This is a genomic window from Nocardioides carbamazepini, assembly GCF_024614185.1.
Lineage (GTDB): Bacteria > Actinomycetota > Actinomycetes > Propionibacteriales > Nocardioidaceae > Nocardioides > Nocardioides carbamazepini.
Window position 1 is genome coordinate 1 of sequence record NZ_JAHTLF010000010.1, and the last position, 57,671, is coordinate 57,671.

At 71.7% G+C, this 57,671-nt stretch carries 49 protein-coding genes and 1 pseudogene; 28 read left to right on the plus strand and 22 right to left on the minus strand.

Annotated features, from left to right (window positions below; translation table 11 throughout):
• Window positions 1–260 precede the first annotated feature (260 nt).
• The 4 genes from KVF89_RS04880 to KVF89_RS04895 all read left to right on the plus strand — a co-directional run bounded on the left by KVF89_RS04880 (window position 261) and on the right by KVF89_RS04895 (window position 5,972).
• Entirely contained in the window at window positions 261–923 is a 663-nt protein-coding gene (locus KVF89_RS04880; RefSeq protein ID WP_257423872.1) for a lipoyl protein ligase domain-containing protein, read from the plus strand.
• A 112-nt stretch (window positions 924–1,035) separates the two neighbouring features.
• Window positions 1,036–1,944 carry a LysR family transcriptional regulator gene (locus KVF89_RS04885; RefSeq protein WP_257423873.1) on the plus strand — a complete coding sequence of 303 codons (909 nt, stop codon included), beginning with the start codon at window positions 1,036–1,038 and terminating at the stop codon, window positions 1,942–1,944.
• A 90-nt stretch (window positions 1,945–2,034) separates the two neighbouring features.
• Window positions 2,035–4,683 carry a pyruvate dehydrogenase (acetyl-transferring), homodimeric type gene (gene aceE / locus KVF89_RS04890; RefSeq protein WP_257423875.1) on the plus strand — a complete coding sequence of 883 codons (2,649 nt, stop codon included), beginning with the start codon at window positions 2,035–2,037 and terminating at the stop codon, window positions 4,681–4,683.
• An 11-nt stretch (window positions 4,684–4,694) separates the two neighbouring features.
• Window positions 4,695–5,972, plus strand: coding sequence for a 2-oxo acid dehydrogenase subunit E2 (locus KVF89_RS04895; RefSeq protein WP_257423877.1), 1,278 nt, complete (start codon window positions 4,695–4,697; stop codon window positions 5,970–5,972).
• 34 nt (window positions 5,973–6,006) lie between these two features.
• On the opposite strand, the gene KVF89_RS04900 is transcribed toward KVF89_RS04895, so the two are convergent.
• On the minus strand, window positions 6,007–6,657 hold the full coding sequence (locus KVF89_RS04900) for an SRPBCC family protein (protein WP_257423879.1): 651 nt from the start codon (window positions 6,655–6,657) through the stop codon (window positions 6,007–6,009).
• A 1-nt stretch (window position 6,658) separates the two neighbouring features.
• Window positions 6,659–7,969, minus strand: a complete 1,311-nt coding sequence (locus tag KVF89_RS04905) for a uracil-xanthine permease family protein (protein WP_257423881.1) — start codon at window positions 7,967–7,969, stop codon at window positions 6,659–6,661.
• Between the two features lie 200 nt (window positions 7,970–8,169).
• Between KVF89_RS04905 and KVF89_RS04910 the strand changes: the two genes are divergently transcribed.
• From KVF89_RS04910 to KVF89_RS04955, 10 genes are all read left to right on the plus strand, one after another.
• Window positions 8,170–10,242: a hydantoinase/oxoprolinase family protein gene (locus KVF89_RS04910; protein WP_257423884.1), complete on the plus strand. Its 2,073-nt coding sequence runs from the start codon at window positions 8,170–8,172 to the stop codon at window positions 10,240–10,242.
• The gene (locus tag KVF89_RS04915; RefSeq protein ID WP_257423885.1) at window positions 10,239–12,113 is read left to right on the plus strand and encodes a hydantoinase B/oxoprolinase family protein; all 1,875 of its coding nucleotides are present in this window, start codon (window positions 10,239–10,241) and stop codon (window positions 12,111–12,113) included. Before KVF89_RS04910 ends, KVF89_RS04915 begins: the two co-directional genes overlap by 4 nt.
• A gap of 96 nt (window positions 12,114–12,209) precedes the next feature.
• Window positions 12,210–13,043, plus strand: a complete 834-nt coding sequence (locus KVF89_RS04920) for an IclR family transcriptional regulator (protein WP_257423887.1) — start codon at window positions 12,210–12,212, stop codon at window positions 13,041–13,043.
• A 37-nt stretch (window positions 13,044–13,080) separates the two neighbouring features.
• The gene (locus KVF89_RS04925) at window positions 13,081–13,983 is read left to right on the plus strand and encodes an FAD binding domain-containing protein (RefSeq protein WP_257423889.1); all 903 of its coding nucleotides are present in this window, start codon (window positions 13,081–13,083) and stop codon (window positions 13,981–13,983) included.
• Complete coding sequence (locus KVF89_RS04930; protein WP_257423890.1) at window positions 13,980–14,534, plus strand: (2Fe-2S)-binding protein; 555 nt, start codon at window positions 13,980–13,982, stop codon at window positions 14,532–14,534. Before KVF89_RS04925 ends, KVF89_RS04930 begins: the two co-directional genes overlap by 4 nt.
• The gene (gene cutA, locus KVF89_RS04935; RefSeq protein WP_257423892.1) at window positions 14,515–16,956 is read left to right on the plus strand and encodes an aerobic carbon-monoxide dehydrogenase large subunit; all 2,442 of its coding nucleotides are present in this window, start codon (window positions 14,515–14,517) and stop codon (window positions 16,954–16,956) included. The genes KVF89_RS04930 and cutA overlap by 20 nt, the downstream gene beginning before the upstream one ends.
• Window positions 16,953–18,371 carry an amidase gene (locus KVF89_RS04940; protein WP_257423893.1) on the plus strand — a complete coding sequence of 473 codons (1,419 nt, stop codon included), beginning with the start codon at window positions 16,953–16,955 and terminating at the stop codon, window positions 18,369–18,371. Before cutA ends, KVF89_RS04940 begins: the two co-directional genes overlap by 4 nt.
• 139 nt (window positions 18,372–18,510) lie before the next feature.
• Complete coding sequence (locus KVF89_RS04945) at window positions 18,511–19,320, plus strand: ANTAR domain-containing protein (protein WP_257423895.1); 810 nt, start codon at window positions 18,511–18,513, stop codon at window positions 19,318–19,320.
• Between the two features lie 52 nt (window positions 19,321–19,372).
• Window positions 19,373–20,095 carry a GAF and ANTAR domain-containing protein gene (locus KVF89_RS04950; RefSeq protein WP_257423896.1) on the plus strand — a complete coding sequence of 241 codons (723 nt, stop codon included), beginning with the start codon at window positions 19,373–19,375 and terminating at the stop codon, window positions 20,093–20,095.
• 254 nt (window positions 20,096–20,349) lie between these two features.
• Window positions 20,350–21,009, plus strand: coding sequence for a LuxR C-terminal-related transcriptional regulator (locus KVF89_RS04955; protein WP_257423897.1), 660 nt, complete (start codon window positions 20,350–20,352; stop codon window positions 21,007–21,009).
• Window positions 21,010–21,013: 4 nt separating this feature from the next.
• Here the strand turns inward: KVF89_RS04955 and KVF89_RS04960 are convergent, their stop codons facing one another.
• The 13 genes from KVF89_RS04960 to KVF89_RS05020 form a co-directional block, all read right to left on the minus strand.
• A complete protein-coding gene (locus KVF89_RS04960; RefSeq protein WP_257423899.1) occupies window positions 21,014–21,523 on the minus strand; it encodes a DUF5994 family protein in 510 nt (169 codons plus the stop codon).
• A gap of 128 nt (window positions 21,524–21,651) precedes the next feature.
• A complete protein-coding gene (locus tag KVF89_RS04965; RefSeq protein WP_257423900.1) occupies window positions 21,652–22,122 on the minus strand; it encodes a DUF5994 family protein in 471 nt (156 codons plus the stop codon).
• A 102-nt stretch (window positions 22,123–22,224) separates the two neighbouring features.
• Window positions 22,225–23,763, minus strand: a complete 1,539-nt coding sequence (locus KVF89_RS04970; RefSeq protein ID WP_257423902.1) for a putative phage tail protein — start codon at window positions 23,761–23,763, stop codon at window positions 22,225–22,227.
• Between the two features lie 89 nt (window positions 23,764–23,852).
• Window positions 23,853–24,815: a lactonase family protein gene (locus KVF89_RS04975; RefSeq protein ID WP_257423904.1), complete on the minus strand. Its 963-nt coding sequence runs from the start codon at window positions 24,813–24,815 to the stop codon at window positions 23,853–23,855.
• The gene (locus KVF89_RS04980; RefSeq protein WP_257423906.1) at window positions 24,812–25,192 is read right to left on the minus strand and encodes a RidA family protein; all 381 of its coding nucleotides are present in this window, start codon (window positions 25,190–25,192) and stop codon (window positions 24,812–24,814) included. The genes KVF89_RS04975 and KVF89_RS04980 overlap by 4 nt, the downstream gene beginning before the upstream one ends.
• Before the next feature lie 31 nt (window positions 25,193–25,223).
• Window positions 25,224–25,919 (minus strand): SDR family NAD(P)-dependent oxidoreductase, encoded by a 696-nt coding sequence (locus tag KVF89_RS04985; protein WP_257423908.1) that lies wholly within the window; start codon window positions 25,917–25,919, stop codon window positions 25,224–25,226.
• Window positions 25,916–26,863: a dihydrodipicolinate synthase family protein gene (locus KVF89_RS04990; RefSeq protein WP_257423909.1), complete on the minus strand. Its 948-nt coding sequence runs from the start codon at window positions 26,861–26,863 to the stop codon at window positions 25,916–25,918. The genes KVF89_RS04985 and KVF89_RS04990 overlap by 4 nt, the downstream gene beginning before the upstream one ends.
• Before the next feature lie 31 nt (window positions 26,864–26,894).
• A complete protein-coding gene (locus KVF89_RS04995; RefSeq protein ID WP_257423911.1) occupies window positions 26,895–28,604 on the minus strand; it encodes a dihydroxy-acid dehydratase in 1,710 nt (569 codons plus the stop codon).
• On the minus strand, window positions 28,601–29,374 hold the full coding sequence (locus KVF89_RS05000) for an SDR family NAD(P)-dependent oxidoreductase (protein WP_257423912.1): 774 nt from the start codon (window positions 29,372–29,374) through the stop codon (window positions 28,601–28,603). Before KVF89_RS05000 ends, KVF89_RS04995 begins: the two co-directional genes overlap by 4 nt.
• Window positions 29,367–30,755: a hypothetical protein gene (locus tag KVF89_RS05005; protein ID WP_257423913.1), complete on the minus strand. Its 1,389-nt coding sequence runs from the start codon at window positions 30,753–30,755 to the stop codon at window positions 29,367–29,369. The genes KVF89_RS05000 and KVF89_RS05005 overlap by 8 nt, the downstream gene beginning before the upstream one ends.
• Window positions 30,756–30,757: 2 nt before the next feature.
• Complete coding sequence (locus KVF89_RS05010; protein WP_257423914.1) at window positions 30,758–31,657, minus strand: carbohydrate ABC transporter permease; 900 nt, start codon at window positions 31,655–31,657, stop codon at window positions 30,758–30,760.
• Window positions 31,658–32,581, minus strand: a complete 924-nt coding sequence (locus KVF89_RS05015) for a carbohydrate ABC transporter permease (RefSeq protein WP_257423916.1) — start codon at window positions 32,579–32,581, stop codon at window positions 31,658–31,660.
• Window positions 32,582–32,602: 21 nt separating this feature from the next.
• Window positions 32,603–33,928 (minus strand): ABC transporter substrate-binding protein, encoded by a 1,326-nt coding sequence (locus tag KVF89_RS05020; protein WP_257423917.1) that lies wholly within the window; start codon window positions 33,926–33,928, stop codon window positions 32,603–32,605.
• A gap of 140 nt (window positions 33,929–34,068) precedes the next feature.
• Here KVF89_RS05020 and KVF89_RS05025 point away from each other — a divergent pair, with 140 nt between their 5' ends.
• The 5 genes from KVF89_RS05025 to KVF89_RS05045 all read left to right on the plus strand — a co-directional run bounded on the left by KVF89_RS05025 (window position 34,069) and on the right by KVF89_RS05045 (window position 40,629).
• Window positions 34,069–34,890 carry an IclR family transcriptional regulator gene (locus KVF89_RS05025; RefSeq protein ID WP_257423919.1) on the plus strand — a complete coding sequence of 274 codons (822 nt, stop codon included), beginning with the start codon at window positions 34,069–34,071 and terminating at the stop codon, window positions 34,888–34,890.
• A 104-nt stretch (window positions 34,891–34,994) separates the two neighbouring features.
• On the plus strand, window positions 34,995–36,200 hold the full coding sequence (locus KVF89_RS05030) for a Gfo/Idh/MocA family protein (protein WP_257423921.1): 1,206 nt from the start codon (window positions 34,995–34,997) through the stop codon (window positions 36,198–36,200).
• A 4-nt stretch (window positions 36,201–36,204) separates the two neighbouring features.
• On the plus strand, window positions 36,205–38,265 hold the full coding sequence (locus tag KVF89_RS05035; RefSeq protein ID WP_257423923.1) for a hypothetical protein: 2,061 nt from the start codon (window positions 36,205–36,207) through the stop codon (window positions 38,263–38,265).
• On the plus strand, window positions 38,262–39,038 hold the full coding sequence (locus KVF89_RS05040) for an SDR family NAD(P)-dependent oxidoreductase (RefSeq protein ID WP_257423924.1): 777 nt from the start codon (window positions 38,262–38,264) through the stop codon (window positions 39,036–39,038). The genes KVF89_RS05035 and KVF89_RS05040 overlap by 4 nt, the downstream gene beginning before the upstream one ends.
• Before the next feature lies 1 nt (window position 39,039).
• Window positions 39,040–40,629: an N-acyl-D-amino-acid deacylase family protein gene (locus KVF89_RS05045; protein ID WP_257423927.1), complete on the plus strand. Its 1,590-nt coding sequence runs from the start codon at window positions 39,040–39,042 to the stop codon at window positions 40,627–40,629.
• Here KVF89_RS05045 and KVF89_RS05050 read toward each other — a convergent pair.
• Window positions 40,626–41,927, minus strand: a complete 1,302-nt coding sequence (locus KVF89_RS05050; RefSeq protein ID WP_257423928.1) for a type III PLP-dependent enzyme domain-containing protein — start codon at window positions 41,925–41,927, stop codon at window positions 40,626–40,628. The genes KVF89_RS05045 and KVF89_RS05050 overlap by 4 nt on opposite strands.
• 123 nt (window positions 41,928–42,050) lie before the next feature.
• Here KVF89_RS05050 and KVF89_RS05055 point away from each other — a divergent pair, with 123 nt between their 5' ends.
• Both KVF89_RS05055 and KVF89_RS05060 read left to right on the plus strand, forming a co-directional pair.
• A complete protein-coding gene (locus KVF89_RS05055) occupies window positions 42,051–43,595 on the plus strand; it encodes a hypothetical protein (protein ID WP_257423930.1) in 1,545 nt (514 codons plus the stop codon).
• An 85-nt stretch (window positions 43,596–43,680) separates the two neighbouring features.
• Complete coding sequence (locus tag KVF89_RS05060) at window positions 43,681–44,766, plus strand: ABC transporter ATP-binding protein (protein WP_257423931.1); 1,086 nt, start codon at window positions 43,681–43,683, stop codon at window positions 44,764–44,766.
• 152 nt (window positions 44,767–44,918) lie between these two features.
• On the opposite strand, the pseudogene KVF89_RS05065 reads toward KVF89_RS05060, so the two are convergent.
• Window positions 44,919–45,758 (minus strand): annotated as a pseudogene (locus KVF89_RS05065) (aldose epimerase family protein); the annotation flags it as partial.
• Window positions 45,751–48,555: an FAD-binding and (Fe-S)-binding domain-containing protein gene (locus KVF89_RS05070; RefSeq protein ID WP_257423933.1), complete on the minus strand. Its 2,805-nt coding sequence runs from the start codon at window positions 48,553–48,555 to the stop codon at window positions 45,751–45,753. The pseudogene KVF89_RS05065 and the gene KVF89_RS05070, both read right to left, overlap by 8 nt.
• A gap of 65 nt (window positions 48,556–48,620) precedes the next feature.
• Between KVF89_RS05070 and KVF89_RS05075 the strand changes: the two genes are divergently transcribed.
• Genes KVF89_RS05075 through KVF89_RS05085 form a run of 3 tightly spaced genes read left to right on the plus strand, consistent with a single transcriptional unit; the run spans window position 48,621 to window position 51,095 of the window.
• Window positions 48,621–49,427, plus strand: coding sequence for an IclR family transcriptional regulator (locus tag KVF89_RS05075; protein WP_257423935.1), 807 nt, complete (start codon window positions 48,621–48,623; stop codon window positions 49,425–49,427).
• Window positions 49,428–49,479: 52 nt separating this feature from the next.
• Entirely contained in the window at window positions 49,480–50,343 is an 864-nt protein-coding gene (locus tag KVF89_RS05080; RefSeq protein WP_257423937.1) for a fumarylacetoacetate hydrolase family protein, read from the plus strand.
• Window positions 50,340–51,095 (plus strand): SDR family NAD(P)-dependent oxidoreductase, encoded by a 756-nt coding sequence (locus tag KVF89_RS05085; protein ID WP_257423938.1) that lies wholly within the window; start codon window positions 50,340–50,342, stop codon window positions 51,093–51,095. Before KVF89_RS05080 ends, KVF89_RS05085 begins: the two co-directional genes overlap by 4 nt.
• A gap of 91 nt (window positions 51,096–51,186) precedes the next feature.
• Here KVF89_RS05085 and KVF89_RS05090 read toward each other — a convergent pair whose 3' ends face one another.
• Window positions 51,187–51,822 (minus strand): isochorismatase family protein, encoded by a 636-nt coding sequence (locus tag KVF89_RS05090; protein ID WP_257423940.1) that lies wholly within the window; start codon window positions 51,820–51,822, stop codon window positions 51,187–51,189.
• A 108-nt stretch (window positions 51,823–51,930) separates the two neighbouring features.
• Between KVF89_RS05090 and KVF89_RS05095 the strand changes: the two genes are divergently transcribed.
• On the plus strand, window positions 51,931–52,884 hold the full coding sequence (locus KVF89_RS05095) for a GlxA family transcriptional regulator (RefSeq protein ID WP_257423942.1): 954 nt from the start codon (window positions 51,931–51,933) through the stop codon (window positions 52,882–52,884).
• A 19-nt stretch (window positions 52,885–52,903) separates the two neighbouring features.
• Here KVF89_RS05095 and KVF89_RS05100 read toward each other — a convergent pair whose 3' ends face one another.
• A complete protein-coding gene (locus KVF89_RS05100; RefSeq protein WP_257423943.1) occupies window positions 52,904–53,221 on the minus strand; it encodes a type II toxin-antitoxin system RelE/ParE family toxin in 318 nt (105 codons plus the stop codon).
• Window positions 53,218–54,066: an addiction module protein gene (locus tag KVF89_RS05105; protein ID WP_257423945.1), complete on the minus strand. Its 849-nt coding sequence runs from the start codon at window positions 54,064–54,066 to the stop codon at window positions 53,218–53,220. Before KVF89_RS05105 ends, KVF89_RS05100 begins: the two co-directional genes overlap by 4 nt.
• A gap of 345 nt (window positions 54,067–54,411) precedes the next feature.
• Here KVF89_RS05105 and KVF89_RS05110 point away from each other — a divergent pair, with 345 nt between their 5' ends.
• The 3 genes from KVF89_RS05110 to KVF89_RS05120 are packed head-to-tail and all read left to right on the plus strand — an operon-like array spanning window position 54,412 to window position 57,156.
• A complete protein-coding gene (locus KVF89_RS05110) occupies window positions 54,412–55,314 on the plus strand; it encodes a tyrosine-type recombinase/integrase (protein ID WP_257423947.1) in 903 nt (300 codons plus the stop codon).
• Between the two features lie 13 nt (window positions 55,315–55,327).
• Entirely contained in the window at window positions 55,328–55,936 is a 609-nt protein-coding gene (locus KVF89_RS05115; RefSeq protein ID WP_257423949.1) for a hypothetical protein, read from the plus strand.
• 5 nt (window positions 55,937–55,941) lie between these two features.
• The gene (locus tag KVF89_RS05120; RefSeq protein ID WP_257423965.1) at window positions 55,942–57,156 is read left to right on the plus strand and encodes a DUF6086 family protein; all 1,215 of its coding nucleotides are present in this window, start codon (window positions 55,942–55,944) and stop codon (window positions 57,154–57,156) included.
• 48 nt (window positions 57,157–57,204) lie between these two features.
• On the opposite strand, the gene KVF89_RS05125 is transcribed toward KVF89_RS05120, so the two are convergent.
• Complete coding sequence (locus tag KVF89_RS05125) at window positions 57,205–57,636, minus strand: hypothetical protein (protein ID WP_257423951.1); 432 nt, start codon at window positions 57,634–57,636, stop codon at window positions 57,205–57,207.
• Between the last annotated feature and the right edge of the window lie 35 nt (window positions 57,637–57,671).

Genomic DNA, 57,671 nt, shown 5'->3' on the forward strand with positions numbered 1-57,671 from the left:
CGCCCGCGGACCCCGCCGCCACCGCCCCCCCCACCCTCACGCGGTGGCGGGGGGGCTGGCGGCGGCCGCGCGGCCCGGCGCCCCCGCCCCCGCCCGCCGGCCCCCCCCCGCCCCGGGGCCGCGGCCGCCCCACCCCCCCCCCCCCCTCGGGGGGGGGCCACCCTTCTGGGGGGGGTGGGGTGCCCGCACCGCGGTCGGCGCCGGGGAGGGCCCCGGGGCGACGCCCTGGCCACCGGCGCCGTCGGGCAGAATCCGATGCCGTGCTGCTGCGCGAGGTCACCGGGTCGATCGCGGACTTCCATGCCCGTCCGATCCCCGACGACCTGACGCAGGCCGAGGTCTGGTCCTTCGTCCCGGGCCACCCGGCGCTGGTCCTCGGCAGCGCCCAGGACCACACCGTGGCCGACGCCGTGGCCACGGCCGCCGCCGGCGTCGAGGTCGTGCGACGCCGCAGCGGTGGCGGCGCCGTGTACGTCGACCCGGCGCGCAGCGTGTGGCTCGACGTGGTGGTGCCCCGCCACGACCCGCGGTGGAGCGAGGACGTCCGGACGTCGGTCTACTGGCTCGGGGAGGCCTGGCAGCGGGCGCTCGCCACGCTCGGCCTGGAGACGGAGCTCTACCGCGGCGGGCTCGAGCAGACGGCCTGGGGACGGCTCGTGTGCTTCGCGGCGCTCGGTCCCGGCGAGGTGCTCGTCGGTGGCCGCAAGCTGGTGGGGATCTCGCAGCGGCGTACGCGGGCGGGCGCGCGGTTCCAGTGCATCGCCTACGAGCACTGGGACCCGTACGACGTGCTCGACCTGGTGACACTCAGCGAGGAGGACCGGCGCCGGGCGGGTGCCGACCTCCGCGACCGCGCCACGGGGGTGGGGCCGCGCCTCGACGAGCTCCGCGCGGCGGTCCTCCGCGAGCTGCTCGGCACCTGAGGGCGGGGCTGGGCGCGCGTCGTACCGGACGTATCGGTCGCGAAATCGCCCGATCCACGACCGATACGTCCGGTACGACGCGCGCCGACCCATGCGCTGAGAGCATGGAGTCATGGAGCTCGACACGATCCGTGCATTCCTGGCGGTGGCCGACGGCAGCACGGTGACCGAGACCGCCGCGCGGGTCCACCGGACCCAGCCGGCGGTCTCGCGCGCGCTGGCCCGGCTCGAGCGCGATGTCGGCGCGCCGCTCTTCCAGCGCGTCGGGCGCGGACTCGTCCTCACCCCGGCGGGGCGCGAGCTCGCGCGGCACGCACGCGAGGCCGTCGACGCCTATGAGCGAGGGGTGCGGTCCGTGCAGGACCTCACCGCACCGGACGCCGGCTTCGTGCCGGTGGCCTTCCTGCACACGCTCGGGACCTGGCTCGTGCCCGAGCTGATCCGCAGCTTCCGCGTCGAGCGTCCGCACGTGCGCTTCGACCTGCGCCAGCACGGCGACACCGGCCTCGTCGACGACCTGCTCGGCGGCCTGGTCGACCTCGCGGTCACCGGCGACCGGCCGCAGCACCCGCAGCTCGAGAGCCGGCGGCTGTTCCTCGAGCCGCTCCGGCTCGTCGTGCCGCCGGACCACCGGCTGGCCGGGCGCCGGACCGCGCCGGGACGCCGTACGGCGCGCCTCGCGGATGTCGCCGACGAGCAGTTCATCGTGCTCAAGAAGGGCTTCAGCCTCCGGGCGATCACCGAGGAGCTGTGCGGCGAGGTGGGCTTCCTGCCCCGGATCGGCTTCGAGGGCGAGGAGGTCGAGACCCTCCGCGGACTGGTCGCCGCCGGCCTCGGCGTCGCCCTCCTGCCCGAGCCGCGCAGCACCGCGGCCCCCACGACACCGCACCTGCGGGTCACCGACGTGCGAGCCTCCCGCGAGATCGGTCTCGCCTGGGTGCGGGACCGCACGCTGCCGCCGGCCTCGGCGGCGTTCCGTGCGCACGCGCTGCGGACGAGCCACCAGATCCATGCGCAGTAGACATCGTTGACATCCAAACTAGGCATTAGACGCATGGACGCCCCGGCCTGAGGATGGTGCCCGCCAGCACTGCCGACGACAGGACCCGGGATGACCGACATCGACCCCGCCGAGACGCAGGAGTGGCGTGACGCACTCGCGGCCGTCCTCGAGTTCGAGGGCGAGACGCGGACGAAGTACCTGCTCGACCAGGTCATGGACGAGGCCCAGCGCCTCGGGTCGCCGGTGCCCTTCGTCGCCACCACGCCCTACGTCAACACCATCGCCGCCGCCGACGAGCCGGTCCACCCCGGCGACCGCGACGTCGAGCACCGGATCCGCTCGGCGATCCGCTGGAACGCGATCGCCATGGTGCTGCGCGCCAACAAGGACTCCACCGAGCTCGGCGGGCACCTCTCCAGCTTCCAGTCCGCGGCCACGCTCTACGACGTGGGCTTCCAGCACTTCTGGCACGCGCCCGCCGACGACCACGGCGGCGACCTGGTCTACGTCCAGGGCCACCTCTCCCCCGGGATCTACGCGCGCGCCTTCCTCGAGGGTCGGCTCACCGAGGCCCAGCTCGACAATTTCCGCCAGGAGACCGGCGGGGACGGCCTGTCGTCGTACCCGCACCCGTGGCTGATGCCGGACTTCTGGCAGTTCCCCACGGTCTCGATGGGCCTGGGCCCGCTGATGGCCATCTACCAGGCCCGCTTCCTCAAGTACCTCCACGCCCGCGGCCTCGCCGACACGGCCGGCCGCAAGGTGTGGGCCTTCCTCGGCGACGGCGAGACCGACGAGCCCGAGTCGCTCGGCGCCATCTCGATGGCCTCCCGGGAGAAGCTCGACAACCTCGTCTTCGTCGTCAACTGCAACCTGCAGCGCCTCGACGGACCGGTGCGCGGCAACGGCAAGATCATCCAGGAGCTCGAGGGCGTCTTCCGCGGCGCCGGGTGGAACGTCATCAAGCTCGTCTGGGGCTCCGGCTGGGACCAGCTCCTCGCCCAGGACTCCACCGGCGCGTTGAAGCGCCGGATGATGGCGTGCGTCGACGGCGAGTACCAGACCTTCAAGTCCAAGGACGGCGCCTACGTCCGCGAGCACTTCTTCGGGGTCGACCCCGAGCTCGCCGCGATGGTCGCGGACTGGTCCGACGACGAGATCTGGCGGCTCACCCGCGGCGGCCACGACCCGCAGAAGGTGTACGCCGCCTACGCCGCCGCCGCGGCCCACACCGGGAGCCCGACCGTCGTGCTCGCCAAGACGGTCAAGGGCTACGGCCTGGGGAGCGCCGGCGAGGCGCAGAACATCAGCCACCAGGCGAAGAAGGTCGCCGAGCCCGCGCTCCGTGCCTTCCGCGACCGCTTCGCGATCCCGGTCACCGACGAGCACCTCCTGGACCTCCCCTACGTCTCCTTCCCCGAGGGCTCCCCCGAGCACACGTATCTGCACGCCCGTCGCGCGGAGCTGGGCGGCTACCTGCCCGCCCGACGTCGTACGTCGGCGGCACTCGCGGTCCCCGGCGTCGAGGCGTTCGCCGCCCAGGTCGCGGGCTCCAACGGCCGCGCGATCTCCACGACCATGGCATTCGTCCAGATCCTCACCAAGCTCCTGCGGGACAAGGAGATCGGCAAGCGTGTCGTCCCGATCGTCCCCGACGAGGCACGCACCTTCGGCATGGAGGGACTGTTCCGGCAGGTCGGGATCTTCTCGCAGAGCGGCCAGCTCTACACGCCGGAGGACGCCGAGCAGCTGATGTTCTACAAGGAGGACGCCAGCGGCCAGATCCTCCAGGAGGGCATCAACGAGCCCGGCGCCATGTCGTCCTGGATCGCCGCCGCGACGTCGTACTCCAGCAGCGACACCCCGATGATCCCGTTCTACGTCTACTACTCGATGTTCGGCTTCCAGCGGGTCGGCGACCTCGCCTGGGCGGCCGGCGACATCCGGGCCCGCGGCTTCCTCGTCGGCGGCACCGCCGGGCGGACGACGCTCAACGGCGAGGGGCTCCAGCACGAGGACGGCCACAGCCACCTGCAGGCCGCGATGATCCCCAACTGCGTGGCCTACGACCCGACCTACGCCTACGAGCTGGCGGTCATCGTCGCCGACGGCCTGCGCCGGATGTACGCCGAGCAGGAGGACGTCTTCTACTACCTCACGCTCATGAACGAGAACTACGAGCACCCGCCGATGCCCGAGGGCGTCGCCGACGGCATCCTCAAGGGGATGTACCTGCTGCAGCCCGGCAAGGGCCGCGGCGCCGCCAAGGTCGACCTGCTCGGCTCCGGCACCATCCTGCGCGAGGTGCTGGCCGCGGCCGAGCTGCTCGCGAAGGACTTCAAGGTCAAGGCCGACGTGTGGAGCGTGCCCAGCTTCACCGAGGTGCGCCGCGACGGCCTCGCCGCCGAGCGGTGGAACACCCTGCATCCCCTGGAGGAGCCGCGGACGTCGTACGTCGCGCAGTGCCTCTCGGACCGGAGCGGGACCGTGGTCGCGGCGACCGACTACATGAAGGCGTACGCCGACCAGATCCGCGCCTTCGTGCCCGGCAGCTACACCGCGCTCGGCACCGACGGCTTCGGCCGCTCCGACTACCGCCGCAACCTGCGCCGGCACTTCGAGGTGGACCGGCACTTCATCGCCGTCGCCGCCCTGCGCCGGCTCGCCGGGGAGGGCGTCATCACCCCCGCCGTCGTCGCCGAGGCGATCGAGAAGTACGGCATCGACCCCGACCGGGCCGACCCGGCCCACGCGTGAGGACAGCAACGATGGAGAGCCCCGTGGAAATTCGCGTCCCGGACATCGGGGACTTCGCCGACGTACCCGTCATCGAGGTGCTCGTCGCCCCCGGCAGCGTCGTACGCGCCGAGGACCCGCTCATCACGCTGGAGACCGACAAGGCCACGATGGAGGTGCCCGCACCGGTCGACGGGACGATCGTGTCGGTGTCGGTGTCCGTCGGCGACACGGTCAGCCAGGGCAGTGTGATCGCGATCGCCGAGGCGGTCGCCGCTCCCGAGGCGCCCTCCCCGCCGGCCGCGTCCGCACCGACCGCACCGGCGCCCGCCGCAGCGGAGCCCGTCGCAGCGGAGCCCGTCGCGCCGGCACCGGTGGCAGCACCCGAGCCCGTCGTACCCCCGGCGGCCGAGCCGGACGGCGGCCTCCGCGCCACCCCGCTCGTCCGCCGCCTCGCCCGCGAGCTCGACGTCGACCTCGCCGCGGTCGCCGGCAGCGGCGCCAAGGGCCGGGTCACCAAGCAGGACCTGCTCGCCCACCACGCCCGGAGCATCGCCCCCGCGGGGCCTGCAGCCGGCGCCGGGATCCCCGCCGTCCCCGAGGTCGACTTCAGCAGGTTCGGCCCGGTCCGCACCGTGCCGCTCTCCCGGATCAAGAGGCTGTCGGGCCCGCACCTGCACCGCTCCTGGCTCAACGTCCCGCACGTCACGCACGCCGACGAGGCCGACATCACCGACCTCGACGCCTACCGCCGCGAGCTCGACGAGACCGCGCGTGCCGACGGCTACCGCGTGACGCTGCTCAGCTTCCTGCTCAAGGCCGCGGCCGCCGCCCTGCGCCGGCACCCCGAGGTCAACAGCTCGCTCGCCGGCGAGGACCTCGTGCTCAAGGACTACGTCCACATCGGCGTCGCGGTCGACACCCCCGACGGCCTCGTGGTGCCCGTGGTGCGCGATGTCGACCGCAAGGGCATCCTCGAGCTCAGCCGCGAGCTCGCCGACCTGTCCGCGCGCGCCCGGGAGAGCAGGCTGAGCGCCACCGACATGCAGGGCGCGTCCTTCACGATCAGCAGCCTGGGCGGGATCGGCGGCACTCACTTCACGCCCATCGTCAACGCCCCCGAGGTCGCCATCCTCGGCGTCGTGCGGTCGAAGACGGCCCCGGTCTGGGACGGCGAGACGTTCGTGCCGCGCCTGATGCTGCCGCTGTGCCTGTCCTACGACCACCGCGTCATCGACGGCGCCCTCGCCGCCCGCTTCACCGCGCACCTCGCACACCTCACCGCGGACGTCCGGCGCCTGGCGCTCTGACGTGGTCCGGGGCGCCCGGCCGGCGGCCGGCCGATCAGCGGCGCCAGAGGAGACGTTGCAGGATCATGCCGACGATGACGCCGACCGCACCCACGGCGACCTGAGAGGCCGACGGCACCGGCAGGAGGCCGCCCAGGTCGAGCGGCTCGTTGTCGACCGGCCGGACGCGCGGCGGTTCGGCGTCGGGTACACCCCGTTCGCCTCCGGCGATCTCCGGCGACACGGTGACGGGGCGGCTCGGCCGGATGAGCTCGTCGGCCAGCCGGGTCGCGAACTGCCCGACGATCTTGTTGCTGACGTCCTGCATCAGGCCCCGGCCGAACTGGGCCGGCCGGCCGGTCACGTCGAGCTCGGTCGTGACGTGGACCGCGGTGCTCTCGCCGTCGAGCTCCTCGAGGCGGGCGGTGATCCGCGCCGCGGCCGTACCGTTGCCGCGGGCGTCCTTGGCGCGGCCGTCCATCACCATCACCCGGCTGGCGGCGTCGCGCTCGAGGATGGTGGCGGTGCCCAGGTAGTTGAGCATCACCGGACCGAGCTTGACCTTCACCGCCCCCTCGAGGACGTCGCCGTCCATCGCCGCCAGGGTCGCCCCGGGCAGGCAGGGCGCCACGCGCTCGAAGTCGAGGAGGGCCTCCCAGGCTCGGTCCGTCGTCACCGGGACGGTGAACATGTGGTCGAGCTGCATCTCAGATCTCCTTGGGTACGTCGAGGGCGGCATCGGGGACGTCGGCGTGCTGGCCCGACTCGGAGCGGTCGGCAGCGAAGCGCAGCAGGTGGTAGACGACGATCGTCCCGACCCCGCTGAGCGCGATGCCCGCGAAGACGTAGTCGCCGAGCGTGAGCGTGTAGTTCGCGGCACCGACGACGAGGCCGAGGGCGGCCGTCGTGAGGTTGACCGGGTCGCGGAAGTCGACCTCCGCGGCGACGTACATCCGCAGGCCCATGCAGGCGATCATGCCGAAGAGGATGGTGGAGACGCCGCCCAGGACCCCGAGCGGCACGGCGCCGACGAGAGCGCCGAACTTCGGGCAGATGCTGAGGGCGATCGCGATGCCGGCGGCGATCATGTAGGCCGCGGTGGAGTAGATCCGGGTGAGCGCCATGACACCGATGTTCTCGGCATAGGTGATCTGGCCGGAGCCGCCGAACAGACCCGAGACGGTGGTCGCCACGCCGTCGCCGACGACCGCGTTGCCGATGCTGGAGTCGAGGTTGCGCTCGCACATCGCGCTGACCGCCTTGACGTGCGCGGCGTTCTCGACGACGAGCACCAGCAGGACCGCCGGTACGACGAGCAGGATGGCCTGCAGGCTGAACGTCGGTGTCGTGAACTCGGGCCAGCCGAGCCAGTCCGCCTGGCGCACCGGGTCGAGGTCGACCCGGCCGAGGCCGGCCGCGAGCAGGTAGCCGGCGGCGACACCGATGAAGACGGCGAGCCGGCTGATGAAGCCGCGCAGCAGCACGCTGACCAGCACGACGACGGCGAGCGTGACCGAGGCGAGCAGGCCGTCGTCCTGGTAGCTGGACCAGGCGACGGGAGCGAGGTTGAGGCCGACCATCGTGACGATGGTGCCGATGACCACGGGTGGCGCGATGCGGTCGACGACCTGGTAGCCGACCCGGTTGATGATCAGGCCGGTGACGATGAGGGCCACGCCGGTGGCGACCAGGCCGCACAGCGCGGCCGCGTAGCCGCCCTGCGCCTGGGCCGCGAGCACCGGCGCGATGAAGGCGAACGCCGACCCGGTGTACGACGGGACCTTGTTCCTGGTGATCACCAGGAACAGCAGCGTGCCGATGCCGCTGAAGAACAGGGTGGTGCTCACCGGGAAGCCGGTGAGGACGGGGACCAACGTCGTCGCGCTGAACATGGCGATGACGTGCTGGGCGCCGAGTCCCGCCATGCGCGGCCATGCGAGCCGCTCGTCGGGCGTGACCACGCGTCCCGGGATGACCTTCTTGCCGTCCCCGTGCAGGGACCAACTGAGCAGTGCCATGGAGGCTCCTCGGATGTGTATCCGTTCACCGGATACGGCCTACGAATATTCGCCAAGTAAGTCCCTGCTTCACCCGGGTTGTCAAGAGCCGCTCGGCAAAAGAATTCTCCGCAGCCTCGACCCTCTTGACAGCATCTGGATCGAGGGATCTACTTCATTCAGCGAAGTCAGTATTCGCTCAGCGGATAGGAGCAGCAGACATGACAGGTTCGTTCAGGGTCTCGGTGGACACCGGCGGGACCTTCACTGACGTGATCGGGGTCGACGCCTCCTCCGGGGAGCTGTTCGCGGTCAAGACCCCGAGCAACCGCGAGGACCCCAGTCGCGCCCTCCTCGAGGGCGTGGCCAAGGTGCTCGAGGCGGCGGGCAAGACGCCGGAGGAGATCGAGCTCGTCATCCACGGCACGACGACAGCGACGAACGCGGTCCTGGAGCACGAGTTCGACGGCATCGGACTGCTGGTCACGACCGGCTTCCGACACCTCATCGAGATCGCGCGCCAGTCGGTGCCCGACGGCTACGGCAACTCGTACTTCTGGGTGAAGCCGCCCCGGATCGTCCCACTGCACCTGGTGCGCGAGGTCCCCGAGCGCCTCGCGTACGACGGCACGGTGCTCGAGCCGCTCGACCTCGGGTCCGTGCGCACCGCCGCTGCCGAGCTGGTCGCCGCCGGCGTCAACCGGCTGGGCGTCTGCCTGCTGCACGCCTACGCCAACGACAAGCACGAGCGCGAGATCGGCCAGATGCTCGCCGAGGAGTTCCCCGACCTCTTCGTGTCGCTCTCGTCGGTGGTGCTGCCCGAGTACCGCGAGTACGAGCGGGCGATGACCACCCTGATCGACGTGATGGTCAAGCCCTACTGCAAGACCTACCTCGGCGCCGCGCAGCGCGACCTCGACAAGGTCACCGGCGGCCGGCCCTTCCTCATCATGCAGTCCAACGGGGGTGTCGTCTCGGCCGAGACGGCCGGCGACAAGCCCGTCACGATGCTGCTCTCCGGCCCGGCCGGCGGCGTCCTCGGCGCGATCGAGGCGGCCCGCAGCGCGGGTGTCCGGGACCTGATCACCCTCGACGTCGGCGGCACGTCGACCGACGTCGCCCTCATCGAGGACCTCAAGATCCGGCTCACCAGCGAGACCGTGATCGAGAACTACCCGGTCAAGGTGCCGATGATCGACATCGCCACCGTCGGCACCGGCGGTGGCTCGATCGCCTGGCAGGGCCCGGGCGAGTCGCTCAAGGTCGGCCCCAAGAGCGCCGGCGCCTACCCCGGTCCGATCTCTTACGGCCGCGGCGGCACCGCGCCGACCGTGACCGACGCGGCGGCGATCCTCGGACGACTGCCCGACGCGCTCGTCGGCGGCGAGCTGAGTCTCGCCAAGGATGCCGCCCGCAGCGCCTTCACCGGGTTCGGCACCCAGTTCGGCCTCAGCGCCGAGGAGGCCGCGGCCGGGGTGCTGGAGGTGGCGGTGATCGGCCAGGTGGCCGGCATCCGGCAGGTCTCCACGCTCAAGGGCCGCGACCCGAGCGCCTACGCCCTCGTCGCCTTCGGCGGCGCCGGCCCACTGCTGGCCAACGAGGTCGCCGAGGCGCTCGGCATGCGGCGGGTCCTCGTGCCGCCGACGCCGGGCAACCTGTCCGCCTTCGGGCTGCAGGTCTCCGACGTCAAGCGCGACTACGTGCGCACGCTGGTCCGCGACCTCGACGCCGGCAACGACGCCACCGTCGTCGACGAGATCGAGAAGGTCTGGCTCGAGCTGGAGGCCGCCGGCCGCGGCGAGCTGCGCGCCGAGGGAGTGCCGACCGAGCAGGTCTCGCTGGTTCGCGGGGCCGACCTCCGCTACGTCGGCGAGGGCTACGAGGTCTCCGTCGTCATCGACGACCTCTCCGGCGACGACGCCGTCCGCGCCATCGAGGCGGCGTTCCACGAGGAGCACAACCGGGTCTACGGCTTCTCCTACGCCGGCGAGCAGCAGGTCGAGGTCGTGGCGCTGCGCGTCCAGGCACTCGGCGAGCTGCACCGCCCGACGCTGGCGACCGCGCCGCGCAGCGGCGGCGGGACGCCCGTGCCCACCGGCACCCGCTCCGTCTACTGGCGCTCGACCGGCTGGATCGACTGCCCGACATACGACCGGGCGGCCCTCGGCGACGGCGATTCGGTCGCCGGGCCCGCGATCGTCGAGGAGTACGGCTCCACCTACGTCGTCCCCACCGGCTGGGACGCCACCGTCGACCACTTCGGCAACATCCTCAGCGAAAGGAAGGACGCGTGAACACCACCAGGAAGCTGGGGCCGATCGAGCTCGAGGTCATCACCGGGACGATCCGCTCGGCCGAGGTCGAGATCGAGGCGGCCGTCGAGCGCGCCGCCCGCTCGCCGATGATCCGCGACCAGCACGACTACCGCGTCGGCCTGTACGACGCCCGCGGGCGCAAGCTCACCGGTCGCTCCTACGGCAGCCTGATCGAGCCCGTCTTCGAGTTCTTCGGCGACGACATCAACCCGGGTGACGTCTTCTTCTGGAACGACCCCTACAACAGCGCCGGGTCCTGCGGACACGTGCCGGATCTGTGCACGACCGTGCCGATCTTCGTCGGCGAGCGGCTGATCGGCTTCAGCCAGGTCTTCGGTCACCACGACGACGTCGGCGGCTGCGTGCCCGGCAGCCTCCCCGTGCAGGTGCACGACCAGTGGGGCGAGGGGCTCGTCGTACCGCCGATCAAGCTCTATGACCGCGGCGTGCTCAACGAGACCGGCTTCCGGATCATCGAGCGCAACTCGCGCCTCTCCGAGCACCTGCGTGGCGACATCGACTCCGAGATCGGCGCCTGTCAGCTCGGCTCACGCCGCCTGGTCGAGCTCGCCGAGCGCTACGGCATCGAGACCCTGGAGGCCGGCTTCGACGGGATCATCGAGAACTGTGCGCGGACCATCCGCGAGGAGCTGTTCCCGAAGATCGAGGACGGCGTCTACACGTTCGAGGACTACATCGAGTGCGACGGCTTCACCCGTCAGCTCTTCGCGATGCGGGTCACGATGACCAAGACCGCCGACAAGATCACGCTCGACTTCAGTGGCACCGACCCCGAGGCCGAGGGCCCGATCAACTGGGCGATCGACTACTGCGAGGGCCGATTCGTCCGCAAGTGGATGGCGCCGGTGCTGCGCTGCCTGGCCAGCTCGCCCGAGCGGGCCGCCGAGATCGACATCAACGAGGGCGCCCTCGACGTCATCGACGTGGTCTTCCCCGAGAAGGGCACACTCGTGACGCCGCACTTCGGGCGGCCGACCGGCCTGCGGTTCTTCATCCTGCTGCGCTCACTCGGCATCTTCGCCGGCGCGCTCGCCAAGGCGACCGGCGGCCAGATGCCGGCCGACCACGAGACGATCCGGATCTGGGGCATGCACAGCCGCGACGAGCAGGGGAAGCTCAGCCTGTTCCGCGAGGTGCTCGGCGGCGGCGGTCCCGGTCGCCCGTGGGCCGACGGCAGCGACGTCGTCCACATCGTGCCCAACTCGCGGAACCTCCCGGCGGAGTTCTCCGAGCAGCGCTACCCGGTGCTGGTCGAGCAGCTCGCCCTGCGGCCGGACTCCGGCGGCGCGGGCAAGCACCGCGGCGGTCTCGGGTACGACAAGCGGATCCGCGCGCTCAAGGACTGCATGCTCCTGTCGAACGCCGACCGCACCGACCTCAACCCCTATGGGGTCAACGGCGGCCGGGCCGGCGGCAACTACTCGATCCTGCTGCAGCGCGCCGACGGCACCGAGGAGGTGCTCGACGGCATGGTCGACAACGTCCCGGTCCGCGCGGGCGACGTCGTCCGGCTCTGCACCACGGGTGGTGGCGGCTGGGGCGATCCGCTGGCCCGCGACCCCGAGACCGTCCGGTACGACGTCCTGTGCGGCAATGTCACGCTGGCCACCGCCGAGGGCCGCTACGGCGTCCGGCTCGTCGGCGAGGGCCCCGGCCTGAGCGTCGACGCGGCCGGGACCGAGGACCTGCGCGCCAAGCTCACCGCAGAGCGCGGCGACGTCGCGATGTTCGACCGTGGTGAGCACTTCGACCGGATCAAGGCCGACGGCGGCGTGCGCTGGCCGGAGGGGTGGACCGACCCCGACGACTGCCTCGCCGGGCGGTCCTGAGGAGCATGGGACCGACCGCGCCGGAGGAGGTGCCGATGAGCGACGTGACCTGGGTAGTGTGGGATCAGCCTCACGAGCTACGAAGGGAGGGTGGTCGTGGCCGAGAAGAAGGGCCGGACCGGCAGCGCAGCGGCGGCCGAGGCCTCATCGCCCACTCTGCAGGGAGTGTCCCGGGCGCTCCGGGTCCTCGACGTGGTCGCCCAGCGGCCGATGCGGACGACCGAGCTGTCCGAGGAGCTGGGCATCTCGTGGGCGACGCTGCAGCGGACGCTGGCGCAGCTCGAGGCCGACGAGTTCATCAGCCGCGACGAGCGGGGCAACTTCCACATCGGGCGCAAGACCTGGCTGCTGGGCAGCACCTACCTGGTGGGCCACCGGCTGATGGAGCTCGCGGTGCCGCTGCTGACCCGCGAGTCCAGTCTGGTGCCCACCTCGGTGCTCCAGCTGGTCGAGCGCAGCGGCGACACGACCGTGGTGCTCTTCTCGCGCGAGGCGGCCTCCAAGGAGGTCATCACGCGGACGACGTACGGTCACCACTTCCCGCTCCACTGCGGCTCCAAGGGCTGGGTCTTCCTGGCCAACGCCGAGCCGGAGTTCGTCGACCGCTACCTCTCCGAGCCGCTGATCTCGCTCACCCCGGCGACGGTCACCGACCCCGACGAGCTGCGCGAGCGACTGGCCGAGGTGCGCGAGCAGGGCTACGCCGTGACGGTCGGCGACGTCCAGTCCTTCACGGGCTCGGTGGCGGCGCCGGTCTTCGACGACGAGGGTCAGGTCGAGGCCTGCATCTGCGCGGTCTCGCGCCGGTCCAGCCTGACCGGCGACAAGCAGGAGCAGATCGTCGAGCTGGTGCAGCGCGTCGCGCAGACGCTCTCGCTCGGACTGGGTTGGCAGCCGTTGCGGCACGCCAAGGTGGTCCAGCGGAGCTGACCCGCGGCGACGTGCCGGCCGGAGCAGGAGAGCGCGCATGAAGCCGTCACGGTTCGAGTACGTCCTGCCGCGCTCGATCGAGGAGGCGGTCGCCGCCCGGGTCGAGTACGCGGACACGGTGGTGCTGTCGGGCGGGCAGAGCCTGGTCCCGACGCTCAACTTCCGGTTGTCCAACCCGGAGGCGGTCATCGACCTGCGGCTGGTCCCCGGACTGGCCGATGTCCGGGTCGACGGGGACTGGATCCACGTCGGCGGCCGGACCCGGCAGCGCGACCTGGAGCTGGACGACGCGGTGCACGCGGCCAACCCGCTGATCCGGGAGACCCTGCACCACGTCGCCCACCCGGTGATCCGCAACCGCGGCACGGTCGGCGGCAGCATCGCCCACGCCGACCCGTCGGCCGAGCTGCCGTGCCTGCTGCTCTGTCTCGACGGCGAGGTCGTCGCTCACGGGCCGGGCGGCGCCCGGACCATCGACGCCCAGGACCTCTTCGAGTTCATCCTGTCCACGACGCTGGAGCCCGACGAGATCCTGACCGAGGTGCGGTTCCCCGTGCTGCCCGAGCGGACCGGCTGGTGCTTCACCGAGTTCGCCCGCCGGCACGGCGACTTCGCCCTCGCCGGGGTCGCCGCCACGCTCACCCTGGCCGAGGACGGCACGATCGCGTGGGGGCAGCTCGCCGCCTGCGGCGTCACCACCACACCGGTCCGGCTGGTCGCCGTCGAGGACGCCCTGCTCGACGGCGCCGCCGACCCGTCCCGGATCCGCGAGATCGCCCAGCTCGCCGCCGACGTCGTCACCGTCCCCGACGACGAGTCCTGCTCCAGCGCCTACCGGCGCGACCTCCTGGTCGGCCTGGTCGAGCGCGCACTCCGCACCTCCCTGCAACGAGCCACCGAACGAGCCACCGCACGAACCTCCCGAGAGGTCACCTCATGACGTCCTCGACGTACCGGTCGCCGGTGAACGACGACCCCACCCTCGACATCTCCCTGGTCGTCAACGGCCGCCCGGTCGAGGCCTCCGTCAGCCCCCGGCTGCTCCTCAGCGACTTCCTGCGCCACCACCTCGGCCTGACCGGCACCCACGTCGGCTGCGAGCACGGCGTGTGCGGTGCCTGCACCGTGCACATCGACGGCCGGGCGGCGCGCAGCTGCCTGACCCTCGCCGTCCAGCTCGACGGCGCCACCGTGCGCACGGTCGAGGACCTGGAGGGCCCGGACGGCTCGCTGAGCCCGGTCCAGGAGGCGTTCCGCGACTGCCACGGCCTCCAGTGCGGCTTCTGCACGCCCGGCTTCCTCATGTCGGTGACCGCCCTCCTCGACGAGGACCCCGACGTCGCCGATGCCTCCGACACCGAGATCCGGGAGCGGATCGCCGGCAACCTGTGCCGCTGCACCGGCTACCAGGGCATCGTCGCCGCCACCCGCCAGGCCGCCGAGACCATCCGCGACGCGAAGGAGCAGGCCGATGTCCCGACGCGAGGCTGAACAGCCTGAGCAGGCTGACAACGCGCCGCCGATGGTCCACACCGGCGCCCGGGTACGACGCAACGAGGACCCGCGGCTGCTGCGCGGCCAGGGACGCTACGTCGATGACATCCCCCTGGAGGGCTGCGTCCACGGCGCCTTCTTGCGCAGCACCATCGCCCGCGGCCGGATCGTCGCGCTCGACACCACCGATGCCGAACGGGTCCCGGGCGTCCTCGCGGTCTACACCTGCGACAACATCGGCGGTCTCGACCGCGAGATGCCGCTGCTGATCCCGCACCCGTGCATCACCCACGGGCGGACGCAGCGCCCGCTGGCCCGCGACGACGTCTACTACGTCGGTCAGGCGATCGCGTTCGTCGTCGCCGTCGACCGCTACGTCGCCGAGGACGCCGTCAGCCGGATCTCGGTCGACATCGAGCCGCTCCCCGTGGAGGTCGACATGGAACGGGCCGTCGAGGACGGCGCACCGCTCGTCCACCCCGACGTCCCGGGCAACATCGCGGCGTCCCTCGTGCAGCACTGCGGCGACGCCGACGCGGCGTTCGAGAGGGCCGAGCACCACACCAAGATCCGGGTCCAGGTCGACCGCAGCACCGGCGCCCCCATGGAGTGCCTGGCCACGGCCGCGCGCTGGGACCCGGTCTCCGGCGAGCTGGTCGTGTGGGACGGCACCCAGGCGCCGATCGGGCTGCGCGGCGCGCTCTCGTCGCTGTTCGACCTCGACGAGGACAAGGTGCGCGTCATCGCGCCCGACGTGGGTGGTGGCTTCGGGCCCAAGATTCACTTCCCCTATGCCAACGAGGTGCTCGTGCCACTCGCGGCGATGCAGCTCGGCCGGCCGGTGAAGTACATCGAGGACCGCTCCGAGAACTTCGTGCACATGTCGCACGAGCGGACCCAGATCCACGAGATCGAGCTGGCCGCGACCAAGGACGGCGAGGTGATCGGCCTGCGCGACGTCTTCCTCCACGACACCGGGTCCTTCATCCCCTACGGCATCGCCGTCGCGCAGGTCGCCTCGACCGCGATCGCCGGTCCCTACCGGATCCCGAACATCGAGGTGGAGTTCCGCTGTGTCTACACGCCGACGGTGCCGGTGACGCCGTACCGCGGCTGTGGACGCCCGCAGGCCAACTTCGCGCTGGAGCGGGCGATGGACCAGCTCGCCGAGGAGCTCGGCATCGACCGCTTCGAGATCCGCCGGCGCAATCTGATCGCCGACGACGAGTTCCCCTACAAGCGCGAGGGGCTGATCTTCGCCGACGGCCTGCCGGTCACCTATGACTCCGGCCAGTACGGCGCCGCGCTGGCGCTGCTGGAGAAGGAGCTCGACCTCCCGGCGTTCCGCGCCGAGCAGGAGCGCGCCCGGGCCGAGGGCCGCTGGCTCGGGCTCGGGCTGTCGTTCTACGTCGAGGGCACCGGCCTTGGCCCCTACGAGGGCGGTCGGGTGCGCATCCACCCGATCACCGGCAAGGTCTACGTCAACACCGGCCTGACCACCCAGGGCCAGGGCCACGCAACATCGATGGCCCAGCTCGTCGCCGACCAGCTCGGCGTCGCCGTCGACGACGTCATCGTGGTCGAGGGCGACACCGGCGTCTACGACTGGGGCGTGGCGACCTTCGCCAGCCGCGCGATGGTGGTCAGCGGCAGCGCGATCCACAAGGCCGCGGTCAAGGCCCGCGAGCGGGTCCTCGAGATCGCCGCCAACATGCTGGAGGTCGACCCCGCCGACATCGAGCTCAAGGACGGCGCCGCCGGCGTCCGCGGCACCGCGACGACGATCCCGCTCGCCGCCATCGCCACCGTCTCGAACCCGCTGCGCTACGCCTTCAACGACGCCGCGCAGATCGCCACCCAGTTCGCGCCCGCCAGCAAGGGAGACGGCCCGCCACTGCAGGGCGACTCGCGTCCCGGTATCGAGACCGAGCAGTTCTACAGCCCGCCGCACGCCACCTGGGCCTACGGCGTCCATGCCGCGATCGTCGAGGTCGACCCGGTCAGCTACGACCTCCAGGTCAAGCGCTACGTGATCGTCCACGACTGCGGGAAGATGATCAACCCGATGATCGTCGAGGGCCAGATCGCCGGCGGTGTCGCCTCCGGCATGGGTGGTGCCTTCTACGAGAAGCTCGAGTACGAGGCCAACGGCAACCTGCGCAACGCCAGCTTCATGGAGTTCCTCATGCCCTACGCGACCGAGGTCCCCCACATGGAGATGCACCACCTCGAGACGCCGACGCCGCTCAACCCGATCGGCGCCAAGGGGGCCGGTGAGGCGGGCACCATCCCGGTCGCCGCGGTGATCGCCTCCGGCATCCAGGACGCGCTCGCGCCCGAGGGGATCGGCCCCCTGTGGCACGTCCCGCTCAACCCGAGCGTCCTGCACGACGCCGTCCGGGAGGCGCGGTCTCGATGAGCGAGCTCTGCTTCCGCACCGCTCGCGAGCTCGTCGGCCTCATGGCGGCCGGCGAGGTCTCGGCGACCGAGGTCGCCCGAGCCCACCTCGACCAGGTGACCAGGGTCAACCCGTCCGTCAACGCCGTCGTCTCGCTCGATCCCGAGATCACCCTCGCCGACGCCCGCGCCGCGGACGAAGCCCGCGCCGCCGGGCGCTCGCTCGGCCCCCTCCATGGCCTGCCGATGGCGTTCAAGGACACCCACGACGCCGCGGGTTTCCCCACGACGTACGGGTCGCCGATCCACGCCGCCAACCGGCCGGCCGAGAGCGAGCTGATCGTCGCCCGGTTGCGCGCCGCGGGCGTCGTACGGCTGGGGAAGACGAACGTGCCGGAGTTCGCGTCCGGCTCGCACACCTTCAACAACCTCTTCGGCACCACCCGCAACCCGTACGACCTCACCCGGTCCGCGGGCGGGTCGAGCGGGGGCGCGGCCGCCAGCCTGGCCGGCGGCATGCAGCCGCTCGCCGACGGCAGCGACATGGGCGGCTCGCTGCGGAACCCGGCCTCCTTCTGCAATGTCGTCGGCCTGCGGCCCTCGCCCGGCCGGGTACCGATCCACCCCGCCCCGCTGCCCTGGCAGACCCTCACGGTCCAGGGCCCCATGGCGCGCAATGTCGAGGATCTCGCCCTCATGCTGAGCGTCATCGCGGGGCCCGACGACCGGGTCCCCTTGACGATCAGCGAGGACCCGGCCGTCTTCGCCGCACCGCTCGACCGCGATGTCACCGGACTGCGCATCGCGTGGTCGCCCGACCTCGGCGGCGCGGTGCCCGTCGAGGGCGTGGTCATCGAGGTGATCCGCCGGCAGCTGCGGCTCTTCGAGGACCTGGGGTGCGAGGTCATCGAGGTCGAGCCCGACTTCTCCGGCGCCGAGGAGTGCTTCCGCATCCTGCGGGCCTGGCAGTTCCAGGCGACCTTCGGGGAGCTGCTGGCCACCCATCCCGCGGACCTGAAGCCGAGCCTCACCTGGAACGTCCAGCAGGGGCTCGGGCTCAGCGGAAGCGACGTGGCGAGGGCCCAACGGCTCCAGGGTGAGCTGTTCCAGCGGTTCTCGGCATCCTTCGACGACTACGACGCGTTGGTGCTTCCGACCAGCCAGGTCGTGCCCTTCGACGCGGCCCTCGAGTACCCCCCGGTGATCGACGGGGTCGCACAGGACACCTATCTCGACTGGATGCGGTCGTGCTACTACGTCAGCGTCCTCGGGCTCCCCGCGCTCGCGGTCCCGGCCGGGTTCACCCCCGGAGGCCTCCCCGTCGGGATGCAGCTCGTCGGCCCCCATCGCGGCGAGCGACGCCTCCTCGAGATCGGCCATGCGTTCCAGGGCATCAGCCAGCCGCAGTTCGTCAGGCCGGACGTCGCGCTCGCCTGACCGGCGACGACACACTCTCGCCGCGACGCCGCTGAGCCCCAGGTAGTAGGCAGGTCTAGGCTGCAGGTGTCCTCGCCGTCGGATCTCACGCACCAGCTCGCCGTAGTCACTGCTGGGCACCACATGCTGAGGATCGGTGGTGGACATGATCACTCCCGGCTACTCACTGCATGGTGCCGCCGGGGTACGAGGTGGCCTCGACCCGGGGCTGCTCCTGCGGCCTGAGGGGCGAAGCGTGCGGACGACGACGCAGATCCTCGCCGCCATCAGTTCCGGTGACCCGGCAGGTGGATCGCTCCCCGACCGGCTGTGCTCCGACTGCGCCGAGAACCTCGACCTGACCGGTGCGGGGATGACACTCATGAACGACGCGGGCCCCCAGGCGGTGGTCGGGGCGTCCGGACCGCTCGCCTCCCGGCTCGAGGAGCTGCAGCTCGATCTGGGCGAGGGCCCGGGTCTGGACGCCTCCCGCGCGAACCGCACGGTCGCCCACGATGACCTGAGCAGCGCCGCGCTGACGCGATGGCCGGGGTTCGCACCCGCCGCCGTGGCCGCGGGCGTCTGGGCCGTGACCGCCCTTCCGCTCCAGGTCGGCGGCATCAAGCTCGGCAGCCTCTGCATGTACCGCGCGTCGTCCGGTCGTCTCGACGACGCCCAGGCGACGACGGCTCACGCCTACGCCAGCGCGGCCGTGGTGGTGCTCCTCCACCTCCAGGACCAGATGTGGCCGGTCGGCGCCCTGCACCCCGAGCTGGCCGAACCGGTGGCCTATCGCGCCGTCATCCACCAGGCGACCGGCTTCCTGTCGGTCACGGCGTCGGTCGGCATGGCCGAAGCGCTCCTGCTGATGCGCGCGCACGCCTTCGCCGCCGAGCTGCCGCTGCTGAACATCGCCCGCGACATCCTCTCGGGCCGACTTCGCCTTCATCCGGAGGAGAGCGAGGAATGATGGGCACAGACACCGGCCTCGAGCCCGTCAAGACCTGCGAGGAGCGTGGGGCATGACCAGTGAACGACGACTGACCCGCGTGTTCGTCGAGCTCGCCGACACGCTCGTCGACGAGTTCGACGCGCTGGACTTCCTCTCGACCCTGACCGAGCGCAGCGTCGAGCTCCTCAACGCCGATGCCGCGGGCGTGATCCTCATCGACGCGCACGGAGTCCTCCACGTGGTCGCGTCGACGAGCGACCAGGCGCAGCTCCTCGAGCTCCTCGAGCTCCAGAACGACGAGGGTCCGTGCCTCGACTGCCTCGAGACCGGACACGCGGTCGTCAACGTAGGCCTCGCACAGTCACGGGCACGATGGCCCCGGTTCAGTGCGGCGCTCGCGGAGGTCGGCTTCCAGTCCGCGCACGCGATCCCCCTGCGTCTGCGGGACTCGGTCGTCGGCGCCATGAACCTCTTCTGCGAGGCCGATTCGCGGCTGAGCGACGACGACGTGGCGCTGGGGCAGGCATTGGCCGACATCGCCACGATCGGCCTCCTCCAGGAGCGTGCGGTCCGGCAGTCGGGGCTGCTCGCGGAGCAACTCCAGACAGCTCTCGACAACCGCGTCCTCATCGAGCAGGCCAAGGGAGTGCTGATAGCGAGTGCCGGCATCGACGTCGACCGGGCCTTCCGCCTGATGCGGGACTACAGCCGGCGCAACAACCAGGCCGTGAAGGACGTCGCGCGCCGCGTGGTCGAACGCTCGCTGACGACGGACCAGCTCACCGGTCCCTGATCCCACCGTCCGCCGAGCCCCACCGCTCTCCCCTCCCGACCGGACGCCTCTGGTGTGGCCACCGGGTCGGGTGGTAGACAGATCACTACCGACCCGCCCGGACCCCGCGAGTCCTTCGTCACCGCGCACTGGGGGGTCGCATGTCAGAGCAGGTCATCTCATCGTCTCGGGCTCCACGGCTTCCCGAAGCCCTCACTCCCGGCCGACCCCGGCGGGTCGCCGGTGTCGCACGGACGAGTTCCGCGACCCGTCCGATGCGCATCACGATCATCGATCGACACATGCTCTTCGCCGACTCACTGGCGCTGACCCTGGAGCAGGAGGGCTATCTCGTCACGCCGGTCGAGTTCAACCACGCGGACACGTCGATGGCGACGGTCCTCGCGGCCGGACTGCGCAACGCCGGTCGCCTGGTGCTCCTCGAGCACAACCTCGGCCGGATCGGCGACGGCACGCGCATGATCGCACCGTTGACGGCATCCGGCGCCGCCGTCGTACTCCTCACCGAGTCCAACGATCCCGCCCAATGGGGTGAGGCCGTCCGGCAGGGGGCCCAGGGCGTCCTCCGCAAGACCTGCACACTCACCCAGGTGGTGGCCACCGCCCGGAGGATCCACAACGGCCTACCGCTGATGACCCCCGACCAGCGCGCGGCCGTCATCGCCACCGCACTCGCCCAGCGCGAGGAGGCGCACGCGATCCGGTTGCGGTTGAGCCTGCTGACCCCCTGCGAGATGGAGATCCTCGGACTGCTCATGAAGGGGGAACAGGTGCGAGACATCGCGAGGACACGGGTGGTCGTCGAGGCGACCGTCCGCAGCCAGATCAAGTCGATCCTCGCCAAGCTCGAGATGAGATCGCAGCTCGCGGCCGTGGGCGCCGCCCACCGGGTCGGCTGGCGACACCAGGCCTGAGAGGTCACGCCCCCGCTGGCCGCCGCCGGCGTGAGGTCACGGACCGATCGCCGCTTCGGAAGGAGGGGGCGGGTCTGCTGTCGTCCCACCAGGAGCCGCCGGCGTCCTTCCAGTGATCGGCAGGATCGACGTCGGGATGCTCGCTCACGACCGCGAGCAGGTCGCCGGCGGCGTGGGTGTTGCCGGCGGTCGCGGCGGCGAGGAGCGCCTCGGTGCCCTGGTCCTCGCTGAACCCGGGTGGGACGACGAGCAGGTGGAGGACCGTGCGGTCCGAGGTCTTCAGCTCGACGACATGAGCGTCGTCCCGTGGGAACGGGCTGACCTTGACCTGCCCGCCGGCGACAGACACCCGGCGCGGCGCGGGATCCCAGTCCGCCGGCGAGAACACCGCCCGGACGACTCGGCCGTACTCACGAGGGAGGTGGTCGACGAGATCGGCCAGCTCCACGGCGAGGTCGCGGCTCCGCGGCCACCAACCGCCGTCCAGCCGGTCGACCCCGATGGTGCGGCCCATGCGCAGGCGAGGAGGACGGCGTGCAGGTGGGGGAAGGACGGGTGTGCCTGGCGTCGTCATGACGGCCACCTCTCGACCGGCCCGGGTGTCCGGGATGAAGGCCTCGGCGCGACCGGTCAGCTCCCAGACTACCGCGCCGGCCCGCCGGCTCTGCTGGCCCGGCGGGAGTGCCCACCCCGGTCGACGGCCCCCTCGGTCGGGTCGGCCAGCGGGTCCGACGGCCGGTCGGGCCAGGCGATCCGGATCCGCAGCACCTCGGAGGTGTGCAGGCGCAGCAGCACGACGCCGCGCCCGCGACTGCGGGGCAGGAACCCGACCTTGACCCGTCCGTGCCGCGTGAAGATCTCGCTCGCGACCACGTCCCAGTCACCGGGTGCGTAGGCCAGCCGGTCGATGCGGCCACGGTGAGCGGGAAAGTCATCGACCAGGTGCGCTCCCTCGCGGATCAGGTCCCGGCCGTACGGCAACCAGAGCCCATCGGCGAGCGCGAGGTGCTGCACCTCCGCCAAGCGCAACCGCAGGAGACCGAGCGCGTCGGGATACCGGTTGGGATAGGGAAAGTTGCGGCCACCCATGGCGCCGCCTCTCGTCGCGCCCACCGCCGCACCTGATGTGCCGCAGCGGCTGTCCCTGCCCACTGTACGCCGGGCCGGAGGACGGTGCCGGGCGGCCGGATCGCTCAGCGGTGCCGAGGGAACCCGTCAGCGCGCATAGCGGCGCACCGTCGGGGCGGCACTGTAGGTGATGACCAGTGCGTCGTCCGGGCTGAGCAGGAACTCGCCGCTGGTCGCGCCCGTCGGGTAGGTGCTCCCGCCCCGCTGACGCTGGATCTGGCTGACCGTCCCGCCGCTGACCGCGACGGTCTGCTCGTTCGCTGTCGCGTTGGTGACGGTGAACGGGCTGGCCGTCACCGTCGCGGCCACGGCGGTCAGGGCCGCGTTGGCATAGCGCTGGGTGACGAGGTCGAGGTTGTCGCGCAGCCGCGTGCGGACGCCGTTGTCGGTCAACGCACCGCCGCTCAGCCCGCGCCGGTACTTGACGCTGCTGACCAGGGTGTCCCGGGTGCCCGACGTGATGTTGAGCGACTGGACATTGCCGCCGACGAGCTGGTTGGAGTCGCCGCCGGTGATGTTGATGATCGTGTTCGAGTCGCAGCCGTGGAACTCGTTGTAGCGGCCGGCGCAGTCGATGTCGCTGACGGTGTTGACCTCGAAGTCGGTGCCGAAGAACTTGTTGCCGAAGGCGTTCGGAGTGAACACCGCGCCGTTCGCCGTGCAGTACTCGAAGTCGCCGCCGAGGAAGACGTTGCCCAGGGTGTGGTCGGCGTACAGGCCGTAGTGGGTGGCCTGCACCGACGGCGTGACGAAGGTGCAGTACGACGTCTGCTCACCCGCGCCCCGCTGGGTCAGCGTGTAGCCGGACACCGGCTTGCCGCCGAGGTACCACGACCCGGTCTCGTCGGGGGTCACGTTGATGTCGAACTCGTTGAGGATGCCGAACTCGACCCGGAGCGCCGCGGCGGCCGTGCCGCAGCCGTAGACCCGGCCCTTGATCTTGGACCGCAGCACGGCTCGGACGAAGAAGCCGCCGCCCGTGGACGAGCCGCCGCGGACGATGCACTGCCCGACCTGGCCCCAGGTCACGTTGCTGACCTTGCCGGAGCTCGCACCACCGTCCATGACGACGCAGGCACCGGTACCGACGTTGGTCAGGAAGACCTGGCCGAGGAAGCGCACCACGATGCCCTGGACCGCCCAGTTGGGCGAGGTCGTGAGCTTGTAGTCGCCCGCCGGGAAGTCGAGCGCGGGCAGCGGACCGGTCAGCGCGTTCAGGTGGTCGCGGGCGGCCTGGAGCGCGGCGGTGTCGTCGGCCACGCCGTCGCCGACCGCGCCGAACATCTGGACGTCGAGGGCGTCGTAGATCCGCAGCCAGCGGCCCGTCGCCGTTCCGGCCACCGCCACGACCGTCGCGTCGTTCGCGGTCGCGGTGCTGGCGGCGCTCCACCGGAACGGCCCGCCTCCCTTGCCCGGGTGGCCGGCCTTCACGCCGAGGAGGTAGCCGATCTCGCCGTCGCCGGCGCCCGCCCTGGTCTTCATCTCGGCCAGGTCCGAGAAGGACCGGTCGGCGGCGGAGACCACTGCCGAGGCGCTGCCCGCCTGGGCGACGACACCGAGGGCGGCGGCCCCGCCGGCGAGGGCGGTCCCGGCCAGCAGCCGGCGGCGTTCGAGGTGATGCGACATGATCACTCCTGTTCTGTGATGCAGAACACTGTTTTGAAAGTGTGGTGCCTGGACCGTAGGGCAGGCCGATCCGGCCGTCAAGAGCCTCGTCAGGGTGCCGGGAGCAGGCAGAGCGGAGCACTCGCGCCCGTCGTGTGGCGGACGCCGCCGGCGAGGCCCGTCTCGTCGAGGGCCCAGCTGACGACCTCGTCGCTGTCACGGCATGCGGCCCAGAGCCGGCCGGCCGTCACGGTCAGGTGCAGCGGCCAGCGTCCGGCGGGGAGCTCGGCGACCAGGCGCAGCGCGTCGCCCCCGACGTCGATGATCGAGACCGTGTCGGCACCGCGGTTGCCGACGTAGGCATAGCGCCCGGCGTCGGCGAGAAGGATGTCACTGGGATAGCCGACGCCGGCCGCGACCGCGCCGATCGCGAGCTGTTCGCGCCAGCGGAGCGCGCCGGTGGCCGGGTCGAGGTCGTACCGGCTCACCGTCGAGGACAGCTCGTCGGACACCACCACGTGGCGCTCCGACGTGAAGACCAGGTGCCGCGGCCCGGCCCCGGGCGGGCAGGCGTTGCGCCACGACTCCGCGCGGGCGAGCGTGCCGGTGGTGTCGTCGAAGCGGTACGAGTACAGGCAGTCCGCGCCGAGATCGGTCACCACGACGAGCGAGCCCGACGGGTCGAACCGGACCTGGTGGACGTGCGCGGCCTCCTGCCGGCCCGCGACCGGCCCCGATCCGGTGTGCTCGACCAGGTCGGTCCGCTCACCGATCGAGCCGTCCGCCTCCAGGCGCAGCACCGCCACGCTGCCGGAGCCGTAGTTCGCGACGAGCAGGTGTCGCCCGGACGGGCTCAGCGTGACCGAGCACGGCACGTCCCCGCCCGACGACACGGCGCTCCGCTCGACCCAGGCGTCGCCGGCGACGTCGAACGCGTGCACGGTGCCGCCGGCGCGCTGGCTGACGGCATAGACCTGACCTCCGCCGGGGCCGAGGACGGCGTCCAGCATCCCCGGGGCGCGCTCGTCGTGGTCGGAGGTGACGAACGGCCCCGCCGCCAGCCGACGGCTCACCCGCGCAGGACCGCGACGACGTCGATCTCCACGAGGATGTTCGCGAGCTGCGAGCCCACCGTCGTCCGCACCGGGTACGGCGCCACGAGCACCTCGCGGTAGGCGGCATCGAATGCGGCGAAGTCGCGGTCCAGGTGCTGCAGGTGCACCGTCGCCTTGACGACGTCCTCGAACCCGAGCCCGTGCGTGGCGAGCACGGCCGCGACATTGCGCAGCGTCCGCCGGGTCTGCTCGGCGACGTCGCCCTCGACGACCCCGGTCGCGGGGTCGTGCGGGCCGAAGCCCGCGGTGTAGAGGAAGCCGTTGGCGACGATGCCTTGGCTGTAGCCGCCGGCGGGCCGGGGCGCGTCGGAGGTGGTGATCGGGGTGCGGGTCATGGGGAGGTTCCTTCCGTGGGGCTGGGGAGAGCTAGTACGACGACCGGCCGCCGGACGCGTCGAAGACCGCGCCGGTCGAGAAGCTGCAGTCGTCCGAGGCGAGCCAGGACACGAGGGCCGCGACCTCCGGCGCCGTGCCCGGCCGCTTCATCGGGATCTTGTCGATCATGTACTTCAGGGTCTCGTCGCTCGTGCCGTCGTTCATCGGCGTCGCGATCACCGCGGGCGTCACCACGTTGACGAGGACGCCATCAGTCGCGAGCTCCTTGCCGAGGGACTTCGTCAGGCCGATCAGGCCGGCCTTCGAGGCCGAGTACGCCGCGAGGTTGGGGTTGCCCTCCTTGCCCGCCACGCTGGCGATGTTGACCACGCGACCCCAGCCCCGCGCGCGCATGCCGCCCAGGACCGCCTGGGTCATCAGGAACGAGCCGGTCAGGTTGATGTCGATCGTGCGGGCCCACGCCTCGGGCGTGACCTCCCACGCCGGGAGGTTCGGTCCGACGATGCCGGCGGAGTTCACGAGGACGTCGATGTCGGCCAGCTCGGCGGCGTACCGCTCGATGTCCGCGCCGTTGCTGACGTCGATGACCAGGTCGGCCGCCGGGTCGATGTCGGCGGTCAGCACCTCGCAGCCGTCGGCGCGGAGGCGCTCCACGACCGCGGCGCCGATGCCGCTCAGCCCGCCGGTGACGACGGCGCGCCGGGTGCGCGCGGCGGTCGCGCTCATCGCCGGCCTCCCTCGGCCGCGACGGGCGCCGGGGCACGGCCGGTCGCCACCGCGAGCTGCGCGAACAGCCGGTCGGCCTCGGCCGCCGTCTCCTTGTCCAGGCTGAACCCGCTCGGCCCGCGGACCCGGCTGGACCGCAGCACGCCCTGGTTGACGAGGAAGTGCTTCTCGACCGCGACGAAACCGTCGATGCCCGACTGCAGGGCGACGAGCCCGGTCAGCGGACCGCTGAGCCGGTAGACGAGGTCCCAGTCCTCGCTCTCCAGCGCGTTCCACAACGCCTGGATCGCCCAGCACACCTCGGCGCCGGGCATGGTGCCGACGATCCCGCGGCGATAGCTGTCGACCAGCGCGGAGCCGCCGGTGCCCTCGAAGATCCGGGCCTGTCCGAGCGTCGCGTCCCGCAGCGCGCTGAGTCGCGGGCCGATCGGGGCGGCCTCGGGCTTGAAGTACACGCGGTCGCCGTAGGTCGCGAGCAGGTCGGCCTGCAGCGCGATGCTCAGCGGACGGCCGACGTACCCGCTCGCGTCCTGTACCACCAGCGGGAGTGTGCAGGAGTCGAGGATCGCGCTGAAGTACTCGTGCAGGGCCGCGTCGTCGACGTTGATCGAGACCGGCGGGATGGCCATCAGGGCGTCGGCGCCGGCGACCTCGGCGTGCCGCGCCAGCTCGGTCGCGGTCCGCGTGCTCTCGGCGCCGCAGCTGATCACCGAGACCTTCCCGTCCGGGCGCGCCCGGACCACCTCGCACACGGTCTCGGTCAGCGCCCGGCGCTCGTCGGTCGACATCCGGAGCACCTCGCTGACCATGCCGGTCGTGACTCCCTGGACGCCCTGGTCGAGCACCCAGTGCAGCTCGTGGCGCAGGTCGTCGAAGTCGATGCTTCCGTCGTCGGTGAAGGGCGTCTGGATGACAGGAAGTACGCCGCTCAACAGGGGGGGCATGTGCTCTGCTCTCGATTCTGTGTCTCGTGTGTCAGGAACGACCGATGACGGGCTCGACGAAGGTCGTCGAGCTCGGTGGTCGTCCGGTCAGGAAGTCCAGGTCGCACCCGTCCGGCGCCTGGAGGACGTGGCGTCGGTACAGCGCCGGCCAACCGCGCGTGTGGGCGCTGGGCTCGGGCTGCCAGCTCCGGCGGCGCTCGGCCAGCTCGGTCTCGTCGACGAGCAGGTCGAGAGTCCCGGCCAGGGCATCGAGGGCGATCAGGTCGCCGTCGCGCACCAGCGCGAGCGGCCCGCCGACCGCGGCCTCGGGCGCGCAGTGGAGCACGACCGCGCCGAAGCTCGTGCCGCTCATCCGGCCGTCGGTGACCCGCAGCATGTCGGTCACGCCGAGCTCGGCGAGGCGCTGCGGGATCGGCGCCATGCCCCACTCGGGCATGCCGGGCACGCCGACCGGGCCGCAGCCGGAGACGACCAGGACGTCGGCGGCGTCGACCTCCAGCGCCGGGTCGTCCAGTCGGCGCCGCATGTCGTCGTACGACGTGAAGACGATCGCCTTGCCCGTGTGCCGCCACAGCTCGGGGCTCGCCGCGCAGAGCTTGATGACCGCGCCGTCCGGAGCGAGGCTCCCCCGCACCACGGCGAAGGCCGGCGCCGGCGCCACCGGGTCGTCGCACGACCTGACGACCGGCGAGGAGGGAGCCGCCGCCAGCTCGCGCCACGGCGTGCCGCACGCCGCCCGGACGCCGAGGTCGAGCCGGTCGCCCAGCGACGCGACGACCGCCCCCAGGCCGCCTGCGGCGCCGAAGTCCTCGATGAGATGAGTCCCGGCGGGCTCGACGTCGACAAGGAGGGGGACATCGGCGACGAGGGCGCCGACCCGGTCGAGGTCGGAGCGCAGGTCGGCCCGCCCGGCGACCGCGGCGAGGTGGAGGAACGCGTTGGTGGAGCCGCCGACGGCCGCGACGACCTTGACCGCGTTGTCCCAGCCGGCCTGGGTGAGGACGGTCCGGGGCCGGACGTCGCCGGCCACCATCTCCACGATCCGGCGACCGCTCGCCTGCGCCCGCTCGACGACCTCGGGGCCGCCGGCCCCGATGCCGACCGAGCCGGGCAGCAGCAGGCCGAGCGCCTCGGCGACGAGGCCCATCGTGGACGCGGTGCCCATGGTGTTACAGGAGCCGGTTCCGGCCGAGGCCATGCACGACTCGAGCTGCGCCCACTGGGCATCGTCGAGCGCGCCGGTACGGCGGCGCTCGAGCGCCCGCCAGATGTCCGTGCCGCTGCCCAGCGGCTTGCCGAGGAAGTCCGGGCAGCCGCGGGCACCGCCGAGGACGAGCAGCACGGGGATGTCGATGCTGGCCGCCGCCATCAGCGCCGCGGCGACCGACTTGTCGCAGTTGGCGAAGAACAGGACGCCGTCCAGTGGATGCGCCCGGACGTTCTCCTCGAGCTCCATCGCGACGAGGTTGCGGTAGAGCATCGCGCTCGGCTTCATCAGGTCCTCGCCGAGCGACATGGTGGGGAACGCGACCGGTGTCCCCCCTGCCTCGACGACCGCCTGGCTCGCCTCGGCGACGAGCGCGCGCGAGCCGAGGTTGCACGGGTTGAGGCTGCTCGTCGTGTCGGCCAGGCCGATCACCGGTCGTCCGGGGCGGGCGCCGCCGACCCGCAGCGCCGCACGGTGGAGCAGCGCCACCTCGTCGTCCCCCGCGAACCAGCCGTCGCTGCGCAGCGGCCTCATCGCCGAGGCTCCGGGACCGGCGTGCCCATCAGTGCGGCGGTCCAGCCCCCGTCGACGCCGACCGTCTGCCCGGTCACGTACGCCGCCTCCGGTGACAGCAGGAAGGCGACGACCGCGGCGACGTCGGCCGGCGTGGCCAGGCGTCCCGCCGGCGTGTGCGAGACCAGCTCGGCCCGGCGCCGTGCCGGGTCGGCGGCCGCGTCGATCGTGGCGAGCAGGGCCGGCGTCTCGACCGCGCCGGGCGCCACGGCGTTGGCGCGGATGCCGCGGGCGCCGTACTCGACGGCGACGGAGCGCGCGAGCGCCTCGGTCGCCGCCTTCGTCATCTCGTAGGCGCCGTGGCCGGGATGGGCCCGGGAGCCGTGCACCGACGAGATGTTCACGACGGAGCCGCCGGTCCCGGCGGCCAGGAACGCACGGACCGCGGTCGCGCAGCCCCAGTAGGTCCCGAGCTGGTTGACCGCGACGAGTGCCTCGACCAGCTCCTCGGTCGCCTCGGTCAGCGGCTGGACCGGGGTCACCCCGGCGCAGTTCACCCAGCCGGAGAGGGTGCCGAGCTCGGCGGCCGCGGCGGCGGCACGCTCGTGCGTCGTCCGGTGCCGGACGTCGCCCTCGACGAGCCGGACCCGCGCCGACCCGCCGTACGCCGCCCCGAGGGCCGCGCCGTCCAGGTCGATCGCGACGACAGCGAGGCCGTCGCCGCTCAGCCGGTCCAGGATCCCGCGACCGACGCCCGATCCGGCGCCGGTGACCACCACGACGTCAGTCATGGCCCACTCCTCTCCCTCGGGGCAGCGCGGCGATCACCGCGTCGATCTCCGCCAGCAGGATCTCCGCCCCGCCGCGGCCGAGCAGGGTCTGCCAGCTCTGATAGGTCTCCTCGTCGAAGGCCTCCTGAGGCGGCAGGTACATCGACGCCGGCCCGTTGACCAGGTTGGCGACGACCACGACCCGCTCCGGGTGCCGCCTGCGCAGCTCCACCTGGAGCGCCGAGTAGGCCTCGCCGGGGTGCGCCACCACGACGGCGTCGCCCACCAGCCAGATCCACACGGGGTAGGCGATCGACGTCGTCCCGGCGAAGCTCGCGCGCAGCGAGGCCGCCCGGCGCAGCCGCTCCTCGGCGGCCTCCGCCGGAGCGTCCGGCCAGCGGCTGGTCACGTCCGCGAGGCTGAGCTCGTCCTGGAGCGGCAGCTCGACGTCCACCCGCACCCGGCGGAGGTACGACGGCCGCTCGTCCGGCGTGCTCTCCCAGATCGCGAGCGGGGCGCCTGACTGGACGACGGAGGCGAGCACCCGCGCCGTCCCCGGCTCCGGCATCAGCGACAGCGCCGACACCGCGGCCAGGCCGAGTGCGCGGCCGTTGCGGTCGGCGACCGTGAGGTCGCCGGTGTACTGCTCGCGGGGGGACAGGTCGCCGCTCGCGCCCTGTACGAAGAGGCAGGGCGCGTCGTACTCGTCCTCGATCACCTCACGGGCCGCGCCGACGTAGTCGGGCGAGAGCAGCTCGTTCTGCCAGGCCAGCGTGGTGGGGTGGCACGCGTAGTTGAGGACGACGGCGCGCGTCGCGCCGTCGGCGGCCACCACCCGGCCGGCGACGAAGGTGCCGTCGGCGGTCGCGGCCGGGTTGAAGCCGATGAGGGACTCGCCGCCGCACCGGACGTCGCGGACGACCGCGAGGTCGCAGTGACCGTAGGTCCAGCCGATCTCGCACACCTCGGCGGCCTCCTTGGCCTCGGCAGCGGCGTCGGCGACCTGGCGGACCAGCTCGTCGACGTACGACGCGATCAGGTGTCCGCCCGGCAGCGCCGCCTCCTCGGGCGAGGTCACCGGCCCGGCGTGCGTGTGCACCATGTGGAAGAGCAGCTGGTCGTCGGCGATGCCGAGGGCGCGGACGATCGGCGCCCGGACGAAGTGGTCGTGCGCCGCCGACTTCATCCACCCGAGGTCGACGGACACGAGGTAGGTGGTGTCGTCACCCTCGCCGAGGGCGAGCACCGTCGCGGTCAGCGGCCGGTGGACGCCGGTGGCGACGTCGTGCGCGGCAGCGCCCCAGTTGCGAGCCCGGATCCCGGCGGCCGGTGTGATGTCGCGGCGAGCGACCCCGACGACCGCGCGGGCGGCGGGCGGATGCCAGCGAGGAGCGGACGTCATGGCTATCCCTTCGTCGCGCCGGTCAGTGCGCCCCGGGTGACGAAGCGCTGGCAGGCGAGGAACACGATCGCCACGGGGACGAGCATGACCAGACCGGCGAGCGCCGCCTCGGGACGGTGGATCGGAAGCTCGGACGCGCCGGCGTTGCGCAGGGCCGACGAGCTCGAGATCAGCGCCTGCAGACCGACCGGGAGGTTGAGCTTGTCGGTCTCGTTGAGCATCACGTACGGCAGGAAGTAGTTGTTCCAGGTGGCGGTGAAGCTCAGGAAGGAGAGCAGCCCGACCAACGGCTTGGCGAGCGGGAGTCCGATGTGCAGGAACAACCGCCACTCGCTGCATCCGTCGATCCGGCCGGCGTCGAGCAGCTCGGGGGGCAGGCTGGCCGAGTAGTAGGTGTAGGCGAGGTAGGTGCCGAACGGGAAGAACGCGCTCGGCAGGATCACCGCCCACGCCGTGTTGACCAGGTCCAGGGCGTTCATCTCGAGGAACAGGGGCAGGACCAGCGCACTGTTGGGCACGATCATCACGACCAGGGTCATCGTGAGGATGAGGCGGCGCCCGGCGAAGCGCTTCGTCGCGAGCGCGTAGCCCGCGGGCAACGTGATCGCGAGCGCGATGAGCAGGGACGCGACGCTGTAGAGCACCGAGTTCCACGCCCAGGTCAGCACGACGCCGTCGTTGAAGCTCATCAGGTTGGACCACGCCTCGGAGAGCCGTGAGAACGAGCCCAGCGCGAAGGGGTGGCGCGAGGCGAGCTCGCCGTCGGTCTTCGTCGGCGCAAGGAGCAACCACACCAACGGCAGGAGGAAGAAGACCGCCGCGAGCGTGAGGACGGTCAGCCGCGTGGCCGAGGCGAGGAGTCGCAGGCCCCGGCCGATGCTCGGCATCGTGTCGATCGCCATCTACCTGTCCTCGCTATCGACGCTGAAGATCCTGGTGGTCCGCAAGATGAGCACGGCGGACCCGAGGCCGATGACGAGCATCAGCATCGACATCGCGGCCGCCGCACCGAAGTCGGCCTGCTCGAAGGCGTAGACGTAGCCCAGCTGGTTCGGCGACCAGGTCTCCGAGATGGGCACGCCCGCGGACGCCAGCAGCTGGGGCTCCGCGAAGAGCTGCACGCTGGCCGTGAAGGTCAAGATGAGCATGTAGACGATGTACGGCGCGACGAGCGGCAGCTTGATGTGCACCGCGACGTGCCAGGCGTTGGCACCGTCCACCCGAGCCGCGTCGAGCACCTCCTGGGAGATGCCGTTGAGGCCGCCGATGAAGATCGCGATCCAGCCGCCGGCCCCGACGAAGAAGGCGATGAGCGCGAACAGCAGCGGCAGGTTGCCCGGCGCGGTGATCTGGGTGACCGAGGTCAGCCCCATCGACCGCAGCGCCGGCCCGAACGGGCTGACACTCGGGTCGAACATGAAGATCGCCACCAGGACGGCCGTCGGCCCGGAGACCGCGCCCGGCAGGAAGTAGGCCGAACGGAGCGCAGCGGAGTACACACCGCTCCGGGCGTGGAGGACGAGCGCCAGGCCGACCACACCGACCATGAGCATCGGGAGTGCGATGACGACGAACTTCGCCATGTTGCTCAACGCCGGGCCCAGCCGGAAGTCGTCGAAGACCGTGCGGAATCCGTCGGTGGTCAGGTTGAAGTAGTCCGGCATCCCGGCATCCGTGCCCGAGAAGCTGATGACCAGGGCGGCCACGGCCGGACCGACCCCGAAGGCCGTGAGGAAGACCAGGTACGGCAGGAGGAACCAATGCCCTGCGTTCGGCTTGAGCCGCCGGGCACCGCTGCGCGCACGGCTGGTCTGGGGCGTCCTCACGGCCTTCGGTGTCGTCATCTCTTACTGGCCCGCGACGTCGTACTTGGCCGTGCGCGCGGTGTCGACCAGCTGCTGCTGGTAGGTCTCGATCGCCGACTCGACGCTCTTGCCCTGCTGCGCGTCGGTGAGCACCGTCGTGCCGAACAGCGTGATCGGGTCGAAGCGGACCGCGGAGAGCGACGTCGAGATCCGGGCCGCGGCGTCCTGGAAGACCGGGTACGGGTTCGCGGCGTAGAGCCTGTTGGCGTCGAGCGTCTTCTGCCAGATCTCCGCCGACGGGCGGTGCGCGGGCAGCGACGGAGCGGTCGCGGCGTGCTCGGGCGAGGTCGCCATCCAGACCGCGATGTCGACGGCCGTCTCCGGGTTCTTCGCGTGCCGGGAGACCACCCAGGCGCCGCCGCCGTTGGAGCCGGCCTGGGCCTCCTCGCCCTCCCACGCGAGCGGAGCGGCGGCCGCGAGCTGACCGTCGGCGGTCTGGTACCAGGTGCTCTCGGGCGTGCCTCCGAAGAGGTACTGACCGAACCAGGCCGGGCCCATGAGCATCAGCATCTTGTCGTCGGAGACGGTCTTGGCGACCTCCGTGCCCGACACGCTGAGCGGCGTGATCGTCTTGTTCTCGAGCATGTGGTCGAGCATGCCGGTGACCCGGGTGCACGCGTCGTCCTCGAGGTCGATCCGGAGCTCGTCGCTGCTCTCCTTCTGCGCCACCGGGCAGCCGCTCGCCTGGTAGTACGACTCCAGGCCGCCGTCGAGCAGGCCCATCAGGTAGCCCGGGTGGTCCTTCGCGACCTGGTCGCTGAGCGCCTGGTACTCCTCGAACGTCGTCGGCACCTCGTAGCCGAAGCGGTCCATCAGCTTGGCGTTGTACCAGAGCACGTTGGGGGCCAGGTCGTTGCGGAGGCAGATCACCTCGTCGCCGGAGCGGCAGCTGTCGAACGCGCCGGGGGTGAACTCCTCCTCCAGGTTGTCGGGGAGGTACGTCGAGATGTCCAGCGGGAAGTCGTGCGCCGCGTCGGACACCTGCGCGACCAGCGACATCTCCAAGAAGATGAGGTCGGGCCAGCCCTTGCCGGTGTTGTTGGCGAGCAGCACCTTGGACGGGAAGTCCGCCCGGGCGACCGTCTCGACCTTCACCTTCACGTCGGGATGGGCCTCCCGGTACAGGTCGACGACGCCCATCACGTCGGGTCCCGCCCAGATCGTCACCGCCGCGTTGGGGTCGGTCTCGACCGGGTCGTTGCTCGAGCCACAGGCGGCGAGCACCCCTGCGGCGAGAAGTCCTGCTGCCAGACCGGCGCCCGATCGCCGCCACACGGTCCAGCCGTGGTTCCTTCCAGTCCTGCGCACGGCGATCTCCTTCTGTCCGGGCCTGGTGGGCCGATTTGAGAATAGTGTTTGGCAGGACCAAACAGAAGGGAACGTATTGAGTTCCCGCCCCCACGTCAAGGGCTAACGGCTTGATTCACTCATGAGTAGCATGTTCGGCCATGGAGAACAGTGGGCGCGGCGATGACCGCTACCTGGTACGAAGCGTGGCGCGAGCGGCCGAGGTCCTGGACGTGTTGGCGGCGTCCGGACCGGGTGCCGGACTCTCGGTGACCGAGGTGGCCGCTGCGGCCAAGATGTCCAAGAGCGCGGCATTCGCCACGCTCTACACACTGGGTCAGTACGGCCTGGCCGCCGACGACGGCGAGGGCATGAACCGGCGCTACCGGCTGGGCATGGGCCTGGTCCGCCTCGGCTCGACGGCCCGCCGGCAGATCGCCCTGCAGGACCTCGCCCGCCCGTTCCTGACCGAGCTGACCCAGGAGACCCGGCTCACCTCTCGCCTCGCCGTGCCCGAAGGCGATGCCGCGGTCGTCATCGACCAGGAGAGCGCGGGGGTCCCCCATCGCTTCGAGCTCCAGATGGGCATGCGCGAGCTCCCCCACTGCACCGGCCTCGGCAAGGCGATCCTCGCCCAGGTCGAGGACGACGAGGTGATCGAGATCCTCGCCCGCAGCGGCATGCCGCGCCGCACCCCGCAGACGATCACCAGCGCCCGGGAGATGCTGACCCACCTCGCGACCGTGCGTGAGGTCGGCTACGCGATCGACGACGAGGAGGACGCCGAGGGCATCTTCTGCATCGGCAGCGCCATCCGCGACGCCGACGGCGCCTGCGTCGCGGCGGTGAGCATCACCGGGCTCAAGCTCGAGCAGACCGCGGCTCAGCTCGCCACGCTGGGCGAGCAGGTCCGGCGCTGCGCCGAGCGGATCTCGGCCGCCCTCGGCTACCGCGACCCGGAGGCGGACGCCGCGCGCCCATGATCGGCCCCGGCGGCTCTTGACCGTTCTCCGGCGTCGGGCCTAGGGTTCACCTGTTCGGTATCACCGCACAGTGTTTCGCAGGATCGAATGAACCCGGGAGCGACATGCCACCGTCCGCAGCAGACCTCCGTGTCGGCGTCATCGGGCTCGGCGCCCGCGGCTACCTCGCCGACCACGCCCACCGCCCGGGCCGGGGAGCGCGGGTCGTGGCGGTCGCCGACACCGCGACCGAGCGCCTGGCCGGGATCGACACCCGCTTCCCCGGCGCGCACTCCTATGCGTCGTACCGGGAGCTGCTCGCGGCGGAGCGCCTGGACGCGGTGATCGTGATGGCACCCGACCACCTGCACCTCGAGATCGCGCTCGCCACCCTCGCGGCCGGAGCGGCGACCTATCTCGAGAAGCCGATGAGCATCGACGTCGAGGGGTGCGACGCCATCCTGCGGGCGGCGATGGAGACCGGGACCCGCCTCTACGTCGGCCACAACATGCGGCACATGCCGGTCGTGGCGACGATGCGCGACCTGGTCCGCGACGGCGCCGTCGGCGAGGTCAAGGCCGTGTGGTGCCGGCACTTCGTCGGGCACGGCGGCGACTTCTACTTCAAGGACTGGATGTCCGAGCGTCGCTACGTCACCGGGCTGCTGCTGCAGAAGGGCGCGCACGACCTCGACGTCATCCACTGGCTGACGGGGGCGTCGACGACGCGCGTGTCGGCCCTGGGGTCGTCGAGCCTCTACGGCCAGGTCGCGGCGGCCGCCGCCGACACGCCCTACGCTCCACCCGCGATCCGCACCGAGACCACGACCTGGCCGCCCACGGCGCAGACCGGGCTCAACCCCGCGCTCGACGTCGAGGACCTCTCGATGATGATGATGGAGCTCGACGGCGGGCAGGTGCTGGCGTCGTACCAGCAGTGTCACTTCACGCCGGACTACTGGCGCAACTACACGGTGATCGGCACCGAGGGGCGGATCGAGAACTTCGGCGACACCGAGGGCGCCGTCATCCGGCTGTGGAACAGCCGGCACGACTACGCGCCGGCCGGCGACCGCGAGTACGTCGTCGCGACCCGCGAGGGCACGCACGGCGGCGCCGACGCCACGATCATGGCCGAGTTCCTGGAGTTCGCCCGCACCGGTGGCGCCACGCTGACCTCACCGGTCGCGGCCCGGCAGGCGGTCGCCGCGGCGAGCCTGGCCACCGCCTCACTCCGCGACGGCGGGCGGCCGCGCGACGTGCCGCCGGTCGACGCTCGGGTGGCGGCGTACTTCGCGGCCGGTCAGCGCCACGAGCCCGAGGGCAGCTGATCGCGTGACGACCGATCCCGACGACCGGGTGCGGTACGTCCTGCGCCCCGGCTACGGCGCACTCACCGACGACGTGCTGTGGGGCCGGCTGCTCGACTTCGCCAGCACGACCGGGATGGACAGCGCCGCCGTGTTCAACCTGGGCCGTCGCGAGGCGGCGCAGCCCGAGCGCGCCGACATCACCCGGCGGCTCGAGCTGTTCGCCCGACGGTTCGCGGACCTCCGCGCCCTGGGGATCTCGGCCCAGGTCAACTACTTCTGCACGCTCGGCCACTGGCCGCAGCTGACCTCCGAGCTCGGACGCTCGTTCACGCCGTTCACCGACGCCCACGGGACGACCTTCGAGGGCTGCCCGTGCCCGCTCGACCCGGAGTTCGTCGCCTACATCACGTGGTGCTACGCGCAGTTCGCGGCGCTCGAGGTCGAGGCGGTCTGGATCGACGACGACTTCCGGCCCGGCGGACGGGGCAGCCGGCTCGACCTCGGGTGCTTCTGCACGCGGCACCTCGCCGCCTTCAACCAGCGGGCGGGCACCGGGCTCCGCGCCGACGAGATCGTCTCCGTGCTGTGCCGGCCGCCGGGCCGGTGCTCCGCCGACGACCTGCGGCTGCGACTGACCTGGCGGGCGGTGAGCCAGGACGCGCTGACCGGCCTGGCCCGGGCGATCCGGGATGCCTGCGTCGCGGCGAACCCCACGGTCGCGATGGGCCTGATGACCAACGACGCCACCGCGGTCCTGCACTTCGCCCGGGACCTCGACGCGGAGGTCGCGGCACTCACCACGTCCGACGGGCGGGGTCCGCTCGTGCGCTACGGCGGCGCCGCCTACACCGACGAGCGGCCACTCGACCTGCTGACGGCCACCCACGGCTTCGACGTCCTGGCCGCGCTGATCACCCGCCCACACCGCCCGGCGTCGGAGATCGAGCAGTTCAGCTGGACGGTCGGCGCGAAGAGCGCCCGAGCACTGCGCCTGGAGATGGCCACGCTGACCGCGACGATCGGCGGCGACCACACCCTGTCGATCAACGACCCACGGCTCGGCCTGGACGATCTCGCCGGGACCTACCGGGCCACCCTCGGCCCGTTCAAGGCGTTCCTCACCGCGCTGCGCGGTGAGACCGCCGGACTGCGCCGAGCCGGCGTCTCGCAGCCGCTGACGGCCGACCCGGCGGTCAACCTGCGCTACGACCTGACGACGAGCCGCAGCCTGCGGCGCAACGTCGCGCTCGGCGAGATCGGCATCCCCCTCGCGCCGGGCGACCCGGCGGTCGTGGTCGTCGCGCTCGAGGACGTCGACGCGCACGACGACGGCACGGTCGAGGACTGGGCGGCCCGGGGCGCGATCTTCTCGAGCGCGGCCTACCACCGTGCCCGGGTCGAGCGCGGCCTGCTGGCGGACTGCCCGATCGAGGTCGAGCCGGTCGAGCCGCTCCCCCACGCCTACTTCGCCTCGGAGCGGGTGACCACCGAGCGGGCACCGTCCTGGCTGCGCGGTCGCGACGCGATCACCTACTCCTGGCGACCGATCGACATCGGGTTCACCCTCACCGCGCGCGACGGCGCCGAGGCCTGGTCGGAGCTCCGCGACAACCTCGACCGGCCGCGGACCGCCGCGGTGGTCGTCGCGAACAACGGCGGCTACCGCCTGGCGGTGACGGTGCACACCGGCGCCGACCTCAAGGACAACGCCCGCCAGTGGCTCTACCAGGAGCTCGTGACCGAGCTCGGCGCCGGCGCGGCCGGCGCGACGGTGGCCCTGGTGCCGGCGATCTATCCGGTCTGGTGGCACGGCGCGGACCGCGCGCTGCTCTGCCTGAGCAACTTCGGCCTGGAGGACTTCCCCGAGCTCACCGTCGACCTGCCGGGCGCCACCGACGTCCACGCGATCGAGCGCCTCGGCGCCGACGGCGCCTGGATCCCCTCCACGGCGCGGGTCGAGGACGCCGCGCGCGGGTCCCGGCTCGTCCTGCACGGCGCCGACGTCCCGCAGCACCTGGAGTTCGCCGCCTTCCGCATGAAGGCCCGCCCCCCGCACGCCTCCACCCCCGAGGAGAACGCATGACCACGCAGACCGTCCTGGTGACCGGTGCCGGACGCGGCATCGGCGCGACCATCGGCGAACGGTTCGCCACCGCCGGCGCGACGGTCGTCGTGGCCGACATCGACGACGCTGCCGCGGCCGACACCGCCGCCCGTCTCCCCGGTGCCCACGCGCTTCCCCTCGACGTCACCGACCCGCAGGCGGTCGCCGCCGCGGTCGACAGGATCGTGGCCGAGCACGGCACGCTCGACGTCCTGGTCAACAACGCGACCGTGTGCGACGACGTCGCGTTCCTGGACCTCAGCCACGAGCAGTGGCGGCGCGAGGTCGCGGTCAACCTCGACGGCCCCTTCCTCTGCACGCAGGCGGCACTGCGACCCATGGTGGCGCAGGGCCGCGGCGCGATCGTCAACGTCGCCTCGGTCAACGCGGTCGGCTACTACGGCAACGAGGCCTACAGCGCTGCCAAGGCCGGCCTCCTCTCGCTGACCCGCAGCATCGCCGTCGGCTTCGGGCCGGCGGGGGTGCGCTGCAACGCCGTCGTCCCCGGCACGATCGAGACGCCGGTCTGGCAGGACCGCCTCGCCGAGAACCCGGACGCGCTCCAGCGCCTGGAGAAGTGGTACCCCCTGCGGCGGGTCGGGTCGCCCGGTGACGTCGCCGCGGCCGTGCAGTTCCTGGCCTCCGACGAGGCGGCCTGGATCTCCGGCGCCGCGCTGCCGATCGACGGCGGCCTGCTGGCCGGCAACCTGCGGATGGCGACCGAGGTCGTCGCCGCGGACCCGGCGAGCTGACGTGGCCGCCGGACCGACCCTCCTCCTGCGCGGCGGTGGCGTCGTCGACGGGACCGGGCCCGAGCCGCGGCTCGCCGATGTCGTCGTCGCGGACGGCGTCATCACCCACGTCGGCCCGACCGGCGGGCTCGGCCGGGACGCCGACGAGGTCGTCGACTGCACCGGCCGGCTGGTCCTGCCCGGCTTCGTCGACACCCACTCCCACGCCGACGCCGCGGTCCTCGAACCCGATGTCCAGCACGCGCTGCTCGCGGACGGGATCACCACCGTCATCGGCGGCCAGGACGGCGTCTCGTACGCCCCCGGCGACGGGCGCTACGCCACCGACTACTTCCGCGCGCTCAACGGCGAGCACCCGTCGTACCGGGGCGGCGGGGTCGCGACGCTCCTCGCGCAGCACGACGGACGGGCCCCCCTCAACCTCGCCTACCTCGTCCCGCACGGCACCGTCCGCGCCGAGGTGCTCGGCCTCGACGACCGGCCCCCGAACGCCGACGAGCTCGACCGGATGCGTCACCTGCTCCGGACCGGGCTGGCCGATGGCGCGGTCGGCCTGTCCAGCGGCCTCGACTACGTGCCCGGGCGGTTCGCGACGACCGACGAGCTGGCCGCCCTGTGTGCCGTGGTCGCCGAGGCCGGCGGGGTCTACGTGACCCACATGCGCGGGGGCTACGAGCACAACGCGGCCGAGGGCATCGACGAGATCGCCCTGGTCTGCGCGGCGACCGGTGTCCGCGCCCATGTCTCGCACTACCACGGCCCGCCGGACCTGCTGCTGCCTCTCGTCGACCGCGCGGTGGCCGATGGACACGACCTCACTTTCGACGCCTATCCCTACCGCTCCGGCTGCACGATGCTGAGCATGCCGCTGCTCCCCGAGGACCTGCTGCGGCGCGGCACCGCGGGCGCGCTGGAGATGCTGCGCCGGCCGACGTACCGGGCCTGGCTCGAGGCCGAGTGGCTGCCCCGCGCCGCCGACGTCCCCTACCTAGGCGCGGGCTGGGAGGACCGGATGACGCTCGCCCACGTCCGCGGCCCCGCCTTCGCGCACCTGACCGGCTCGTCCATCGGCCGGGCCGCGGCCATGACCGGACGGACGGTCGCGCAGCTCGTCATCGACGTCCTCGTCGACAGCGAGCTCGACGTCAGCGTGGTCATACCGCTGCCACCAGGACGCTCCGCCGACGACCTGGCCGCGTTCGTGCGGCACCCGCGGCACATGGTCGGCACCGACGGCATCTACCAGCCCGGCACGCCGCACCCCCGCGGCTGGGGTAGCTTCGGCCGCGTGCTCGCCCGCAACGTGCGCGAGCGCGGCGACCTCACCTGGGCGCAGGCCGCCGACCACCTCGCGGGCCAGCCGGCCCGCCGCTTCGGCCTCGGCCGGCGCGGCACGGTCACGCCGGGCCACGTGGCCGACCTCGTCGTGGTGGACCCGGCGGCGGTCACCGACCGGGCGACGTACGCCGAGCCCCGGCTCCGGACCCGCGGCATCGACGACGTCGTGGTCGCCGGACGGCTCGTGCTGCGCGACGGCGAGCTGACCGGCACAACGTCCGGCCGCGGCCTGCGCCATCACGCCCCGGGCTAGAAGACCGTTCGGACCGCGCCGACGAGGCGCGGCACCGCGGCGAGCGCGTCGTCCACGACCGGGATCACGCGCCACTTGTCGAAGGTGGTGCACGGGTGCGAGATGCCCAGCCGGACGACATCGCCCACCGCCAGGGTGGACCCCGCCGGCACCGCGACCCGGGCGTGCTGGTCGTCGAGCCCGGTGACGACGGCGCCCGCGATCGCCTCCCGGGTCTGCTCGGCGTCCGCGCCGCGCAGGCCGAGCAGGACGGGCAGGTCCTGGTCGAAGGAGACGTCACGGCGGCCGACATCGAGCACGACGAGCTCACGCTCGGGCCGCGAGACCACCTGCGCCCACACGTGCAGGGCGGGCTCCAGCCCACCCGAGGCCGCGAGCGGCGAGCGGCGCGCGTAGTAGCCGTCGTCGTGCGTGACGTAGCACCCGGACCTCAGCACCACGCGGGCGCGTGGCGCGGGCCCGGCGGCGAGCGGTCCGAAGCGGGCGGCGACGACGTCGAAGTGGGCGCTGCCCCCGGCCGTGATCACGGGGACCGCACCGGCGGCGAACAGGCCGGCCTGCTCGATCTCCTCGAACACGGCCACGACGATGTCGCAGAAGTCGGCCACCGGGTCGCCCGAGCCGGGCTCGGCGGCCGCGGGCACGGCGCCCTCCCAGGCCGCGACGCCGCGCAGCTCCAAGCGCGCGTCGGCGGCGATCTCGCGGGCGACCTCGAGCGCCGTCGCGGCGGTGCGCGCACCGGTCCGCGACCCGGGCGCCCCGCACTCCACGAGCACCGGCAGCGGGCGGCTCGCGGCTCGATAGCCCGCCGCCAGGAGGCGCACGGTCCGCACCGAGTCGGCCCAGACCACGACCTCGAGCTCGGGACGCGCGTCGAGCAGCCGGGCGAGGTCGGCCAGGGCCGCGGGGTCGACGATCGCGCCCGCGTGCTGGATCGCCGTGACCCCAGCTCCGGCCGCGACCCGCAGCTGCCACGGCGTCGCCACGGTGATCCCGGTAGCCCCGTGCGCGAGCTGCGCGCGCCACAGCGCCGGTGCCATGGTGGTCTTGCCGTGCGGCTGCAGCTCCACGCCCTGCGCCGCGACCCACTGCGCCATCGTGCGCAGGTTGGCCTCGACCTGGCGCGCGCTCAGCGTGACGAGGGGAAGGGCCAGGTCGGCCAGCGTCGTCCCCGCCGCGATCAGGCCGCGGACGTCCTGCCCCTCGTGCCGCGGCCGGAACGCCTTCATCGTCGGGTCGACGACCACGTCGTCATCCCCGGGACCGAACGACATCGAGGCATCCAGGCGTTCTGTCATGCCGAACAAACTACCACCTGACCGCTTGATTCCGCCGAACCTCTTGCCCTCGCCCCGCGAGCCCTGCCACACTCACGAACATTGTTCGGCATAACCAAACGTATCTCGACTATGAGGAGCACCATGGACCTGGGCAGAAGGAATCTCGTCAGGCTCGGCGGCGGCGCGGTGGTCGCGGGCTCGATCGCGACGGTCGCCGCCGGCGCCGCCGGGGCCGGCCCGGCCGGGGCCACCCCGGCCACGGAAGCCGCCCGCGGCACCACGGGCCGCGGCTCGATGGACCGCAAGCTCATCGAGTACGGCTGGGACATGCCCGGCCCCGAGTTCCTGCGCGACCACCTCGCCGACATGCAGGACAAGCCGTTCGACGGCCTCGTGTTCAACCTGCACGAGAACCGCCGACTCTCCGACGGCCGCGACGACCCGGCCAACGGTCCACTGACCACGATCACCAACCCGTTCTCGCTGACCCCGCTGACGGCCGCCGACCTCAAGCTCGACATCCTCGAGTCGCTGAGCTGGGGACGGTTCCGGGACAACTTCCTGTCCGTGTGGACCGGGTGGCCCAAGAGCGAGATGAACTGGTTCGACGAGAGCCACTGGCGGGTCATCCGACGCAACGCATCGGCGATCGCGACCGCCGTCAAGGCCGCCCGCGCGACCGGCATCTTCTTCGACGAGGAGAACTACGGCCACAACCAGTGGGCGTACGTCGCCCACCCCGGCAAGACCCGGCAGCAGGTCATGGACCAGGTCCGCAAGCGGGGCGCGGAGTTCGTCCGGGCGCTGCAGCAGGTCAAGCCGGACATCAAGATCTACTGCCTCAACGGCGCCTACATGTGGCGCTACCACCGCGAGTACTTCGACTCGATCAACAGCCCCGACATCTCGCCCTCCGCGACCTACGTCGCCTTCATGGACGGGATGCTCGACGGACTGGGACGGCGCGCGACGATCATCGACGGCGGCGAGGCGCAGTTCTACTTCGACGAGACGACCAAGTGGCGTCTCGACGGCCAGTTCCGCGAGAGCGCGGACTACCTGCTGTCCGCCAAGAACACCGAGAAGTACGCACGCACCTCGCAGGGCAGCGTCGTCTACTCCGACCTGGTCAGCGGCAACAAGGCGGGGTTCGCGTTCACGCCGTCGTACTACCCGCAGCTGGCGAGCGCCGACTTCGAGGCCTGGACCGAGCACAACGTCTACCAGTCGCTGCTCGACTCCGAGGAGTACGTCTGGATCTACAACGAGAAGATGCAGTGGTGGACGGACAACGCCTACCCCGGGCTCCAGGCCGCGATCACCCGCGCCCGGACCAAGTTCGACGCGGGCGCGGCGCTGGGCTTCGACCTCTGCAAGGCCGACGGGTTCGCCGACAAGGACTCCCGTCCCGCCGTCGTCAGCAGCCCCACCGTCGAGATCACCGGCCTCACCCACCGCTCGACAGTCCGGGCCGGCACCCGGGCACTGCTGACCCTGTCCAGCGCGGGAGCCGGCGAGCGGCGCGTCGAGTGGTACGACAACGGCCGGCTGGTCGACGCGTCCTTCGGCAGCCCCTACCTCGGCGCCGTCACCCTGGGCCCCGGCGTGCACACGCTGGTCGCCCGGATGTTCCTGGACGAGGGCGCGCACGTCACGTCCAACCCGATCGTCGTCCGCGCCCGGTAGCAACCGGGCGCGGCGGCGCCACGTACCCCCACCCTCTACTACGGATCGTCCGGCACGTTCCTGCCGGTGAAGGATGCTGATCGACATGGCCACCGTCACGTTCGACAAGGCGCAGCGGGTCTACCCGGGCGCCGACAAGCCCTCCGTCGACGACCTCGACCTCGAGATCGCCGACGGGGAGTTCATGGTCCTGGTGGGACCCTCCGGCTGCGGGAAGTCCACCTCGCTCCGGATGCTCGCCGGGCTCGAGGAGGTGACCTCCGGCGCGATCCACATCGGCGACCGGGACGTCACCGACGTCCCGCCGAAGGACCGGGACATCGCGATGGTCTTCCAGAACTACGCGCTGTACCCGCACATGACGGTCGCGGAGAACATGGCGTTCTCGCTGAAGATGGCCGGCATCGGCAAGGAGGAGCGGCGCACCCGCGTCGAGGAGGCCGCCCGGCTGCTCGACCTCGGCGACCTCCTCGGCCGCAAGCCCAAGGCGCTCTCGGGCGGCCAGCGGCAGCGGGTCGCCATGGGCCGCGCGATCGTACGACGCCCGCAGGTGTTCTGCATGGACGAGCCGCTGTCGAACCTCGACGCCAAGCTGCGCGTCTCCACCCGCACCCAGATCGCCGCGCTGCAGCAGCGGCTCGGCGTCACGACCGTCTACGTCACCCACGACCAGGTCGAGGCGATGACCATGGGCGATCGCGTCGCGGTGATGAAGGACGGGGTGCTCCAGCAGGTCGACACCCCGCTCGCGCTCTACGACCGGCCGGCCAACCTCTTCGTGGCCGGCTTCATCGGCTCCCCCGGCATGAACCTGCTGCGGGCCACGGTGAGCGACGGCGCCGCGACGATCGGCGGCTACACCGTGCCGGTCGACCGGCATGCGATCACCGGGCTGACCGGGGACGGCGCGACGGTGGGCGTCCGCCCCGAGAGCTGGCGCCTCGTCGGGCCCGGCGAGGGTGGCCTCCCGGTCCAGGTCACCGTCGTCGAGGAGCTGGGCGCCGACGGCTACCTCTACGGAACCAGCGACGTCGCCGGGACACCGGAGAACATCGTGATCCGGGTCGAGGCCCGCCGCGAGCACCGCAAGGGCGAGACCGTGCACGTCACCACCGACCCCGCACAGGTGCACGTCTTCGACACCGGGACCGGGGAGCGGTTGAGCCGCTGACCTCCGGTCAGGTCACCGTGAACGTCAGCCGCATCTCGTTGCGGTAGACCTCGCCCGGCCGCAGGACGGGCGAGGGGAAGCCGGGGCGGTTGACGTCGTCGGGGAAGCCGCTCGGCTCCAGCGCGACCCCCGCGAACGCCCCGGAGGTGGCCACCCGCATAGACGCAGAGCCCGGCCTGGTCGGTCGTCAGCTCGAGCCGCCGGCCACTGGCCGGGTCCGTCAGGGAGGCCGCCACCCGCAGTCCCGTCCCGTCGAGCGCCCAGACGTCGTCGTACCCGCGCCCGTCCCGGGCGACCGCGTTGCCCGCGCCGATCGGCCGGGGGGCGCGGAAGTCATAGGGGGTGCCGGCCACCGGCCGCGGTCCACCCGACGGCAGCAGGTCGGCACCCAGCGGGACGTGCTGCCCGGCGGCGACCCGCAGCTCATGGCCGAGGACGTCGCCGGCGTCGTGGCCGGCGAGGTTCCAGTAGGAGTGGTGGACCATCCGGACGACGGTCGCCTCGTCGGTCGTCGCGCCCATCGTGATGGTGAGTGTGTTGGCGTCGAGGCGGTAGGTCACCCAGGCCTCGACAGTGCCGGGGAAGCCCTCCTCCCCCGCGGCCGAGCGGTGGCGGAAGGTGACCGTCTCGCCGTCGCCGCCGAGCTCGGTGCTCCAGCGGTGCTGGTCGAAGCCGCGCACGCCGCCGTGGACGTGGTGCTCGCCCTCGTTGGCCGCCAGCCGGTGCGTCACCCCGTCGAGCGTGAACGCCGCGTGCGCGATCCGCCCGGCGTACCGGCCGACGGTGGCGCCGAAGTAGCTCCGATCGCCGACCAGGCCGTCGAGACCGGGCGGCGCCAGCACCACATCGGCCAGGGCGCCGTCGCGACCGGGCAGATGCAGCTCGATCAGCCGGGCTCCGAGGTCGGCCAGGACGGCCCGGCCGTGTGCGTTCGCCAGCGTGACGATCCGCACCGGGTGCCCGTCGACCACGTGCTCGGCGACCTCAGGCACGGGCGGGCTCCACGGCGTCGAGCAGCAGCTCGAGGACGTGCCGGTACGGCCGGCCGGTCGCCCGGGTCATGCCGATCTCGCAGGTCCGGTTGAGCGAGGCGTAGGCGGTCGTCGGTCGTTCGCGGACCTGTGCCGCCTCCGCGGCGGTCGCCGCGGCGGTGAGCTCGGGGTGCAGCAGGCCGCGGTCGCCGGCGAAGGCGCAGCAGCCCCAGTCGGCGGGGAGGTGGACGTCGTCCGCGATCGCCTCCGCCAGCTGGAGCAGGTCGTCCTGCAGGCCGAGCCGGGTCGAGGAGCAGGTCGGGTGGAGGGTCAGCGACGGGAGCCGGTGGCGGACCTCGAGCCGGTCGAGCAGCCGGGTCGCGACGAACCTCACGGCGTCGACCACCTCCAGCTCGTCGGTGGGCGCGGTCCGCAGCATCTCGGCCAGGCCCTCGGTGCACGAGCTGGCGTCGATCACCACCGGCAGCCGGCCTTGTTCGCTCGCCCGCCACAGGGAGTCGCGGACCCGGGCCGCCATGGCGTCGTACCCGGCGAGGTGCCCCTTGGACTTCCAGGGCGTGCCGCAGCACAGCCCGGCGACGTCGTCGGGGATCCGCAGCTCGATGCCCGCCCGTCGGCTGAGCGAGCGCACCGCCTCGGCGACACCCGAACCGCCGGGCTCGGGGCCGAACATCGAGGAGATGCAGGCGGGCAGGTAGACGGCAGCAGGCGCGGACGCCGCGGACGGTCGGCGCGGTGCCCCGCCGCGCGGCAGATCGTCCTGCCACTGGGGGACGCTCTCGGCGGAGGCGACCTGCCGGGCCGCGCTGCTGGCCCGGGAGGCGAGCCGGGGTGCCCGGTGCGCGGCGGTCAGCCCGGCGGACGCCACCCGCACGGCGCCGGACCAGCGGCCGGCGGCCGCATTCCAGATCCGGCCTTCCAGCCGGCTCTCGTTCTCGGCGCGCAGCCGCTTGGTGAGCTGCCCGGTGTCGATGAGCACGGGACACGCCACCTGGCACATGCCGTCGGCCGCGCAGGTCTCGGTGCCGTCGTACTCGTAGTCGGCGCGCAGCCGCTGGGCCAGCCCGGTGTCGCCGGCCTGCTCCGCACGCGCGATCTCGCGCCGCAGGGCGATCCGCTGCCGGGGCGTGGTCGTGAGGTCGCGGCTCGGACACACGGGCTCGCAGTAGCCGCACTCGACGCAGCGGTCGACCTCCTCCTCGACGGTGGGTGTCGTCTTGAGGTCGCGCACGTGCAGGTCGACCCGGTCGGTCAGGATGGTGTCCGGGTTGAGGATGCCGTGGGGGTCGCAGGTCCGCTTGAGCTCGACCATGACGTCGTAGAGCTCCGGGCCGTACTGGCGGCCGACGTACGGCGCCATGATCCGGCCGGTGCCGTGCTCGGCCTTGAGCGTCCCGTCGTACCCGAGCACGAGGTCGACCATGTCGTCGGTGAAGGCGAGGTACCGCTGGGTCGTGCCCGCCCCCTGGGCGGGGAACGTCTCGTTGAGGAGGAAGTGGATGTTGCCGTCCTTGGCGTGGCCGAAGATCACGCTGTCGTCGTACCCGTGGCGGGCGAAGAGCTCGACCAGGTCCTCACAGGCCGCTGCCAGCGAGGCGACCGGGACGGCGACGTCCTCGAGCAGCGCGGTCGTGCCCGAGGGACGGTTGCCGGCGACCGTCGCGTAGAGCCCCTTGCGGATGTGCCACAACGCGGCGCGCTCGCGCGCGTCACTGGTGAGCGTGGCCGGCGCGCAGAGGTCCAGCCCGGCCAGCAGCGCGGCGCTGGCGCCGACCCGGTCGGCCAACCCGGCGGGCGCGGCCTCCTGGTACTCGACGAGCAGGGCGGCGTGGCGGTCCACGGCCAGCCCGCGCAGCAGGTCGCTCGCCTGAGGGTCGCGCTGCGCCACGCGGAGGGAGGTGGCGTCCATCAGCTCGATGGCCGTCAGCTCGGCCGCGACGAGCGCCGGCAGCGCGTCCGTCGCGTCCCGCAGGTCGCGGAAGACCAGCAGCCCGGTGGCCCGGTGCGTGTTGAGCGGAACGGTCCGGAAGGTCCCCGCCGCGACGAACGCCAGCGTGCCCTCGCTGCCGATCACCAGGTGCAGCAGGATCTCGACCGGCTCGTCGAAGTCGAGGAACGCGTTGATCCCGTAGCCCATCGTGTTCTTCAGACTGAACTGCCGACGGATCGCGGCCACGGACGTCGGGTCCGCGCGCACCCGGTCGCGCAGCTCGGCGATCCGCCGGTGCATCTGCGGTTCGTGGTGCGCGAAGTGGCTGTCGGCGTCCGGACGCGCCGTGTCCAGGACGGTTCCGGATGCCAGCACCAGCACGGCCGAGGCGAGGGTCCGGTAGGTGTTCGTCGTGGTCCCGCAGGTCATGCCGCTGGAGTTGTTGGCGATGACGCCGCCGACCGTGCAGGCGGTCTCGCTGGCCGGGTCCGGACCGAGCCGGCGCCCGTACGGCGCCAGGCGGGCGTTGACCGCCGCCACCGTCGCGCCGGGTCCCACCCGCACCCGCGCGCCGTCGTCGAGCACCTCGATCGTGCGGAACCGGCGGCGGGTGTCGACGAGCAGCTGGTCGGTGCCCGCCTGGCCGCTGAGGCTCGTGCCCCCGGAGCGGAAGGTGACCGGCAGGTCGAGCCGCACGGCGGTGCGCAGGAGCGCCGCGACCTGGAGGTGATCGGCCGGGGTGAGCACGGCCTGCGGCGTGAGCAGGTAGTGCGAGGCGTCGTGGGCGAGCTTGAGCCGGTCGATCTCGCGGACGCTCACGCCGCCAGGGACGGCGCTCTCCAGCGCGAGAAGGGTGGGTGCGTCCACGGATCTGGCTCCTTCACGAGATTTCCTGGTTCCAATTTTCGGAACGCCGCTCTACTATTTGGAATGTGAGCGAGCGTAGCGCGTCCCGAGCGAAGGCGGAACCCACGCCGGCCGAGCCCCTCGTGGGCGCCGACCGCGTACTCGCCATCCTGCAGGAGCTGGCCGCTCGCCCCGCCGGTGCGAGCCTCGACGAGCTCGCCCGCGCCGTCTCCTCCCCGAAGCCGACCGTGCACCGCGCACTGGCCTCGCTGCGCCGCGCCGGCTTCGCGAACCTGCTCGGCGCAGGCCACTACGTCCTGGGCGACGAGTTCCTGCGCCTGGCCTTCAGCAACCACGAGGCGCGTCCCGAGCACCAGCGCGTGCAGCCGATCCTCGAGGCCCTCGCCGAGGAGTTCGGCGAGACCGCCCACTACGCGGTGCTCGACGGCCGCACGATCATCTACCGCGCCAAGGTCGACCCCGCCGAGGGCGCGGTCAAGCTCACCTCGGTGATCGGCGGCCGCAACCCCGCCCACTGCACAGCAGTCGGCAAGCTGCTGCTGTCCTACGAGCTCGACGACGCCGACGCCGTACGGGACTGGATCGGCGACGTCGCACTGCCGGCCCACACCCCACGGACCAGGACCACACCCGAGGCCCTCGCCGAGGACTTCCTCCTCTCCCGCAAGCGCGGCTTCAGCGTCGAGGACGAGGAGAACGAGCCCGGCGTCGCATGCCTGGCCGTGCCGCTCTTCCTCGGCTCACCGACCCGCCCCACGGGCGCGGTCAGCGTCAGCGCCATCGCCTACCGCACGCCCCTGGCCCGCCTGATCGACGACGTGGATCGCATCAAGGCGATCATCGCGCGCACCCAGGACATCGGCCACCCCTGAACACGCCCAGCACCCACTCCCGATCGATCCCACAACCCCAAGGACCCCACCCATGCAACTGATGCGAATCGGAAACCCCGGCCAGGAGAAGCCCGTCGTCCGGGTGGACGACGACTCCTACGTCGACGTGTCCGACCTCGTGACCGACTACGACGCCGACTTCTTCGCCAACGGGTACGACGCCCTGCGCGCCCAGGTCGCGCAGCGTCGGGCCGCCGGCGCGACCCATCGCTTCGACGGCGTGCGGATCGGTGCGCCGATCGCCCGCCCGCACCAGATCCTGTGCATCGGGCTCAACTACAGCGACCACGCCGCCGAGACCGGCCAGGCGGTTCCGGACGAGCCGATCCTGTTCACCAAGTCGCCCAACACGATGGTCGGGCCCTACGACGAGGTCCGGCTTCCCCGCGGCGGCGACAAGACGGACTGGGAGGTCGAGCTCGGCATCGTGATCGGCCGCCGGGCCAGCTATCTCGCCGGTCCGGACGAGGCGCGCGACCACATCGCCGGCTTCGTGCTGGTCAACGACGTGAGCGAGCGTGCCTTCCAGCTCGAGCGCGGTGGCCAGTGGTCCAAGGGCAAGTCGGCCGCCACCTTCAACCCCGCCGGCCCGTGGGTCGCCACGCCCGACGAGATCGCGGACGTCGGCGAGCTCGGCATGTGGCTCGACGTCAACGGCGTGCGCCGGCAGACCGGCTCGACGTCGACGATGATCTTCGACCCCTACTTCATCGTCCACTACCTCAGCCAGTTCATGGTCCTCGAGCCCGGCGACCTGATCAACACCGGCACTCCTCCAGGCGTCGGGATGGGGCTGGAGCCGCCGGTCTTCCTCGCCGAGGGCGACGTCATGGAGCTGGGCATCGACGGCCTCGGGTCCCAGCGCCAGCGCGTCCTCGCGGCGTCCGTCTCGTGACCGGCGCACGAGCCGCTGAGTTCGACGGACTGGTCGCCGCCGTCACCGGGGCCGCGAGCGGGATCGGGGCGGCCACCGCCGCGTTGCTCGCCGAGCGCGGCGCGACCGTCGTCGTCCTCGACCGCACCCCGCCGACGGACGGCGACCTGCCGAGCGTCGCCTGCGACATCACCGACGACACCCAGATCGACGCCGCGGTGGCCGAGATCGAGGGCCGGTACGGACGTCTCGACATCCTCGTCAACAACGCCGGCATCGGCGCCCAGGGCGACGTCAGCGTCAACGACCGCGCCGAGTGGCACCGGGCCCTCGACGTCAACGTCGTCGGCGCGGCGCGGATGACCGCGGCCGCGCTCCCCCTGCTCCGTGCCTCCGACCACGCCGCCGTCGTCAACGTCGGCTCCGTGGTCGCCGCGGTCGGCGTCCGCAACCGAGCGCTCTATAGCGCCACCAAGGGCGCCGTCCAGGCCCTCACCCTCGCGATGGCGGCCGACCACGTCGGCGAGGGCATCCGGGTCAACTGCGTGATGCCCGGCACCGCGGACACCCCCTGGATCGGACGCCTGCTCGCCACCGCCGACGACCCCGACGCCGAAGCGACGGCACTGCGGGCTCGACAGCCGCTCGGCCGCCTGGTCACGGCCGACGAGGTCGCCAACGCCATCGCCTATCTGGCAAGCCCCCTGGCGGCATCGACCACCGGGACCGTGCTCGCGGTGGACGGCGGCATGGGGTCGCTCCGGGTCGGGTGACCCGCGTCGGATCCTTCACATTGGGCTTCGCCGCAGTCGGCAGAGCTCGCCGTTCATCGCGCACCCGCACGAACGGTGACCTCGGATCTGCTCAGCCGGCGAAGGCGGCGCGGCCCTGCATGGCGGAGGTACCGAGGTCGCTCTTGGGGAGCGGCTCGCCGGCGTCGACGGCTGCGGCCCAGGCCTCGGTGCTGGCGACCGCGGCGAAGTTGGAGTGCAGGAGCACGAGCAGGGTCTGGTGCAGCTGGTCGGCGGAGACCTTGCCGGCCTCGTTGGCCAGATGGATCGCGCCACTGGCGTCGGAGAGGATCTCCGCGGCCAGGCCGAGCTCCTCGGCGCCCACGGCGGTGGCGATGTCGCAGTTGTTGGTCATGAAGCCGACGATGGTGACGGTGTCGACGTCCTGCTCGGCCAGCCACGCGGCGACGTCCGTGCCCGCGAAGACGCTGCTCCTGTCCTTGGTCACCCGCTTCCACGACGGCTGCAGGCGCCGCTCGATCTCGGGGTGCAGCGCCCAGCTGTCGCTGCCGACGGCGAACACCGGAGCACCTTCGGGCAGCTCGTGCTGGACGACGACCACGGGCAGGTCCTCACGCACGGCGACGTCGAGCGCAGCGAGGACGTTGGCGAGCGACTGCTCGCGGGACGGGGACTGGATCTGAAGGATCCCGTCGAAGTACTCCTGCTGGACATCGACGACGATCAGGGCGCGGCGGGGCGTGGACACGGAGGTTCTCCTCGGTTCGATCGGACGGGGTGGCTCCCTCACTGTCGTCGCTGCGGGGCCGGTATCGTGAGTGGCACGAAAGACGACTTTCGATGAGATCGGGCCAGCATGCGCATCGTCGTACACGCCTTCGACGGCATCACCATGTTCCACCTCGCCGCACCCCTCCTGGTCTTCGGCGAGGTCGGCCGACTCCGCCTCGCCGAAGGATGGGACCCCGTCGTGTGGACCGAGGACGGACGCGGCATCCGCACCGCGGAGGGTCTGCGGGTCGACGACGTGGCAGGCCCCGACGTCGTCGACGACGCCGACCTCGTGGTCCTGCCGTCCTGGCCGCACGACCTCCCCCCGACCGACCCGGCCCTGGCCGACCGGATCCGCGCCGCCCAGGCCCGTGGCAGCCGCATCGCGGGACTGTGCCTCGGTGCGTTCCCCGTCGTCGACAGCGGCGTCCTCGACGGCAGGGACGTCGTCACCCACTGGGGCGCGGTCGACGAGCTCGCCCGCCGGCGCCCCGGCGTGACCGTCACTCCGGCTGCGCTCTACCGAGACCACGGCGACGTCCTCACCTCGGCCGGCACGGCATCAGCCATCGACGCCTGCCTGTCGATCGTGCGCTCGCACCTCGGCTCCGCCTCGGCCGCCACCGTCGCTCGCCATCTCGTCGTCGCGCCCCACCGCGAAGGCGACCAGGCCCAGTACGTCGACCGCCCCATGCCGCAGCCCGGAGGCGTCGGCGACCTCGCACCCACGATCGACTGGGCCCTCGCCCACCTCGACGAGCGTCTCGCCCTCGACGACCTGGCCGCCCACGCCGGCATGAGCCGGCGCAACCTCACCCGCCGCTTCGCCGAGGTCACCGGGACCACACCAGCGCGCTGGGTCCTCACACAGCGCCTCGACGAAGCCCGCCGGCTGCTCGAGACCACGGCCTGGCCGATCACCCGGATCGCCGCCGCCTGCGGCTTCAGCAGTGCCGTGACCTTCCGGCAGAACTTCGCGACGGCCTTCTCGACCACGCCGACCTCCTACCGGCGGCGGTTCGCCCCCTCACCGGCATAGGGCCCCTCAGCCGAGAACGTCACTCGCTCACCCGCTCCCGCCAGTAGCCCGGCTTCCGCTTCGAGTGGGCGACCGCCACGATCGTGAGGCGGTTGTCCTGCACGAAGTAGATGACGCGGTACGGGAAGCCCGTCACGCCCTTCGAACGCACAAGAGGCTCGCGCTCCCAGCCAGGCCAGACCGCCCACGCCCCCGGGTCCGCGGCCGCGGCGTCGATCGCAACGCCGACCTGAGTCCTGAATCGCAGCCCAAGCCCGGTCTCGCGATCCTCATACCAGAACACGTCCGCGTCGAACTCGGTCTCCGCCTCCGGGTGAAACTCGAAGGCGAGGCTCATGCGTTTCGGGCGGCCTCACGCTCAGCCAGGCGCGCATCGATTCGAGCAAGAACCTCTTCGCCGGGGATGGCCTGCACGTTGCCGCTGAGGAGGTCGTCAACACGCGAGCCGATCTCGGCTGTCCACGCCTGGTCGACCGAATCGTCGTCGGAGACTTCCAGTGACTCCAACAGGCGAAGCGCCACGTCCTTGCGCACCGAAGGAGGCAGGTTCATCCCCGCCTCGTAGAACTCCGATGCGCTCAGCGACATGGCCTCAGTGTACGCGTGAGTGTCCGCGGCGGGCCCGCTCTCCACAGCCCCCGCTTCCAGTTCGAGTCGCAACTTCGCGTACTCGGCGCGAGTCACCAGGCCCTCCTTGCGAGCATCCCGAGCTGCCTCACGCAATCGCGTCGGCTCGATCCGGCCTCGACAGTCGAGGATCGCGTCGGCGACCCGCATCGCCAACAAGCCCTCGTATCTCGTGAGGTTGGGAGCTTCGCGTGGAGGCGGAGTCACCGTCATGAACGCCGGAAACTTCGCGCGGGTTCGCTTCGGCGCGACAACGCGGACCTTCCGGGGGTTGACGTCAGCGAGACCGAACAGCGCCAACACCGAGTCCCCTCGCAGGTAGGCACCGTCGCCCGTGCGCAGCAGTGCCTCGGCGAACTGGTCGAAGGGCGACTCGGGCGCGTCAGGAACTCGGTAGATCCCGTAGGCGACGTTGATCAGCGCTCCTCGGCCAGCCAGCTTCCGCAGCTCGACCGCAGGAACACCCGCCGCGACTGCCTGCTGGGTGGTGATGAAGCCGTACTCACCGAGCGCAATCTCTCGCACAAGATCCCGGTACTTCACCGCGGAGGCCATGGGCACAACCGTACCGACAACGGTACGGTTGTGCCACGAGTTTGGAGTCGGGAAACTGCCTACTCTGACTCCCGAAGCCACTCGAAGTCTTCAACCGCTTGGTCGATCTCAGCCTCGGAGAGCTGTAGCAGAGCGTCGGATCTCGCTCCCGCCGCCCGCAGTTTGGCCGCCGCTTCGGCAGGTCGACGCCAAACGCTGGGTCGCCACCGAGGAGGCGAAGGTCGTCCGCGGCGACTGGATCGACCCGGCGGAAAGGTGACCTTCGCGGCCTTCTACGCCGACTGGCCCCCCGACAGGTCTGGCTCTCGTCCACACGCGAGAACGCCGACCTCGCCCACCGCAGGCGTGACGTTCGGCGACATGCAGCTGCGGTCAATCCGGCGCTCGCACATCGAGGCCTGGGTGAAGAACATGACGTCGCGCCTTGCGCCGACCACGATCGACACCCGCTTCACGATCGTGCGCGGCGTCTTCCGCGCGGCCGTGGCGGATCGCCTTATCGCCAGCGATCCGACTGTTGGGGTTGTCCTTCCGCGCAAGCGGAAGGCCGAGGCAGCGATGCGGATCCCGACCCACGCGGATTTGGCGAAGCTGCTGAACGCCGCCGAGCCGCCCAAGCGTCCGAGGTCGCGGCCGAGTTTCACCGCGTACGTCGCCCTGTGCGCGTTCGCCGGTCTACGGCGTGGTGAGGCTCTCGGAGTCCAGGTCGGGGACGTCGACTTCCTCGGCCGCACCCTCCGAGTGGCCCGGCAGTTGCAGCGAGCCAAGGCCGCCGACATCACTGAAGGCAAGAACCTCGTCGACGCCGCGGGCGGGATCACGGTCGTGGTGCGTCGCCCGAAGTACGGCTCCGAGCGGACGATCTACCTGCCAGACGAGCTGATCGAGATCCTGTCCGAACACGTCCGCCAGCACACGCCGACCGGAATGCCTGACCGCTGGCTGTTCGATGAGGGCGGCAAGCCCTGGCACGACAACCTCGTCGACTATCGCTGGCGATCGACCCGCACTGACGCGGGACTGACGCACAAGTTGCACGCCAGTGGACTCATCGCCGCTGGATGTGACGTCGTCACCGTGCAACGAGCGATGGGGCGCGCCTCCGCGACGACCACGCTGAGCACGTACGCACATCTCTGGCCGACCGTCGAAGACAAGACTCGCGCCGCCGCTTCCGCCATGGCGGCAACCGTGCTCGCCACTGAAGGCAGCGGAACAAGTCGGACGCGGGAAGTTCGCGAATGGTGAGATCGTTGCATCCATGAAATGGTTGCGGCGCAGCGAATCCGCGCATCGCAGAGATCCGGCCCAGGACGCGGCAGTGGCAAGTGCGTTCTGGGACCTACGTGACCACGCGTACGACCGCCCGGACGAACGGGATGGAGTCACAGCCGAGGTCGTCTTTCAGGCCGTGGCCGGAGTCATTGAGCGCGCGGCGGATTCGGGCCAAGCGGTCGACTGGTCCGCCATTCCCTCTCTGGTCGCGGCTGAGGCACTGGGCCGACACAATCCGGCGCCGCTTGCCTCGACCGACCCCAACGACGCCGTGCGGGGGTCGAAGATCACGGGTATCCACTTCGTGCACGACTTCATCGAGGTGCACATGGACGACGTGATCCTCACTGGCTACACCGAGCCGTTCGGGATCATCGGATGCTCGGGGGTCGGGCCTTCCTCGATTCCGCGCTTGATCGGCAAGCGCGTTGATCAACTGTCTGTCGTTGACGGCGAGTACGTCGCCATCGACTCGGGCGAGAACCGACTGGCCTTCCCGGTCGGCGGCCCGTCCGCCAAGGGACCGGAGTCCGTTCGCCTCTACCGTCCCGCCCACCACGAACTCGGCATCCCGAGCGCGCACTGGATCTGGTGACGACCATGCGCTTCAGGTTCACGACGACGCCCTCGGATGACGTCATGGTCGCGCGATCCGACGAGATGCCGCTCTTCACCGACGTCCTCAACGACTGCATCGGGACGCGGACACCACGCGGCGCACCGCCAGGTCTCTCGACCTACTGGATCGACGAGGCCCTGAAGGAGTTCCGTCCGCATCTCGGCGTTTCAGGGGCCTCGGCGATCTTCTCCGGCAACGCGTCCTACCTCGAGCACGTCGACGGACTCGTCGAGGCGCGTTACGACTACGACCCACCCGACAGTGACATCGTGGAGCGGTTGCCGTTGCAGGACCTCGTGGACCTCCTCGATGCCTGGCGTGCTGAGGTGATTCTTCTTGACGCATCGGCCCCGACTCGGATGCCGCCGGCCCGCCCAGCGATCGCTCTCGGGCCTCCCCCGAAGGACGCTGATACAGTGAGTCAGTACTTCGAATGCGACGGCGTAACGCTCTGGAGCCCCGCGACCGGAAGCGCGCAGAGGTTCCTGGCGGCCCTGCGCGCGCTCGAAGCTGACGCTGGGGAGCCGGCCGGGTTCGGGCCGATGGAATCGGACGAGTGCCAGATCGACCGGCGCGCCTTCGATCGATTCGCGCGCGTACTCGTGACGTCCTTGCAGCCCGACGCGTGCGGTGCCGTGGTTCTCACTGTGGTCGCACTTGCAGAGCGGGCTGGATTCGTCGCGTCATGGCGCCCGCCGCCCAACAAGTGGGAGGGCGAACTGCTCGACCGTGCGCGCACGGCCGGCGAGGCCGCCATGGCCTGGGGCTGGAAAGACCCGGCGGACGCCCAGACGTCGCGCGAACGATTCCTCGCCCATGCTTGCAGCCTCTCGAACCAGGCAACCCTTGAGGTCACCGAGCACGATCGTGCGACGACAATGCGTCTGCGACCTAGCAACGTCCGGTCCGTCGGCGTCGTTCTCCATCTTGGCGCCGGCGACCACGGCACTGTCGCACTCGACGACCCGGCCTGCGTTCCGATCGAACTCGGCACCGATTCGTCTGCAGACGTCGAAGCGATTGACTATTTCGTCAGCGTGGCGCGCGACGGTCGAGCCACCGCCTTCCGCGCCGGGCGGGGAGGATCCACCGAGATTCGCGGCGGGCAGCAAACCTCGCGAAGCTGGCGCAACACGTGGCCATGGCCAGGCTGGAAGCGGCGGGCAGACCGCGTCGACTACGAGCCATACTGCTGACCGCTCGGGCGGCGATCACGCCCGTTTCGGCTCGGATTCGCGATTCTGTTAGTCCCAACCCGGCCCGCCGAACGAGACGTACATGTCCTGCTCGTCCCAGTCGGAATCGGCCGCCGCGATCACGACCTCGCATCGACGAGCGTGCTCCCAGGGTCGCAATGACGGCCCAGCCTCAAGGGCAGTGAGCGCAGCCTCGCGTGCGTCCCTAGCGGCGGCGACGACCTTCGGGAGCCCGAGTGCGTGCACGCTGTACGACAGCAGTTCGACGAGACCGGCGGGCGGAGGTGACTCGCACAACTGTGGCACCATCGCAGCCAAGGCCAGCTCAGCTTGATCGACGTGGCTCGGCTCGCGGCGAATGAGATCGACGAGCTTGATCAGTTCCCGCTCCTCGTCGCGAACATCAATGGACCGATCCGCGACCTCCAACGCCGCCCTGACGTAGCGACCAAACTCGCGTTGGAAGGCGCCCGGGTCCACAGAGACATGCTCGCACGCGACCCACTCGCGCCACG

What these genes read in the sequence shown, in the direction of transcription:
- KVF89_RS05040 (WP_257423924.1), top strand. Translation starts at nt 38,262, where the DNA reads ATGACCACGCAGACCGTCCTGGTGACCGGTGCCGGACGCGGCATCGGC.
- KVF89_RS05120 (WP_257423965.1), top strand. Translation starts at nt 55,942, where the DNA reads ATGCGCTTCAGGTTCACGACGACGCCCTCGGATGACGTCATGGTCGCG.
- KVF89_RS04955 (WP_257423897.1), top strand. Translation starts at nt 20,350, where the DNA reads ATGCGCATCACGATCATCGATCGACACATGCTCTTCGCCGACTCACTG.
- KVF89_RS05000 (WP_257423912.1), bottom strand. Translation starts at nt 29,374, where the DNA reads ATGACTGACGTCGTGGTGGTCACCGGCGCCGGATCGGGCGTCGGTCGC.
- KVF89_RS05005 (WP_257423913.1), bottom strand. Translation starts at nt 30,755, where the DNA reads ATGACGTCCGCTCCTCGCTGGCATCCGCCCGCCGCCCGCGCGGTCGTC.
- aceE (WP_257423875.1), top strand. Translation starts at nt 2,035, where the DNA reads ATGACCGACATCGACCCCGCCGAGACGCAGGAGTGGCGTGACGCACTC.
- KVF89_RS05105 (WP_257423945.1), bottom strand. Translation starts at nt 54,066, where the DNA reads ATGGCCTCCGCGGTGAAGTACCGGGATCTTGTGCGAGAGATTGCGCTC.
- KVF89_RS04930 (WP_257423890.1), top strand. Translation starts at nt 13,980, where the DNA reads ATGACGTCCTCGACGTACCGGTCGCCGGTGAACGACGACCCCACCCTC.
- KVF89_RS04985 (WP_257423908.1), bottom strand. Translation starts at nt 25,919, where the DNA reads ATGAGCGCGACCGCCGCGCGCACCCGGCGCGCCGTCGTCACCGGCGGG.
- KVF89_RS05115 (WP_257423949.1), top strand. Translation starts at nt 55,328, where the DNA reads ATGAAATGGTTGCGGCGCAGCGAATCCGCGCATCGCAGAGATCCGGCC.
- KVF89_RS04990 (WP_257423909.1), bottom strand. Translation starts at nt 26,863, where the DNA reads ATGCCCCCCCTGTTGAGCGGCGTACTTCCTGTCATCCAGACGCCCTTC.
- KVF89_RS05060 (WP_257423931.1), top strand. Translation starts at nt 43,681, where the DNA reads ATGGCCACCGTCACGTTCGACAAGGCGCAGCGGGTCTACCCGGGCGCC.
- KVF89_RS05055 (WP_257423930.1), top strand. Translation starts at nt 42,051, where the DNA reads ATGGACCTGGGCAGAAGGAATCTCGTCAGGCTCGGCGGCGGCGCGGTG.
- KVF89_RS04885 (WP_257423873.1), top strand. Translation starts at nt 1,036, where the DNA reads ATGGAGCTCGACACGATCCGTGCATTCCTGGCGGTGGCCGACGGCAGC.
- KVF89_RS04910 (WP_257423884.1), top strand. Translation starts at nt 8,170, where the DNA reads ATGACAGGTTCGTTCAGGGTCTCGGTGGACACCGGCGGGACCTTCACT.
- KVF89_RS04900 (WP_257423879.1), bottom strand. Translation starts at nt 6,657, where the DNA reads ATGCAGCTCGACCACATGTTCACCGTCCCGGTGACGACGGACCGAGCC.
- KVF89_RS05025 (WP_257423919.1), top strand. Translation starts at nt 34,069, where the DNA reads ATGGAGAACAGTGGGCGCGGCGATGACCGCTACCTGGTACGAAGCGTG.
- KVF89_RS04995 (WP_257423911.1), bottom strand. Translation starts at nt 28,604, where the DNA reads ATGAGGCCGCTGCGCAGCGACGGCTGGTTCGCGGGGGACGACGAGGTG.
- KVF89_RS04950 (WP_257423896.1), top strand. Translation starts at nt 19,373, where the DNA reads ATGACCAGTGAACGACGACTGACCCGCGTGTTCGTCGAGCTCGCCGAC.
- KVF89_RS05050 (WP_257423928.1), bottom strand. Translation starts at nt 41,927, where the DNA reads ATGACAGAACGCCTGGATGCCTCGATGTCGTTCGGTCCCGGGGATGAC.
- KVF89_RS04905 (WP_257423881.1), bottom strand. Translation starts at nt 7,969, where the DNA reads ATGGCACTGCTCAGTTGGTCCCTGCACGGGGACGGCAAGAAGGTCATC.
- KVF89_RS04940 (WP_257423893.1), top strand. Translation starts at nt 16,953, where the DNA reads ATGAGCGAGCTCTGCTTCCGCACCGCTCGCGAGCTCGTCGGCCTCATG.
- KVF89_RS05080 (WP_257423937.1), top strand. Translation starts at nt 49,480, where the DNA reads ATGCAACTGATGCGAATCGGAAACCCCGGCCAGGAGAAGCCCGTCGTC.
- KVF89_RS05100 (WP_257423943.1), bottom strand. Translation starts at nt 53,221, where the DNA reads ATGAGCCTCGCCTTCGAGTTTCACCCGGAGGCGGAGACCGAGTTCGAC.
- KVF89_RS05010 (WP_257423914.1), bottom strand. Translation starts at nt 31,657, where the DNA reads ATGGCGATCGACACGATGCCGAGCATCGGCCGGGGCCTGCGACTCCTC.
- KVF89_RS04895 (WP_257423877.1), top strand. Translation starts at nt 4,695, where the DNA reads ATGGAGAGCCCCGTGGAAATTCGCGTCCCGGACATCGGGGACTTCGCC.
- KVF89_RS04925 (WP_257423889.1), top strand. Translation starts at nt 13,081, where the DNA reads ATGAAGCCGTCACGGTTCGAGTACGTCCTGCCGCGCTCGATCGAGGAG.
- KVF89_RS05030 (WP_257423921.1), top strand. Translation starts at nt 34,995, where the DNA reads ATGCCACCGTCCGCAGCAGACCTCCGTGTCGGCGTCATCGGGCTCGGC.
- cutA (WP_257423892.1), top strand. Translation starts at nt 14,515, where the DNA reads ATGTCCCGACGCGAGGCTGAACAGCCTGAGCAGGCTGACAACGCGCCG.
- KVF89_RS04980 (WP_257423906.1), bottom strand. Translation starts at nt 25,192, where the DNA reads ATGACCCGCACCCCGATCACCACCTCCGACGCGCCCCGGCCCGCCGGC.
- KVF89_RS05095 (WP_257423942.1), top strand. Translation starts at nt 51,931, where the DNA reads ATGCGCATCGTCGTACACGCCTTCGACGGCATCACCATGTTCCACCTC.
- KVF89_RS04960 (WP_257423899.1), bottom strand. Translation starts at nt 21,523, where the DNA reads ATGGGCCGCACCATCGGGGTCGACCGGCTGGACGGCGGTTGGTGGCCG.
- KVF89_RS04970 (WP_257423902.1), bottom strand. Translation starts at nt 23,763, where the DNA reads ATGTCGCATCACCTCGAACGCCGCCGGCTGCTGGCCGGGACCGCCCTC.